This is a genomic window from Alteraurantiacibacter lauratis, from assembly GCF_037154155.1.
Taxonomy (GTDB): domain Bacteria; phylum Pseudomonadota; class Alphaproteobacteria; order Sphingomonadales; family Sphingomonadaceae; genus Alteraurantiacibacter; species Alteraurantiacibacter lauratis.
This window is the reverse complement of the sequence record NZ_JBANRN010000004.1, coordinates 109,973-167,339: the sequence shown is the minus strand read 5'-3', so window position 1 is coordinate 167,339 and position 57,367 is coordinate 109,973. Positions and strand designations below refer to the sequence as shown.

Genomic DNA, 57,367 nt, shown 5'->3' with positions numbered 1-57,367 from the left:
GCGCATGGTTTCAATGAGCACGCCCAGCTGCAATTCGCCGCGGCCGGCGACTTCGAAGCTGTCCTTGTCCTCGCTCTCGGTCACGCGGATGGCGACATTCGATTCCGCCTCGCGCTCCAGCCGGTCGCGGATCATGCGGCTGGTGACCTTGCTGCCTTCGCGCCCGGCCAGCGGGCTGTCGTTCACGGCAAAGCGCATGGACAGCGTGGGCGGATCGATCGGCTGCGCCTGAAGCGGTTCGGTCACCGACGGGTTGGCAATGGTGTTCGCCACGGTTGCCACGGCAAGGCCGGCAATCGACACAATATCGCCTGCCTTCGCTTCGTCGACCGGCACGCGTTCCAGCCCGCGAAAGGCGAGCAGCTTGGACGCGCGGCCCGTTTCCACCACCTTGCCCGACGAATCGAGCGCGTGGATCGGATCGTTTACCTTGATCGAACCGGAGGCGACCTTGCCAGTCAGGATGCGGCCCAGGAAATTGTCCCGATCCAGCAGCGTCACAAGGAACTTGAACGGTCCGTCCTCGTCCGCGCTGGGCGGGGGGACATGGTCGACGATTTTCTGGAATAGCGGGGTCAGCGTGCCTTCGCGCAGGGTCGGGTCTTCATTGGCATAGCCGTTGCGGCCAGAGGCATAGAGCACGGGGAAATCGAGCTGTTCGTCATTCGCCTCAAGGCTGACGAACAGGTCGAACACCTCGTCGAGCACTTCCTGAATCCGCTCATCCGGGCGGTCGATCTTGTTGACCACCACGATGGGGCGAAGGCCGAGGCTGAGCGCCTTGCCGGTGACGAACTTGGTCTGCGGCATCGCGCCTTCGGAGCTGTCCACCAGCAGGATAACCCCATCCACCATCGACAGGATACGCTCTACCTCGCCGCCGAAATCGGCGTGACCGGGCGTGTCGACGATGTTGATACGCGTGCCTTCCCATTCCACGCTGGTGCACTTGGCCAGGATGGTGATCCCGCGTTCCTTTTCGAGATCGTTCGAATCCATCGCCCGTTCCTCGACCCGCTGGTTGTCGCGGAAAGTGCCGGATTGGCGGAACAACTGGTCGACCAGAGTGGTCTTGCCATGGTCAACATGGGCGATGATCGCCACATTGCGAAGGGGCGCGGACATAGAATAGCCTTTGGATAGTTTGGCCGCGGGCGAACATGCGTGCTGCACCTGCGAAGTTTCCCGCGCGCCTTAGACGACACGGGCCGACAGGGCAAGGCACTGTGCCAATGTGCCCAACATGCGGCGCAAACCGTTGCTGCAACGCAATATTTCCCCGAAATGTGGCCCATTTGCTACAGGCGCGGTTTCAATCGCAACTGTTTTGAACAAGGTTGAGCGGTTAACGATTGCGTTAACGCGCAGGTGCGGCGTATCCAGAGCGGGAGCACAACCGGTGCACCAGAGCCCAGAGGGCCTGCCGGAGGTGTGAGGGAGATGGAGATACCCATGAATAACCGCCCTTCCGGCATGTCCGGACACGCGCGCTCGCTCCTTTGCGGGGTCGCCGCCATTGCCATTGCCCTGCCTGTTGTCTCCCACGCGCAAGAAGCGCCGCAGGAGCAGGCTGCCAGCGGCAATATGATTATCGTCACCGCTACCAAGCGTGAGACCACGCTGCAGGAAACGCCGGTCGCCGTCAGCGTTACCACCGCCGAAACGCTGGAACGCGAACAGATCCGCGATCTGCGTGATCTGCAGGCCGTTGTGCCATCGCTGCGGGTCAGCCAGCTGCAAAGCTCGGCCAATACCAATTTCATCATCCGCGGCTTTGGCAACGGCGCAAACAATGCCGGCATCGAACCATCGGTGGGCGTGTTCGTGGACGGCGTCTATCGCAGCCGCACGGCGGCGCAGATCAACGATCTGCCCAATGTCAGCCGGATCGAAGTGCTGCGCGGCCCGCAATCGACGCTGTTCGGCAAGAACGCGTCGGCCGGTGTCATTTCGCTTGTCACCTCGGCCCCGTCCTTCACGCCCGAAGGCTCGCTCGAAGTATCCTATGGCAATTTGGATGCGACCGTCGTGCGCGCCTATGCCAGCGGCCCGCTGAGCGACAGTTTCGCAGTCAGCCTGGCGGGCGGTATCAACCAGCGCGACGGCTACAATATCGACACGGCCAGCAACAGCCGCACGAACGAGCGTGACCGCTGGTTCGTACGCGGCCAGATGCTGTATGACAACGGCAACAACCTGCGCGCCCGCATCATTGCCGATTACGACAAGATGGACGAGAATTGCTGCGGCGTGGTCAACGTCCAGCGCTCGCCCGCCTCGGCCGCCATTCTGGCGCTGGGCGGCCAGTTGAACGACCCGAACGATCCCTTTGCCAACCTTGTCTACAACAACTTCCCCTCGACCAACGAGATCGAGAATTACGGCGTGTCAGCGCAGCTCGATTTTGAACTGGGCGGCAATTTCACGCTGACCTCGATCTCGGCCTACCGCGAGAATAACGGGCAATACGATCAGGACGTGGATTTCACCTCGCTCGACCTGCTCCAGCGTTTCCAGACGCAGAACCTGGAAACCTACACGCAGGAACTGCGCCTGGCGGGTGAAATCGGCCCGGCTTCGTTTCTGGGCGGCCTGTTCTACTTCCGCGAGAAGATCGAGGAAGACCAGACGGTGGCCAAGGGAACCCGTTTCCGCAATTTTGCCGACCTGTCGGCAGGCGGCAACGGCACGGGCAGCACGGTTACTTTCCTCGAACAGACGATTGGAGCGCTTTACGGGAATCCGACCCAGTTTCTGGGCACTTTCGGTTCCGCGGGCCTTGCCGAAACGGGCGAGTTCTTCCTGCGCAACAACGCGCTGTCGCTGTTCGGCCAGGTCGATTTCGAAATCGCCACCGGTCTGGTGCTGACGCTGGGCGCGAACTACACGATGGATCGCAAGCGGGCGGTGACCGATTACCAATCGACCGACGTGTTCTCGAACATCGATCTGGTGGATGCCGGCTTCCGGGCGATCCGTGCGCAGACCATTGCCACAGTTGTCGGCCAGCAGCTGGGCCTCGATCCGGGCGTGCTTGCCACGCAGGACCAGATCAATGCCTTTGCCGCCAGTATCGGGCTGGTGAACTTCAACAACCTGATCGTCGTTCCGGCAACGGCCTTTGCCACCACCAATTCGACCAATCCCGCCGTCAATCCCTTCCTGGTGGGGCGGCCGTTGCAACTGTTCCCCCGCTTCATCAACATCCCCAACGCGGTGGAAGACGGGCGCACGCGCGACAATGATCTGGCTTACACGATCCGGCTTGCCTATGATATCAGCCCTGACATCAACGTCTATGCCAGCTATGCGACGGGCTTCAAGGCAAGCTCGTTCAACCTTGGCCGTGACAGCCGCCCGCTGGCAAGTGATCTGGCGGCGGTGCAGGCGCTTAACCCCACCTTCAACAACCAGGTATCGGGCAGCCGCTTTGCCGGGCCGGAAGAATCCAAGGTCATCGAACTGGGCTTCAAGGGCAATTGGGACATTTTCTCGATGAATCTGACCGGTTTCCGGCAGGACATTGACGGTTTCCAGTCGAACATCTTCACCGGCACCGGCTTCCTTTTGTCCAATGCAGGCAAGCAGCGGACCTGGGGCGTGGAGCTGGAAAGCATGGTCAACCCGATCGAGCCGCTAACGCTGAACTTCGCCGCCACATGGCTCGACCCGACCTATGTCAGCTTCCCGCTCTCCTCGATCGGTGATCTGACCGGCACCAAGCCGGCCGGCATTCCCGAATGGACGATTGTGCTGGGCGCGCAGTGGGAACAGGATCTGGGCAATGGCGACGTGTTGATAGCCAACACCACCTTTTACCACGAAAGCAACACGCAGGTGATCGAAGGCCTGCCGGGCTTCCTCGCGGGCGGGCAGGCGGCGGCGATTGCCGCGGCGGCTCCGTTCCAGCGGCAGGTGGACGAATTGTCGGCATCGCTGACCTACCAGTTCACCGACCTGGGCCTCGACCTGACCGTGTGGGGCCGCAATCTGACGAACGACCGCTATTTGCTGTCCCTGTTCGATTCGCCCGGCCAGCCGCGCTCGATCTCCGGCTATCCCAACCAGCCGCGCACATATGGCGTGACGGCGCGCAAGAAGTTCTGATCCGCGCGCATCTGGATATTGACACGGGGAAGGGGGCCAGCGCGGCCCCCTTTTTCGTTTGCCATGTTTATGCCGTTATGATCCCTTTTAATCCCAAGGGTTAAGCAAGAGGGGGATTGTCATGGAATGGATGTTGATGCCGCTGCGGCGCTATGCCGATTTTTCGGGGCGTTCGCGGCGCAAGGAATATTGGATGTTCGTGCTGGGCGCGATCATCGTGGCGCTGGTGATTGGTGCAATCGAAGGGCTGCTGGGCATCAACCAGATGATCGGCGGCACATACGGCCCGCTCAGCCTGCTGTTCGTGCTGGCAATCATCATCCCCGGAATTGCCGTGCAGGTTCGTCGCTTTCACGATCAGGACCGTTCGGGCTGGTTCGTGCTGCTGGGCTTGATCCCGTTCGTGGGTTCCATCGCCGTGCTGGTGTTCATGTGCCTGGAGGGCACGCGGGGGGACAACCGTTATGGTCCCGATCCCAAAGGGCAGGCGCCGGTCGATACCTTCTCCTGATCGCGGATCGGCGCGGGCGCTCAGGAGCACTCAGAGGGTTCGGAGCGTTTGCGCCGGTTTGGCCCGCAACACGGGCAGGCTGGCAGCAAAGGCAAAGCCCAGCACCAGCGCCAGCCCCGCGCCGAGCACGGCCAGAATACGCGGCCAGTCGGGCAGCCAGTCGAATTCGAACAATTGGGTGATGACCGCCCAGGCAAGACCCGTGCCCAGGGCGAGCGAAACGCCGGCAAGGATAACGGCAAGCAGGCCGAACTCCGCCAGTTGCAGGCCCAATAACTGGTTCCGGCTGGCGCCCAGCACGCGCAGGATGACGGTATCGTAAATCCGCGCCGCGCGAGCGGCGGCAATCGCGCCCAGCAGCACCGCGATGCCCGCCAGCACCGCCACCGATGCGGCGGCGAGGATGGCAAGCGATACCTGATCGAGAATGCGGCGCGCTTCCTCCAGGATCGGCCCCACCTCCACCACCGAGCTCGACGGGAAGGCGCGCGCCAGATCGCGCAGCAGCGTGGGCACCTCGGTCCCTTCGGGCAACGATATGGTGGCTGCGACATTATGCGGCGCATCGGCCAGCGCGTTGGGCGAGAAGACGAAGACGTAGTTGAAGCCCATGCTCTCCCAATCCAGCCGCCGGAAGCTGGCAATCCTTGCGGTCTTCTGCACGCCGAGCACGCTGACGGTGATAATGTCGCCCAGTTTCAGATCGGCAGCACGCGCCAGTTCCTCGTCTACAGAGACAAGCGGTTCGCCATTGTAAATCGCTGGCCACCATTCGCCGCGCGTCAGCACATTGCCTTGCGGAAGCGCCACGGAATAGGTCAGCCCCCGCTCGCCGCGGAGCGCCCACGCGCCATCAGGCAACTCGTCCAACTCGCTGACCACGGTGGGGCTTTTGGGGTCGCCATAGGCGATGACCTGCCCCCGCAGGGTCGGGGTGACGCTGATTTCCGCACCCGGCGCATCCGCCTCGACCAGCGCGGTGAACTCGCCCACGCGCGCCACCGGCAGGTCGAGCACGAAATAGTCCGGCGCAATGGCCGGCACGGATCGGCGGATATTGCCATCAAGGCTGGTTTGCACGGCAGCCAGCAGGACAAAGGCAGCGAGGCCAAAGCCGAGCGCGGTGACCAATGCGCCGGTGGCCGCTCCGGGCCGGTAGATGTTCGACAGTGCTGCGCGCAGGATCGGGTTGGCGGGGCGCGGTGCGCGCTTTGCCGCGCGGGCGATGGCAACGCCCAGCACTCCCAGCAGCAGCAGCATCCCCAGTGCTCCCGCCAGAAACCCGGCGGACAACAGCGGCGTGGGCGATCCGACCAGCGCCAGCAGGGCAATCCCTGCCATTCCCAGCCCCACGGGCACTGCGGCGCTGCGCCAGCCTTGCGAAATCGGCGCCACACGGCTGCGCATCAGCGCCATTGCGGGAAAATCGCGCGCGCGCAGGATCGGCGGCGCGGCAAAGACCAGCGCCACCAGCAAGCCGAAAGCCAGCGCGCGCAGCAGTGCCAGCGGGTCGATCACAAAGTCCGTGCTGACCGGCAACAGCGATCCGAGCGCATTTGCCAGCAGCGGGGTGACCAGCACCCCTGCCGCCAGCCCTGCCAGCGATCCTGCCACCGCCGCCGCGCCCACTTGCAGGGCATAGATGCGCGCAATGTCTCCGCTCGTTGCGCCCAATATCTTGAGCGTTGCGATCCCGGCGCGCTTGCCCTCCAGATAGGAAGACACGCCGCCGCCAATGCCGATGCCGGCAATCACCAGCGCGGCAAGGCCCACCAGCGTGAGGAATTCGCCCATGCGGCTGACGAACCGTTCCGCGCCGGGCGATGCACGGTCGCGCGTGCGGATATCCAGCCCGTTTTCGGGAAAGGCTTCGAGGATCGCCTCCTCCACCGCCGAAGGATCGTCATTGCCTGAAAAGCGCAGCCGCGTCTTGGTTTCGTACATCGCGCCGGGCAGGGTGAGGCCAGCGGCCTCTGGCACGTCCAGCCCCACGATCACGCTTTGGCCCAGCGAAAACCCTTCGGACAGGCGATCAGGCTCCTCCCCGATAATCCCCGCCACGGTCAGCGGCAGGGTGCCGAGCAGGATAGTGTCGCCCACGCCGACTTCCAGCCGATCAGCCACACCCTGCGCAATCCACGCGCCATTGGCAGGCAGGTCGCCCGCCACGCTGCCATCGGCCAGCGTCAGCGCACCATAAAGCGGCCAGTTGGCTTCCACTGCCTTGAGTTCCACCGGCGCGGCCGCATCGCCGTGGGTGACCATGGCCTGCATACGAAGGCCGTTGGAAAGCTCGCCATATTCCGAAAGGAAAGCGACTTCCTCCGCGCTCAAGGGGCGCTGATAGACCTCGACCTCCAGATCGCCGCCCAGCAACACCTGCCCCTGTCCGTTGAGTTCGCTCCGAATGGCGGAGGTGAGCGAGCCGATCGCGGCCAGCGCGCCTACACCGAGGAACAGGCAGACAAGCAGCAGGCGCAGGCCGCGAAACTGGCGGTGCAGATCGCGCCGCGCAATGCGCCATGCCGCGGCCCAGCCAAGCGATGTCATGAAGCGGCCATGTCCGCTTTGACCGTGTCCGATACGATGCGGCCATCGCCCAGCGTGACCACGCGGTCGCACAGGGCGGCCAGATCCTTGTCATGCGTGATGATAACCAGCGTTGCGCCGGTCTGCGTGCGCCGCGAAAACAGCACATCGACAATCGAGCTGCCGGTCGAACCGTCGAGATTGCCCGTCGGCTCGTCCGCGAAAATCAGCGGCGGGCGCGCGGCAATGGCGCGGGCAATCGCCACGCGTTGCTGCTCACCGCCCGAAAGCTGTGCGGGATAGTGGGTGAGGCGATGGCCCAAACCCACCGCCTCCAGCTCGGCCGCGGCGCGCTCCCACGCGTCCTTTTCTCCGGCAAGTTCGAGCGGGGTGGCGACATTTTCCTGCGCCGTCATGGTGGGCAACAAATGAAAGGCCTGCAGCACGATGCCGATACGCCCGCGCCGGGCCAGCGCCAGCTCGTCCTCGCTCATGCTGGAAAAGGCCGCCCCTGCGACAATCAGTTCACCGCTGGTCGCGCGCTCCAGCCCGGTCAGCACGCTCATCAGCGAGCTTTTGCCCGAACCCGACGGGCCGAGCAGCGCCAGCGTCTGGCCGGTCGGCACGATCAGATCGATGCCGCGCAGGATTTCAACGGCTGCCGCGCCGTCGCCCAATGTCAGGCGCAGGTCACGGGCAAGGATGGCGGGATTGTTGGGCGGGGGGCTTGTCACGGCGCAGCGATGGCATAGCTATGACAGCGAGGCAATAGAGGCATAAGGGCGGTAATCGATGCGGATTGGCGGTTGGGCGATAACGATCATGGCGTTGGCGCTGGCCGCTTGCGGCAATCAAGCTGCGCCGCCAGCACCGGCTGAGGCAGCCAGCACTCAGTCCGCGGCAGGACAGGCCGCGCCGGTAACCGGGCCGGAACGCGTGATCCTGGCCTTTGGCGACAGCCTGTTTGCCGGATACAATCTGGCCGAGCAGGAAGGATATCCTGAGCAATTGCAAGTGGCCTTGCGGGCGGAAGGCATCAATGCCCGCGTGATTGACGCCGCCGTTTCGGGCGATACCACGGCGGCCGGGCGTCAACGCATTGCCTTCGTCCTCGACAATGCCGAAACGACGCCGCACCTCGCCATCGTGGAACTGGGCGGCAACGATATGCTGCGCGGCCTGCCGCCATCGGCCACGCGCGAAAATCTGGCCGCCATTCTCGATGAACTGAAGGCCCGCAATATTCCCGTACTGCTGATGGGGATGCGCGCGCCGCCCAATATGGGCGCGCAATACCAGGCGGAGTTTGACGCAATTTATCCCGACCTTGCCCGGCAATATGGCGCGGCGCTGGTGCCGTTCTTCCTTGAAGCGGTGTATGACAAGCCCGAACTGAACCTGCCCGATCGCATCCATCCCACGGCTGAAGGCGTGCAGGCGCTGGTCGCCTCCACCAAGGGCGCGGTGGTCGCAGCGATCCCGCCCGCCGAGTGAAGCGATCAACGCACGCTGCGGATCAGCATTACGCCGGCCCCTGCCAGCATCGCCAGCGCCGCGCAGCCGAGGAACAGCACGCCCAGCACTTCTGCCAAGGCGCTGGTCTGAAACGCGATCAGTGTCAGCACCGGGGCAATGATCGCCGGGACAGTGTTGGTCAGGTTCATCAGCCCCAGCAGCGCGCCGCGCCGCGGATGTCCGGCCACCAATTGCGCCACCATGGCCGTGTCGATCGACAGGAAGGCGGCAAGGCCGCAGTAGAACACGGTGTAGCCCACGATAAAGGGCACGAGTGCTCCCGCCTGCGACAGGATCGCCATGCCAAAGCCCACCAGCAAGGCCGAGGCGGCCAAGGGGCGACGGCGCTGGCCCAGCCTGTCTGAAAGGTAACCTGCGATCTGGGTGGCGAGAATGGCCAGCAGGGCAGCCGGCGCGGCAAGGCTTGCCAGCATTTGCGAGGCCCGCGCCGCCGGATCAGCAGCGGGTGCGGCCAGCGTCTCGATCAGATAAAGGTAGATGTAGCCCTGCACGAAGGCCGCGCCCAATTGCACGGCGAGCCGCGCGCACCATGCGATACGGAAATCACGCAGCCGGTTGGCCTTGACTTCCTGCGGCGCGGTCACGCGAGTCTCGACCGATTGCGCGGGAAGATGCAGCGCGCCCAGCGGCCATAGGACCAGGAGCGGCAGGATGCAGGCCACTGCCACCGCTCCCGTTACCAGAAATGCCGCCGCGCCGTCCTGCGCAAAGGCGATGCCCACCGCCACCACCGCCAGATTGGAGGCGGGAAGGGCCGCGTTCAGCAGCCCGCTCATCCGGCCCTTCTGCCGGTCGGGGAAATGGTCCGCCAGCAGCGCGCCGAGCGGGGCGAAGGCAAAATTGAGCGCCAGTTGAAACGCCAGAATTGCGATAAGCATCGCCCCAAAGCTGTGGGCAAAGGCCAGCAGCAGATAGGATGCGGCCAGCATCGCTGCGCCGATCAAGGCCAGTCCGCGACGGTTGCCATGGCGCGCCAGCCAGCGGTCGCTCAGATGACCGGCAAGGATATGCGCGGCGGCTGCCATCGCCGCACCCGCCAGCAAGACCCAACTGAGCAGGACCGCGGCATTTCCGGGTGCAAAACTTTCGATCCGGCGCGGGATCAGCAGCACGAGCACGGGCATGAAGGCCAGATAAACGCCCAGAAAGGCCAAGGCATACAGCGCGAGCGCCGCGCGCGACTGGCCGGGCCGGGGCGGAAGCCCTGCGATCATCGTCAACCGGTCTTGCGGTTGGCTGGCGCGGGGGCAGGGGCGGTGGTGGCGCGCTCGACCAGGCGGTAGGGCAACTTGATGCTGCCGTGCGCCGGGCCGCCCGCGCTGGCGGCGATCAGCTGCGAACAGGCCGCCGCGATCATTTCCGCCGTAGGCTGGCGAATGGCGGTAAGCGGCGGCACGCTGAAGCGCACGCCCGGCGTATCTTCGAAACTGGCAATGGAAAGCTGCTGCGGCACGGCAAGGCCCAGCCTGTCGGCCACATGCATGGCAGCAAAGGCCATCTCGTCATTTTCCGCGATCAGCGCGGTGGGCGGATCGGCGCTGGTCAGCAGGCGTTCGATTTCGCGCGCGGCATCGTCAAAGCGGAAATTGCCCTTGGCCACGCTGCCCGCCGCTTCGCCCAGGCCGCTGGCCGCCAGCGCGCGGGAAAATCCGGCGAGGCGCTTGGTCGAATTGCCGTATTCGGGCGATCCGGCGATGAAGGCGAGGCGCATATGCCCAAGGGCAATCAGGCGCGTGGTGATCTCGGCAGCGGCTTCTTCCTCGTCCATGAACACGTCGATGAACTGCGTGCCGGGGCGGCGGCCGATGCGCGCGCAGGGGATGCCGCGATCGGCCAGCAGCGCGGGCAATTCCTCGTTATCGCTGTGCGGCGGGGTCAGGATAACGCCATCGGGGCGCAAGGCGGCGATAGCATTGGAGAGCTGGCGCGAGGCGGCGGCGGGATCGGTGTCGATCAGCTCGAAGATCAGGTGATAGCCATGCTTTTCGCATTCGGTAATGCCGCCGTGCAGCATCTGGTCGACCCAGTCATTGCCACGCCCTGCTCGCCAATTCTCGATCGTGCGCTGCCGGTCGTTCACCGCCAGGATCAGGAAGGATTTGCCCCCGCCCATGCGCCGGGCGGACAGATTGGGGACATAGCCCAGCGCGGCGATGGCGGCCTCGACTCGCTCGCGCACATCAGGTTTGACGTTCGGGCCCTTGTTGATGACGCGTGAAACGGTCTGCCGCGAGACGCCGGCGGCCTTCGCCACATGCTCGATCGTAACGCTGGCCCGCGATGCCATGTGTGCCTCTCAAAAAGAAAAACCCATTCCCGTCGCGGGCTTATGACCTAGCCTTTGGTCCGTGTCCAAGCAAAAGCGCCGCAAAACCGTGAACGTTCACATTTCAGGTTGTGAACGTTCACGTCAAGATGTATGTGAACGTTCACACGGTTCTCTAGAGACCGATTCCTGGGAGGGTATCATGTGCAAGTTTTCCGCAATTCTGGCCGGCGGCGTGTCCGCTTTGGCGCTTTCTGTCCCCGCTGTGGCGCAGCAGGCCGATGCTTCGGTCGAGGCGCAGGAGGCACCTGCCGCCGCCGATTCGATCATCGTTACGGCAGACCGGCGCGAGCAGGCGATCCAGGATTACGCGGGCACCGCCGCCACCTTCAGCGGCGAGGAACTGCGCGCACGCGGTATTCAGGACATCACCGATTTCAACAACGTCCTGCCCGGCATGACGGTGGCGAACAATGGCGGCAATGTCGAAATCTGGATCCGCGGTGTCGGCTCGTCCAACAATACCGAATTGGGCGATCCGGCCGCTGCCTTCCACTATGACGGCGTTTATGTGCCGCGCCCGTCGGGCATCGGCTCGGCCTTTTTCGATATTGAGCGGGTGGAAGTGAATATCGGCCCGCAGGGCACGCTGCGCGGCCGCAACGCCACCGCCGGTTCGGTCAACGCGATTGCGTGGAAGCCGGGCATCGGGATCTGGGATGCAGAGGCCGAGATTGCCTATGGCAATTACGACCATGCCGAATTCCGCGGGATGCTCAATGTGCCGCTGGGCGAAAATGCGGCCTTCCGCGTGGCAGGCATGTATCTGAAGCACGACAGCTATTACAACAATGTCGGCCCGATCCAGAATGTCGACGTGGCCGAGGCAGAGGACAACAAGGCCGTCCGCGCGCAATTGCTGTGGGAGCCGACCGACCGACTGACGATCCTGCTGGCAGGCGACTATATTCACGAGGAAGGCACTGGCTATACCGGCACCAATTACGCCAACCCGCTGGGCAACGGTATCGATCCACGCGACATCCGCAACCCGCGCGACGTGATTGCCAAGGCCTTCACGCCCGATCTCGACACCAAGCATTGGGGCCTGCGCGGCACCATTACCTATGATGCCGGGCCGTTCAGCGTGGAATATACCGGCAGTTACCGGGACATGGTCTACAATTACAACGCGACCACCCCGCTGACCCCGTATTACGATGGCGTCTATGACAACCTTTCGCGGCGCGAGGATGTGCTGGCGGGCGGCTTCGTCAATCCGGGCGTCGTGCTGGAGGAGGTGTATGACAACTGGTCGCGCTTCCAGTCGATCACCGACAGCCGATCCCATTATCACGAACTGCGCCTGTTCGGTGAAGATGACCGCCTGACATGGAGCCTGGGTGGCCTGTATTTCCGCGAAGACCAGTATGCCTTCCTCGGCTCCACCGGCGACCGCGGCCTGTTCTTTCAGGGCGTGGAATTCAACATGCCCGATGTCGATGCCGAAAGCTGGGCGCTGTATGGCGATGCCACTTTCAGCGTGACCGACCGTTTCCGCGTGACCGGCGGCCTGCGCTACACCGACGACAGCAAGAGCCGCGAAGGCGTGGCCTCGCGCTATGGCCTGGCGTTGGGCGATGGCAATTTCAGCTGCTGCGGCGGCGTGCGTTACGGCACCGAAGGCTTCGCCTTTGCCGCGCGCGACCGCACCATCTTCAACCCCGATACCGATGGCAACGGCGCAATCAGCGATGCCGAAGTGTTTGCCTTCTGGCAGAACGGGGTCGCCAGTTTCGGCGCGCGCGACAATCTCGACGAGATCCTCGCTTTCGGCCCCAAGGGCGGCGATCCCTTCCCCGTCGCGGGCGCGCCGCAATGCCTCGATACGGTGACGGGCGATTTCTGGACTTGCAACGGCTTCACCAATGGCGATCCGTTCTTCAACAACCAGTTCACCTATGCCGTGCCGTTCCAGGGGCAGATCTTCCGCCAGACGGGGCAGATGCAGGACAAGTTCGTCGATTGGCGCGTGCGGGCCGAGTATGATGTGACGCCCGACAACCTGCTTTATGCGCTGGTCGCCACGGGCCACAAATCAGGCGGCTTCAACGACAATCTGGGCGATGCGGGCGTCGCGCCCACTTACGACACCGAAAAGGTGCGGCTCTACGAACTGGGCAGCAAGAACGAGTTCTGGCTGGGCGATGTGCGCGGCCGGCTGAACCTGTCCGCCTTCTACAACGACTATTCGGACCAGGTGTTCACCTCGCTGCTGTCGGTGGCGCAGGTGGTCGATTTCCTCGACGGACTGGGCGAGACCGTGCCGCTGCCGGAAAACACCAGCCTCGCGCTGGTCGTGTCCTACAGCTACAACGCCGCGGATTCCGAGATTTACGGCCTCAACCTGGAAGGCGGCTTGCAATTGCCGCACAACATCAACTGGAACTTCAACGCCCTGTGGCTCGAAGCCCAGATCCAGAATGCGGAGCCGATTCAGGATTTCCGGTTCCAGGCCGATGTTGCGCCCGATGAAGCGGTATTCCAGTCGATCAACGGCAAGCGCCTGCCGCGCACCCCGCGCTGGCAACTCAACACCTCGATCAGCCAATCGATCGATGTGCCCAGCGGATCGATCGACTGGATTGTCTCGGCGGGCTACCGTTCGTCCACCTTCCAGACGATCTTCAATTCGCAGGATTTCCAGAACCCGAACAATCCGCGCCTGCGGCTGAACGACGTGGTGCGCGGCTATGCGACCTTCGATCTGGGGGCGGGTTACACCCACGGCGAAGGTGATCTGCGGTTCGAAGTCTATGTGAACAACATCACCAATGAACAGCGCGAATCCGCGATCATCATCACGCAGTTCGACAACACCCGCTTCTTCACCCGCCCGCGCACCTTTGGCGCACGCGTCCGGGTTGGTTTCTGATAGCAGGGGGTAGGCGGGTGCAGGGCTGAAACGGCGCTGCCCCCGCTGCTCTGGCAAACAGGAGAACAGGCGTGATCAATCCCCTTCTGGCGATTCTTGCGGCTGCCATGCAGGCAGGCTCCTCCGCAGGAGGCGATGCGGCTCATATCTCCCCGATCGAGCCGCATCGCGCTCCTGCCGGATACGAACTGGTCTTTGCTGACGAGTTTTCCGAAGGTGATCTGCCCGATGCGCAGAAGTGGACATACGACACCTACCGCAATGCCGAAGGCTGGTATAACAACGAGTTGCAGTATTATTCCGCCAATCGGCGCGAGAATGCGCGGATCGAAAACGGCGCGCTGGTGATAGAGGCGCGGGCGGAAAACCTGGCCTCCCTGGCGCTTCCGGATTTTGGCGGGCAGAACTATTCCTCCGCCCGCCTCATCACCAACGGGCCGGGCTGGACTTACGGCTTTTACGAAATCCGCGCCAAGCTGCCCTGCGGCCGCGGCACCTGGCCCGCAATCTGGATGCTGCCCGCCGACACATCGATCACCTGGCCCAATGGCGGCGAGATCGATATCATGGAGCATGTCGGATACGATCCCGGCGTGATCCATACATCGGTGCATACGCGCGCGTTCAATTTCCGGCGCGGCACGCACCGCACCAATTCCTATACCCTGCCCACGGCCTGCGACCGGTTTCACCGCTACCAATTGCTGTGGACGCCGCAGCGGCTGGTGTTCGCGGTGGATGATGCGCCCAACTTCCTGTTCGAAAAGGTGCGATCCGACCGCAGCCGCTGGCCGTTCGACGCGCCGATGAATCTTATTCTCAACATTGCGGTGGGCGGCGATTGGGGCGGGCAGCGCGGCATCGATGCCGCCGCTTTCCCTGCGCGCATGGAGATTGACCATGTGCGCGTCTACCAGCTTGCAGGGGGAAGCCAGTGAAGCGCGGATGGATGATGGCCGCGGCGCTGGGGCTGTCGGTTATCGCGGGTGGGTGCGCTGCCGATGCCGGTGATGCGCCTGCCTATGACTGGGCCGACAGCCGCCACGATGCGCGGATTGCCGAATTGCTCAGCCAGATGAGCGTGGAGGCCAAGGTCGGCCAGCTCATCATGCCCGATATTTCCACCATCACGCCAGAGGATGTGACCCGCTACCGCTTCGGTTCGATCCTCAATGGCGGGAATAGCGGCGCCGGCGGCAATGACGAGGCACCCGCGCCCGAATGGCTGGCGCTGGCCGATGCCATGTGGGATGCCGCGATGCAGCCTATGCCCGATGGGCCGCCGGTGATCCCGATGCTGTGGGCGACCGATGCGGTGCACGGCCATTCCAACATTCCGGGCGCGACGATCTTCCCACACAATATCGGCCTCGGTGCCACCCGCAACGCCGATCTGATGCGCCGCATTGGCGAGGCGACCGCGGTGGAAATCGCGGTGACCGGGATCGACTGGACCTTTGCCCCCACGCTGGCGGTGGCGACCGATGACCGCTGGGGCCGCACCTACGAAAGCTTCTCCGAAGACACCGATCTGGTGAGCGAACTGGGGGAGGCGATGATCGTTGGCCTGCAAGGCGCACCGGGCAGTGCCGATTTTCTGGGGCAGCGGCGGGTGATTGCCACGGCCAAGCATTTCTTCGGCGATGGCGGAACGGGCGGCCTCGACCGGGGCGATACGCGTGGGCGTCTGGAAGACCTGAAGGCGGTGCACGGCGCGCCCTATATCCCCGCGATCAACCAGGGCGTGCAGTCGGTGATGGCCAGCTTCTCCTCGATCAACGGGGCCAAGATGCACGGTGATGCGCCGCTGCTCACCGGTTACCTGCGCGGCGAGATGGGCTTTGGCGGGCTGGTCGTGGGTGACTGGAACGGCCATGGCGAACTGGCCGGGTGCACCAATGACAATTGCCCGCAATCACTGCTGGCGGGCCTCGATATCTACATGGTGCCCGAAGACTGGCGCAGGCTTTATGCTAATCTGCTGGCGCAGGTGAACGACGGCACGATCCCGATGGAGCGGCTGGATGAGGCTGTGGGCCGCATCCTTCGGGTAAAGCTGGAATACGGCCTGTTCGACAAGCCGCGGCCTTCCGAGCGTGAACTGGCCGGGCAATGGGCGCTGCTCGGCTCTCCCGAACACCGCGAGATCGCGCGGCAGGCGGTGCGCCAGTCGCTGGTGCTTCTGAAGAATGAAGGCGGCGTCCTGCCAATCGCAGGCAGTGCCAATGTGCTCGTCACCGGGCCGGGGGCGGACAGCATCGCGATGCAGGCGGGCGGCTGGTCGATCACGTGGCAGGGCGGCGGCGAATTGACCAATGCCGACTTTACCGGCGCGACCAGCATTTATGCCGGGCTTGCCGAAGCCATTGCGGCAGGTGGCGGCACGGCCACGCTTTCTGCCGACGGCAGCTACACCGCGCGGCCCGATGTGGCGGTGGTGGTGTTTGGCGAGGAACCCTATGCCGAATTCGTGGGCGACCGCGAGGATCTGGCGTTCCGCGACGAGGCGGGGCTGGAACTGCTGCGCCGGTATGATGCGGCAGGCATTCCAACGGTCGCCGTATTCCTGTCGGGCCGCCCGCTGTGGGTCAATCGCGAACTGGCGCTGGCCGATGCGTTTGTGGCTGCGTGGCTTCCGGGCAGCGAGGGGCAGGGCGTGGCCGATGTGCTGGTGGGCGATGCCAGCGGTGCGGCGCGGCACGATTTCACGGGCAAGCTGTCCTTCACCTGGCCTGCCGCTTGCGCGCCGGGCGGGGGTGAGGCGCTGTTCCCCTTTGGCGCGGGCTGGTCTTACGCCGATGCACCCCCGGCGCGCGATTTCAACGCCGAATGCACTCTGCTCAGCACCGATCGTGCGGGCCAGCTCCGCCTGTTCCAGCGCGGCCTCAACGCGCAGGTCAGCGCCGCGGCGCAGGATGCATCCGGCAACGCGACGCTTGCCAATCTGGTGGGAGCCAGCCCGGCGCGCAGCTTGATCGTCACCGCCTTCGATTACCGCGCGCAGGAAGATGCGCGGCGGCTGGTCTGGACTGCGCCGGCCTCGCTGATCCTGAACATGCCGCAGGGGTATCGCGTGGCGGAAGGTTCGTCGCTGGTGCTGACCTATTCGCTCGACGCGGTGCCCAATGGGCGCGTGCAATTGCAGGCGAGCGGCCGCAGCCTTGATCTGACCTCCACCTTCACGCTGGGGGCGGGCAAGGGCTGGCGCACATCGCGCGTGCCGCTGGCCTGCGTGTGGGCTGATGGGGCAAGCGCGCTGCAATTGCGCGGGCCGGCGGGCCTGACCCTGTCGCTGGCCGAAATTGTGATCTCGCCCGAAAGCTTCGGCACGGATTGCGGCGGGCCTTTTTAGGCTGGCGCATTCCGCCTTGCCCGGCTGCGCCACTGCGCGGGCGACGTCCCGCATTGGCGCGTAAAGAAGCGCGAAAAATAGGCCGGGTCGGCAAAGCCCACGCTTTCGCCCACTTGCGCCACGCTGAGCGCGGAAAAGGCGAGCAGGCGCTGCGCCTCCAGAACGGCGCGGCGGTCGCGAATGCTGCTGGGCGTATGACCGGCGGCGGCGCAGGCTTCGCGCAAGCTTGTCTCGCTCACGCCCAGTGCGCGCGCATAGGTGCTGACCGGTTCGCGCAGCCGGTAGCGGCTTTCGACAAGCTGCCGAAACCGCGCGACCAGTTCGCGGTGCCGCGGATCGCCTTCGGGCGGGGTAACGGCCTGTTGCAGCCGCCGTGCCGCCCGCACCAGCACGCCCAGCAATCCGGCATGGATCGCAGCACTTTGTCCAAGGCCAACCCACGACAATTCCTGCGCAATTCCGGCAATCGCCTCGTCTATTGCCGCAGCATCTGCCCCGTCCAGCGCAATGCAGCGCGGCCGGGCAAACAGGTCTGCCAGCTCGCCATAGGCGGCGAGCACCTGCCGCAACTGGACATCGGCAAGCGTCAAAACATGGCCACGCGATTCCCGGTGCCACGAAAAGCCGTGCACGCAATGCGCCGGAACGGCGAGCAGCACGGGTGCCTCGAACGGGATCACCTCGCCATCAAAACGGATCGTGCCGCCGCCTTCGGCAATCAGCAGCAAATGGTTGAGATCGCTGTGCTTGTGCGGGGCGATCTGCCAGTTTCCGGGGCGCGACCTTGTGGCAAGGTCCTCGACATGGATGAATTGCGGGTCGGCCTCGCGCGCGGGTTCCCCATACAGGAAGAAATGCGGCAGGGACGTGGCGTTCATGGCGCGCCTTGTTTCACATCGGCGTTGAATTGTCCAAGTATTGTGGCGAGTTTGGCATGGGCATTGGCCGACGCGCGCCGTATCTCTCCGGGCGGCACAAGCGGGAGAGACGCGAGACATGAAAACCCAAGTCTGCATCATTGGCGGCGGCCCGGCGGGCCTTTTGCTGGGCCATCTGCTCCATGCCGAGGGCGTCGAATGCGTGGTGCTGGAACAGCGCACCCCGGAATACGTGCTCAGCCGAATCCGCGCGGGCGTGCTGGAGAATATCACCGTCAGCCTGATGGAACGGCTGGGGCTGGATTCCCGTCTGAAAGCCGAGGGCCTGCCGCATGACGGTTTCAACCTGGCCGATGGCGAACGCCTGATCCGCATCGACATGGCCGATCTGGTGGGGGACCATGTCTGGGTTTACGGCCAGACCGAAATCACCAAGGACCTGATGGATGCCGCGCCGCAGCGCGGGCTGCAGGTGATTTACGAAGCCGAGGGCGTGGCGCTGCACGATGTGGCGGGCGATGCGCCCTATGTCACCTATCGCCTGCCGGGTGACGAGGATGATCGCCGCGTCGATTGCCGCTTCATCGCCGGGTGCGACGGGTTCCACGGCCCCAGCCGCAAGGCGATTCCCGCCAATGCCGGCACGGCTTACGAACTGGTCTATCCCTTTGGCTGGCTGGGCATTCTGGCCGATGTGCCGCCGTGCAATCACGAGTTGATCTATGCCAATCACGAGCGCGGATTTGCACTGGCGTCAATGCGCAGCCCCACGCGCAGCCGCTATTATGTCGATGTGCCGCTGACCGACCGGGTGGAGGAATGGAGCGACGACCGCCTGTGGGACGAGCTGGCCATCCGCCTTGGCCCGGAAGCTGCCGCCAACATCACGCGCGGCCCGGCGATCGAGAAGTCGATCGCACCGCTTCGTTCCTTCGTATTTGCGCCGATGCGCTATGGCAGCCTGATCCTGTGCGGCGATGCCGCGCATATCGTGCCGCCCACCGGGGCCAAGGGGCTGAACCTGGCCGCATCCGATGTGCATTACGCTTCCGAAGCGCTCACCCGTTTCTTCAAGGCGGGCGATAACGATGCGGTCGCCGGATATTCGGACAAGGCGCTGGCCCGCGTGTGGAAATCCGAACGCTTCAGCTGGTCGCTGACCAAGCTTATGCACCGCTTCCCCGAAGGCGGCGCGTTCGAACGTGCGATGCAGGTGGCGGAGCTCGATTACATCGCCAACAGCCGCGCCGCGCAGACGACGATTGCCGAAAACTATGTGGGGCTGCCGGTCTGACCGGCACCCCTAACGCGGCCGCATCCCATAGGGCAGTTCGCTGGTGAAAGCTTCCAGCCGGGTGATGCGGCCGTTTTCGATGCGGCTAACCTCGACCACTTGATAGGTGAGCGGGTAGCCGGTGCCATCGGTTGTCGGAATGTCCTCGAAGAAGCGCAAGGCGACAAGGCCGCGCGCTTCGTCCACGGCCAGCACTTCGCGGTCGCGCACCGCCTCGATGCGCTGCAGTGGGGGGGAGCCGAAGGCGGCGGCGCATCCGCTCACGCCTTGGCCGTTGACCAGCCACTGGCAATCATTGGCGAAAATATCGGGCGCGGCGGTGGCGCGTGATCCCAGCGCCTCCATGAACCGTTCGGCCACCGCCACCATTGCGGCGCGAGGGGTGCGGGCGCTTTCGGGCAACACGGCGAATTGCGGCGCAGCGGTCGGCTCGGCAAAGGGCGGGCCGTAATTGCTGCGCCGGATCAGCGCATCCACGCTGCCCACCGCCTGACCATCGGCGGCCACCGTGAAGGCGGCCCAGGCGGGCTGGCCGTGCTCCTCGATCCGGCCGATCCACACGGCCTTGCCGGTGTTCGCGTCAGCAATAACCAGCGGGCTTGCGTCCACCGCGGTAATCCCGCGCCAGATGCTTTCGCCCACGCGGATGCCGACCGAGTTTTCGGAATAGCCGACGCGGGGTGCCCAATAGACATCCTCCCATCGGTTGCCGGGCATGGCGCTGGCGACCGAACGGGCGAGATTGTCGAGGCAGGCCGTGGTGCAATCGAGCGGATCGACGAAGAAGCGCGGCATCGGCTCCGCCTCGCTCCAGAACGGGTTGTGCATGAAATAGGGCACATAGGTGAACACCGCTTCCACCCGCTGAATGGCGGCATTGCGGATGCGGAACGCCTCGATCAACGTGATGGAATTGGGCCATTTCAGCGCGGTCATCATCTCGCGCCCATTGGTGAGCAGATAGCGATCCCATTCATTCGCATGGTCGAAAAAGCCGCTGGCCACCACCACGCCGCGCTGTTCGTCCACCAGCGGCAGAGTGCGGCGCACGCGCTTGTTGATCCTGTAGAGGCCCAGTTCAAACTGCTCGCGGCACCCGCTGGCGATATTGGCCGCGCTCTGCTGCTGGCCGGGGACGGGGGCGGTGGTGGTGATGCCGTTTTCGAGGCGCGAACAATCCTCGGTGAAGGGGGCAAAAACCTGCCCGTCATTCAGCTCCACCGTGTCGAAATAGGCGTCCGCAATCGCCAGCATCCTCTCGCGCGGTCGGCGTTCCTCTTCGGGGAGCACTTCATAGAACTCCGCGAAGTGCTCCATGTTCTGCCAATCGCCAAAGGGCGCGGGCAGGGAAGTGCGGCGGTGGACGACGCTTTCGATCTCGTCGATCCGCCCGCCCTCGACATGGATGCGCACCGCGTAAAAGGCGGCGTGATCGTTCTCGCGCACCGATCCGAACCAGGCGGCGTGCCCGGTCGTCTCGTCCGCCACGGCAAGGCCGTTATCGTCGACATCGACCACGGTGCGCCACAGGCCGGCGCCGACGGGCAAGACGACATTGTTCTCGGTGAACATCACGCCGGGCGCAAGCGGCAGGGCGGCCGGATCGCGCGCCTCCAGCGCAGCCATATGCGCGCGGACATGGCCGATCAGGCATTCATACAGGCACGACCGATCGGGCACTGCGCTTGCCTCGCCCGGAGCCTGCGCCAGCGTGGGCGATGCGGTGCTGAGCAACAGGGCAGCGGCGGCAATCTTTGTCCGATTCATGTCTCTCTCCTTCACCGATGCGCCCCGGCGCTGGCATCGGCATAATCCTCGTTCGCCCGCGCAATCAGGAAGGCGTGGATGGCGTTCGCATCCGCCTCGCTCAACTGCCCGCCAAAGCCGATCATCCCGCGCTCGGCCAAGGTGCCGCGCAGCACGATATCGGCAAACTGGCTACGCGTTTCTGCCGTCATCCAGCGCAGGTCCTTCATCCCGCCCACCGCATTGGGGCCGTGACAGCGCGCGCAATTTTCGCCGTAAAGCTCGCGCCCGCGCGCCACCATATCCTCACCCGCAGTCAGGAAAGGCGGGCGCGGCAGGGTGCTGGGAGGTGGAGGCGGCGGAAGCGTCACCCCGCTGGCACCCAGCCGGAACACCAGCAGCTTGGCGGTGGATGTCTGGAACGACCCCAGATTATACACCGGCGATCCGCCCCAGCCGGCATTGATCGCGATATATTGCACGCCGCCCACCATATAGGTGATCGCGCCCGCCACAGGGGCCTGATCAATGTCCATTTCCCACAATTTGCGGCCCGTATCGGCGGCATAGATTGCCAGCGTCTTGTCGATCGTGCCCTGAATCACGAGGTTGCCCGCCGTGGCCAGCACGCCGCCGCTGCCCGGCACGCGGTAATTCACCCGCCACGCCTCGCTCTGCGTGACCGGGTTCCAGGCGAGGAGGTAGCCTTTTTCCTCGGCCCGCGCCTGTTCCATCAGCCGGGCGCGCAATTCGGGCTGGTTGCGGCGCTGCTGGCCCGAATTGCTGCGGTGGTGGACGTAAGCGAATTCGCCATCCTCTGCCCGCGCATAGACATCGCCCTGTTCCTGCGCGCTGAAATAGACAAGGCCCGTCAGCGGGCTGAAGGCCATCGGATGCCATGTGTGCGCGGCAAGCCAGCTGGGGCTCATCAGATGCGGCGTTGTGGTGTTGTGCGCGCCGGCTTGCAGGACGGGGCGGCCGGTCGCCATGTCGATATGGCTGGCCCAGGTGTTGACCGAGACATAGCTTTGCGCGCTCAGCAATTCTCCGCTCGCGCGGTCGATCACATAGAAAAAGCCGTTCTTGGGCGCCTGCATGATGACCTGCCGGGTGCGCCCGCCGATTTGCAGGTCGGCCAGGATCATCGGCTGGGTACAGGTGTAATCCCAGTCCTCTTCGGGCACCATCTGGTAGTGCCAGACATATTCGCCGCTGTCGGCATCAACCGCGACGATGGAGCAGAGGAACAGATTGTCGCCTTGGCCCTGGCTGCGGAAATGCCACATATGCGGGGTGCCGTTGCCGGTGCCGATATAGACGAGGTTCAATTCGGGATCATAGGCAAAGGCATCCCATGCGGTGCCGCCCCCGCCATAGCGCCACCATTCGCCATGCCATGTGGGCAAGGCGATCTGCATCGCGCTGTCGCTTGCCTCGCCATCGGGGCCATCCGCCGGATTGCCGGGGACGGTGTAGAACTTCCACAATCGTTCGCCCGTTTGCGCATCGTAGGCGGCGACAAAGCCGCGCACGCCGTAATCCGCGCCGCCATTGCCGATCACCACCTTGCCATCATAAACGCGCGGGGCGCCGGTGATCGAATAGGCCTCTGCCCGGTCGAAGGTCTGGACGCTCCAGACCTCCAGCCCCGTCGCGGCATCGACCGCGATCAACCGCCCGTCGAGCGCGCCGATGTAGATCTTGCCGTCCCATGCGGCGATGCCCCGGCTGGAGGGGCCGCAGCAGGCCAGCCGCGCCCATTCGGCGCCAACCTGCGGATCGTATGTCCACAGCTTCTCGCCCGTGGCCGCGTTATAGGCGGTGACGATGTTGTAGATGCTTTCGTTATACAGCACGCCATCGACCACCAGCGGCGTTGCCTGCACGCCGCGCATCGTGCCCAGATCATCGAACCAGGCAAGCCCCAGCTCCCCCACATTGCCATCGTTGATCTGGGTGAGCGGGCTGAAGCGATCCTCGCCCCAATTGCGCCCGTGGCTCATCCAGTTGGCGATGTTGGCGGGGGCATCGGGCGCAATCATCCGTGCGGTGGAGACGGCGGCGGGGCCGGATGCTGCGATGGGCGTGATCGGCAGCGCGGTATCAGGGCCGGGCGCGGTGCAGGACGCCAGCAGCAGAGCTGCCAATCCACTTGGCCAAACACCCTTTGCCTGCACCGTCCCCTCCATCACATCCCCGAAGCTATCGCTAGCGTGAAAGCGGGGCGCATCACAAGGCGCAGTTTGTCGCAAGGTTTGCCGCTATTCGCCCGCATCCTCCTGCGGCGCATCCACCCGCGCGATAATCCGGCCCAGCATGTCGTGCAGCATGGCGCGTTCGGCGGGATCAAGGTCGGCCAGCACATGGTCGCGCAGGCTGTCATAGACCGCGAAGATATCCCGCAAGGCCGCTTCGCCCGCCGGGGTGATCGAAAGCAGGTTCACGCGCCGGTCGGCCGGATCGGGCGCGCGTTCGACCAGCCCCTCGCGGCTGAGCACGTCGATCATCCGCGTGACGGTGGCCCCTTCCAGCCGCAGCCGCCGCGCCACATCGCTTTGCGATTTGGGATCGGGCATGTTCATGATCGCGGCCAGCGTCTCCATGCGCGAGGCGCTTTGCCCGATGCGCCGCAGCCGTTCATCCAACTGCCCGCGAACGGCGCGGACGGTCAGGATCAGCCGCACCATCAGCGCGATGTCGGGCGTGGTGCCACCGGCGCGGTAGGTTTCAAAGCCGCTCGTCGCCTGTTCCTCGCCGCTCATTCGCATCCGCCTTCATTGCGTGCCGCATTCAGCGCCAGAATTGCCGTGTCGAGCAGGGCCGTGAGCTGCGCCATGCCGTCCGGTCCCAGCGCTTCGCGCAAGGGCGCTTCAATCCCGGTCACCGTGGCGAACATGGTTTTCACCTGCGCGTGTCCTGCGGGGGTGAGTTCCAGCAGGTTGCGCCGCCGGTCGGCCGTATCACGAACGCGTCTGATGAAGCCGCGCGTTTCCAGCTCGTCAATCAGCCCGACCAGACCGGGCCGGGTGATCCCGGCCAATGCAGCCAGATCGGCCTGCGATCCGCGCGGGTTGGCCTCCACCAGCGCCATCACGGTCAGCGACCCTGTTGGCAGGCCAAAGGGTTCCGACACGTTGAGCGAAGCGGCGTTGAGCGCGTTGCGAAGCAGGCGCACGCGCGGGCCGACCGATCCGTCCAATATGCCCCAATCCAAAATCCGTACTCCCGGCGCGCAGGCCCAGCAGGGTTGCTGCGAGGCTCCGCTATGGCGCGGCGGGCAATGCCCTGCAAGGGGCGGTGAGCACCTGCGATCCGCGCAGTTCGTCCGCCTGTGTCAGCCGGCCCTGTCACCCGGCCCTGTCACCCGGCCCTGTCACCCGACCATGTCACCCGGTGATGTCACCGGCCCATGTTCAGCGCCAGCACCCCCACGGCACCTGCCAGCCCGATCAGTGCCAGCATGATGCGCACCGGATCAGCCTGCCGGTGCTGTCCCCGCCCGTGCAGCGTCCGGCTGGCCCGTGCCGGTATGGCCGGATCATCATGTGCGGCGTTTCTCTCGCCCATCGTCTGACCCTCGTCCCCTTTTTGACAGACTGCCACACGGTCTCCCGGTGTCAAGCTGAGGACATATCGGGCGGGGGATTGCCGCTGGCATACCGGCCAAGGGCGGGTCTTTTGCAAACGATTTGCAATACCCATCTTGGGCGGGAAGCCGATCAGGCAAGCAAGAAAGGATCACCCCCATGATCGATATTCGCCGCTTTGACACACTGGGCAAGGCCGATCACGGCTGGCTCAAGGCCAATTTCCATTTCTCCTTCGCGGACTATTTCGACCAGCGCCGCATGCACTGGGGCGCCTTGCGCGTCTGGAACGATGACATCATCGCGCCCAGGACCGGCTTCCCTCCGCATCCGCACGCGGACATGGAAATCATCACCTATGTCCGCAAGGGCGCGATCAGCCACCGCGACAGCCTCGGCAATCAGGGCCGCACCGTGGCGGGCGATGTGCAGGTCATGAGCGCGGGCACTGGTATCACCCATGCCGAATACAATCTGGAGGAGGAGGAACTCCATTCCTTCCAGCTGTGGATCCTGGCCGATCGCAAGGGCATCCCGCCGCGCTGGGGCGAAAAGCAATTCCCGCGCGAAGCACGCGACGGCCGCTTTGCCGTGCTCGCCAGCGGGCGTGACGAGGTGGAGGACGAAGGCGCACTGCGCATCAACGCCGATGCCCGCGTGCTGGGCGCAACGGTCAAGGCGGGCGAGCAGGTCACATACGATCTGGGCGGGCGCAAGGGCTATCTCGTCCCCGCCACCGGCAAGGTCGAAATCGAAGGCGAGATCGTGAATGCCCGTGATGGCGCGGCGCTGGCCGATATCGCCACGCTGACAGTGAAGGCGCTGGAAGACGCCGAGCTGGTGCTGGTGGATACGAAATAAGGCGGCGGCCCCTTCTTGCGCGAAGGGGCCGCACCCCTATTCGTGGCGCAGCGCCTCTATCGGGTCGAGCTGGCTGGCGCGGCGGGCGGGGAAATACCCGAAGACGATGCCGATCAGCGCCGAAATGACAAAGCTGATGATGTTGATCGCCGGGTCGAACACGAAGGTAAAGCCGAATACGCTCGACAGGCTGTAGGACAGCACAAATCCCAGCGCGATCCCCACCAGGCCGCCAAAGCAGCACAGCACCACCGCCTCGGTCAGGAATTGCAGACGCACCTCACGCGCCAGCGCGCCGATGGCAAGGCGGATGCCGATTTCGCGCGTCCGCTCGGTCACGCTGACCAGCATGATGTTCATGATGCCGACCCCGCCCACCACCAGGCTGATCGCGGCAATGGCGGCGACCATGATCGTCAGCGTACCGACCGTGCTCGATACGGTTTCGTTGATCTGCGCGGTATCAACGATGTCGAAATCGTTCGCCTGCCCCTCCAGCAGCACGCGCCGCTCGCGCATCAGGTCAACCAACGCGCGCGTCATCGTCCCGCTGTCGTAAACGCTGTCGTAACTGACCGCCATATAGCCGATATTGTCATTGCCGGTGAACCGGCGCTGCACATTGGTGAGCGGCATGAAGATCGAATTGTCATCGTTGCCATTGCCGCCTACCGATCCGCGGCTGGCGAACAGGCCGATCACCTGACAGCTGACATTGTTCAGCCGCATCCGTTCGCCCAGCGGGCTTTCGCCGGGCAGGAACAGCTCCTTGTAAACTGTCGGGCCGATAATGCAGACATTGGAACCGGCGGCCATTTCCGCGTCGGTAAAGCGGCGGCCTTCCTCCAAATCGATGCCGCGCGCGTCGAAGAAGTCGTTGTTCACGCCTTCGACCTTGCTTTCCCAATCTTGCCCGTTGTAGATCGCGACAACATTGGTTTCCACCTGTCCGGCGACGGATCGCACCCCGGCAATCTGTTCGCGCACAGCCTCCACATCGCGTTCGTCAAACGGACGGAACTGGCCGCGTTCGCCCTGAATGGGAAAAACGAAGAACACGTTGGAGCCGAGCGAGCTGATCTGTTCCTCGATATCGGCGGTCACCCCGCGGCCCAGTGTCACCATGGTGATCACCGCCGCCACGCCGATGATAATGCCCAGCGTCGTCAGGAAGCTGCGCATGATGTGGCGGCGAATTTCGCGAAAAGCGAGCAAGAGCGTGGTGCCAAACATCAGTGCTGCACCCCCGCCGCATGTTCGTGGGAGAGCGAACCGCGCTCGATCCGTTCGACCAGCCCGTCCTTGAAATGGACGATCGTCTTGGCGAAAGCGGCCATTTCCGGCTCGTGCGTGACCATCAGGATGGTGATCCCTTGCGCGTTGAGTTCAGCCAGAAACTTCATGATTTCCACCGACCGTTCGGAATCGAGATTGCCCGTCGGCTCATCGGCCAGAAGCACTTCGGGATCGGTGACAAGCGCGCGGGCAATCGCCACGCGTTGCTGCTGCCCGCCCGACAATTCCGCCGGAGTGTGATCCGCCCAGGGGCCAAGCCCCACCCGGTCAAGCGCGCGCATGGCGGCCGCGCGCCGTTCCGCCTTGCCCATGCCGCGATAGAGCAGCGGCAGTTCCACATTCTCCACCGCCGTGGTGCGCGCCAGCAGGTTGAAGCCCTGAAACACAAAGCCGAGATAGCGGCGGCGCAGCAGGCTGCGCTGGTCGCGGTTGAGTGTTTGCACTTCGGTGCCGAGGAAGCGGAACACGCCCGATGTCGGCACGTCGAGACAGCCCAGAATGTTCATCGTGGTCGATTTGCCCGAACCCGATGGCCCCATCACCGCGACGAAATCACCGCGAAGGATGGCGAGGTCCACGCCCTTCAGCGCCTGAAACGCCGCCTCGCCCGTGCCGAACGTCTTGGTGATACCCTTCAGTTCGATGATAGGTTGTTCGCTCACCGCGCCATGCCTCAATTCTTGGCGGAACGGATGGCAGTGACAACCTTCATGCCAGGCCGCAGTTCATCCGATGTGACCGCGGTATATCGGCCATCCGAAAGCCCGGTGGTGACGGTTATGGCGCGCAAGGTGCCGTCCGCTTCGAGAACGTGCACGAGGCGGCGGCTGCCCGCATTGATATTGGCGCGTGCTTCCTCGCGCTCCAGCCCGAACTGTTCGCCACCGGGGCCGATCTGCACGCCGCCTTCCTCGTCCTCTTCTGGCGGCTGGAACCGCAGCGCGCCATTGGGGACGACAAGTTGCGGCGCGGTGCTTTCGGTGGCGATGGTGGCGGTGGCGGTCATGCCGGGGCGCAGCAGGCCGTCGGCATTGGCAACTGTCAGCCGCGCCTCATATTCGACCACGGCGTTGGTCTGCTGGCCCTGCGTAGCGGTGGTGGCGATATTGCCGGATGCCAGATCGATGCGTTCCACTTGTGCGGGGAACTGGCGGCCGGGATAGGCATCGACTGTAAAGGTGGCGGCTTGACCGGCCGAGACCTGGCCCACATCGGCCTCGTCCACCTTCACACGCAATTGCATCACCGAAAGATCCTCGGCCAGCACGAACAGGGTGGGGGTGTTGAAGCTGGCGGCCACGGTCTGCCCCGGTTCAACCTGCCGGGCGAGCACCACGCCCGAAACGGGACTGCGGATCACGGCACGGTCCCGGTTGGTGAGCGCAGTGGAAAGCGAGGCCTGTGCGGCCGCCACATTGGCCTGCGCCGCCGCAACATTGGCGCGGCCGCGCAGCACCGCGCCTTCGGCGGCTTCCAGTTCCTGCAAGGATGGCACGCGCCCGCCCGACAAGCGGTAGACTTCGCGCAGGCGATCAAGCTGCGCCTGATCGACATTCAGCGTGGCGCGGGCCTGTTCGACCTGCGCGCGCGCGGCGTTCACATTGGCGCGGCCCTGCATGATCTGGTCATTGATCACATCGGTGTTGATCCGCGCCAGCACTTGTCCGCGCACCACCACGTCGTTCACATCGACCAGCACTTCGTCAATCCGGCCCGACACTTCGGAACCGACCTCCACCTGATTGGTGGGGCGCAGATTGCCCGTGGCGGTGACGACCAGATCAAGGCTGCGCGTGGCGACCTCCTCGGTGATGTAATCCGGGCCTTTCTCCTCCTGCCCGAAGATCGCCCAGCCGATCGCCGCCAACACAAGCACCAGCGCGGGAATCCACACAATACGACGCTTCCAGAACGGCTGCTTGCCCGTGCCGAGGAAATCCTCGATATTCTGCCCGGAAGTCGGGCCGGAGGGTGTAACGGTCTGGCTCATCACGGCGTCCTGTCATTCTGCGCGGGCAGAGAGGTGAATGTCGAACTGCGCGGGTCCCATCCGCCGCCCAGCGCCTGGGTCAGACGGACAAAGGCCGATGCCCGGTCGGCCTGTGCAGCGATTTGCTGGTTGCGGGCGGACAGCAATTGGTTTTCTGCGGTCAGCAGATTGCGAAAATCGGTCAGTCCCGCTTCGTACTGGCTGCGGGCCAGCAGGGCGGAATTATTGGCGGCCTCCACCGCTTCGGCGTTGATCGCCACGCGCTCACTCGCGCTGCGCTGATCGACGGCGGCACTTTCCACCTCCTCCAAAGCTTGCAGCATCGCCTGTTCCCACGCGGCGAGCGATCCGCGCGCGGCGGCCCGCGCACTGTCGACCTGCGCGGCGGTGCGCCCGCCATCAAAGATCAGCTGGCTGACGCTGGCGACCACTCCGGATGTGATGACATCGAACAGATTGCCGATACCCAGCGCATTGGTGCCGATATTGCCGGACAAGCGCAGCAGCGGAAACAGTTGGGCGCGCGCCACGCCAATTCGGGCGGTGGCGGCGGCAAGGCGGGCCTCGGCCCCGCGCACATCGGGACGGCGGCGCAGCACCTCTGCCGGTGCTTCGAACCCGGCCAGTGCAGCCGGTTGCGGCACCGGGGCCGGGTTGGCGGTATCGAGCTGCACCAGCACGCGGCCCGGAGCCTCCCCCACTAAAGTGGAGAGCGCATTGGCCGTGGCGGCAAGGCTGCTTTCCAGCGCGGGGATGGTCGCGGCGGTGGTGGCGCGCTGGGCGCGGGCCTGTTCGACATCAAGGCTGGAGACAAGCCCCGCCTGGTTGCGCCAGCGGGCGATCTGGAGATTGTCCTCCTGAAAGGCGAGGGTCGAGCGGGCAATCGCCAATTGCTGCGCCAAGGCACGCGCATTGATGGCGGTCAGCGCCACCTGCCCCGCGATCACCCGTTGCAGATCGGCCAGCGAATAGCCCGCGGCCAGCAATTCCGCCTCAGCCGCCCCGATATTGCCGCTGATCTGGCCGAACAGATCGGCTTCCCAACTGGCATCGAGGCCAAGGCCGAAGGCGAACTGATCGGGCGCGTTGTCGCCCAGATCACGGCTGGTGCGCCCGCTGGCGGACAGCACGGGCAAAAGTGCCGAGCGCGCTTGCACCAGAGAGGCGCGCGATTGGTCAAGCCGTGCGGCGGCCTGCGCCAGATCGCGGTTGTTGGCAATGGCCTGTTCCACCAGATCCGTGATCAGCGGGTCGTTGAGCAGCACCCAATAGGCCGTTAGGTCAGTTGTGGCAGCGCCCGCTTGAGCCTGCGACCATTCATCCGGAACGGCGAGCGAGGATTGCGGCGGCGTAGCCTGCGGAGTGGCGCATCCGGCCAGCAGCAGCGCCAGCGCGCCCAGCGGCACGATACCCCGCCGGGCGCAATCGCCTGCCCTGTTTCTGAATTCCCCAATCACCCGCAATGACCCCCCGATGTCTTGCGCCCAGCTCTTGCCCTGCAACTTGGCTTGCCGCAAACGCTCTTTTCCCGGCCCGATGCCCCCATCATTCAACACTGAACTGTATGAACCTGCGCTTTCAATCCATGTCCGGCCTGCAAAGAGCACAGGCTGTGCTTGCCGCGCGCCTTGCCCTTTTTTGGGCGCTTCTGTTCCTTTCTGTTCCCGTGCAGGCCCATCCCGCGCCGTTCAGCTATCTCGACCTCGATATCCATCAGGACCGGATCGAAGGCACATTGACCGTGCACACGATTGATCTGGCGCATGAATTGCAAACCGACGAACCGTCCCTATTGCTCGACGAAACTGTGTTGTCGAGGCAATACAGCCAAATTGGATCAATTCTTGGCCCCCGCCTGTCTATCGGTGGAGGCGATCTGCCGCCGCTTGAGTGGACGGGCATTGCCAGCGCCGCCAGCGATGATGCGGTGCGGTTACGCTTCGTGATCCCTGCCGCAGCCCCGCCCGCGCTGGACGTGGCGGCGAACCTGTTTCCCTATGATCCGCAGCACCAGACCTTCGTGAATGTGCGTGAATACGGGCAATTGGTGCAGCAGTGGATTCTCGCGCCGGGCGATGGGCCGCGCACGCATTTTGCGGGCACGGCGGCGGGCGTGCTGGCGGTGCTGGGCACATTCATCCCGGCGGGTGTGCACCATATCCTGATCGGGCCCGACCATATCCTGTTCGTGATCGGCCTGATCCTCTTGGGCGGAAGCTGGCGGAGGCTGGCGCTGATCGTCACCGCCTTTACTCTCGGCCATTCGGTCACGCTGTCGCTGGCGGCATTGGGCCATGTGGTGGTGCCCGCCAGCATTGTGGAGCCGCTGATTGCGTTGTCGATTGTGGTGGTGGGCGCGGACAATCTGCTGCGCGCGGGCGAAGTGGAAAAAACGCGCGATCTGCGCCCGCTGTTTGCGGTGATGTTCGGCCTGATTCACGGCTTTGGCTTTGCCTATGTCCTTGCCGATTTTGGCCTTCCGCAGGCGCAACTGGCCTGGTCGCTTTTCGGCTTCAACCTGGGGGTGGAGATCGGGCAGCTTGCCATCGTGCTGGTCGCGGTGCTGATCCTTGGCGCGATCCGCCGCCGCAACGAAGCGGCCGCGCGACGGGTTGCGACAATTGGCTCGCTTGCGGTGGTGGCGGCGGGTGCCTATTGGTTCATCGAGAGAGTCTTTTTGTCGGGAGGGGCATAATGAAACGTATCGCGGTGCTTGGCGCCATTGTGGTGAGCGGCCTTGCCGCAGTGGGCGTGACCGCGCAGGGCCTACCCGGCATTACCGAGATCGAGCACGTCAACGGACAGGTCTACAAGATCTTCGGCGCGGGCGGGAACACGGTGGTGTTCGTGCGCGAAAACGATGTGGTGCTGATCGATACCAAGCTGCCCAACAGCGGGGAGGCGATCCTGGCCGAAGTGCGCCGGGTGACCGACAAGCCCATCGGCATGATCATCAACACACACTCGCACCCCGACCATATCGGCTCGAACAACCAGATGAAGGAAATGGCGGGCGGCAATGTCACCGTGGTGGCGCAGGCCAATACCGCGCGCCGCATGATGGCAGGCGGCGGCCCCTTTGGCCCTTCCCATGTCGATACCGAATTCACCAATTCGCTCACCTTGGGCGAAGGCGCCGACCAGATCGTGCTGCATTATTTCGGCGCAGGCCACACCGATGGCGATGCCTTTGTGGTGTTCCCGGCGGCGCGCACGATGATGGCGGGCGATATCTATGCCTGGCACATGAGCCCGCTGATCGATCCGGGTTCGGGCGGATCGATGCTGGCATTGCCCACCACGCTCACCCGCGCGCTCTATTCGGTGAAGGGCGTGGACCACGTGATCCAGGGCCATGGCGGGGTGTCAACCTGGGCCGAATTCCGCAGCTTCGTGCAGTTCAACCGCGCGCTGGTGGCGCAGGCCGAGGCGACCGCACAGGCGGGCGGCACGCCAGAGGATGCGCTGGCCGCGCTGCAACGCGCACCCAGCTTTGCCATCTTCCTCGATCATCAGCTGAAGCCGGGTCTCGAATATGGCGGCACGCCGTGGAGCCGCGCGCTGATCAACCTGCGCGTCGCCTTCCAGGAACTGCGCGGCGAGGAGCCGCAGCTGATCATGGGTATTCAGGACCCCAACCAGCACCAGCACTGATTGACATGCGGCGCGCGTTTTCATGATTCACGATGACCGCGCCGCCCTTCGTGCCGCCTGCCGCCCCGGCGTGGGCCTGTGCACAATCGTCGGGATTGAAGGCAGCTTCTCACGCCGCCTAGGGGCGCAACTGGCCGTGGCCCCGGATGGCACAATAACCGGCAGTCTGGCCGATGGATGCCTTGAACGCCAGCTTGCCGCCGAGGTGCTGGCGGGCGGGGAACGGCGGGTCATGCGCTTTGGCGCGGGGTCGCCGCTCATCGATTTTCGTCTGCCGTGCGGCGGCGGGCTGGACATCCTGATCGACCCCGCCCCTGATCATGTGGCCTGCGCCAAAGTTGCTGATGCGCTCGACCGGCGGGAAGCGGCGAGTCTCAGCCTGCGGCTCGGCCCCCTGGAACAGCGGCAATTCGTTCCCGCGCTTCGGCTGTTGCTGTTTGGTGAGGGGCCGGAACTGGATGCGCTGGCCTTGCTGGCGCGCACGGCGGGGCTGGCGGTCGAGACCTTCAGCAAGGACAGCGGAGCGGACGGCCTTTCATTGGGCCACGCGCCGGTTGGTGTTTCGGTGGACACATGGTGTGCGGTGATCCTGCTGTTTCACGATCACGAATGGGAACAGGCGATCCTCGAATGGGCGCTGGCAACACCGGCCTTTTTCATTGGGGCGCAGGGCGGCGGCCCGGCGCGGGCGCAGCGGCGCACCCGGTTGGTGGCTGCCGGGGTGGAGGAAACGCAACTCGCCCGGATCGCCAGCCCGATCGGCATTGTGCAGCACAGCCGCGAGCCGGTGGCGCTGGCGCTGTCCATCCTTGCCAGTGTCGTGGGCGAATATGAAGCGCTGCATCCCCATGCGTGAAGCCGATGCCCTGTTGCCCGCCCACTGACACCGCGCCGCTGGTCGCGGTGCTCGCGGCGGGGGCTGGGACGCGCTTCGGTGCCGAAGGCTATGGCGCGAAGCTCGACGCGCGCTTGGCGGGAAAGCCGGTGGGGCAATGGGTGCTGGATGCCGTGGCGGCGGCGGGCCTTCCCGCAGGTATCATCGTGGTGGGGCAGGAAGCTCCCGCTTTTGCCAGCGCGAGCGGATGGCCGCTGCTGGTCAATTCGCGCGCTGCCGAAGGGCTGGGCACTTCGCTGGCGCTGGCGGCGGGGCGCGCGCTGGCGCAGGGGCGGGCGCTGCTTGTGCTGCTGGCGGATATGCCGCTGGTGGAGGCGGAGTATATTGCCCGGCTCGCCTCGGCAAAACCCGGCGCGGCAACGCTGTATCCATTGGGCAAGCGCGGCGTTCCCGCCTGCCTTCCGCTGGCTCTGCTGCCGCAGGTGGCGGCACTAACCGGAGATCAAGGGGCGGGCGCGCTGCTGGCGGAGGAAAGAGGCCTTGCCCTGCTGGAACCGCCCGCTGCCATGCTGCTGGATATAGACCGGCCGGACGATCTGCCCCGCGCCGCTGCAACCCTTACAAATCGCGGCTGAACACCGGCTCGCCCGCGCGCTCCACGCCAATATGGCGGATCAGGCCGTCCCGCAGCGTGTAGGTGACGTGTACCCGGACATCGATCCATTCGCCTTGGCTTAGGGCACCGACCACGAAATCGGGCGCATCGGTGATGGCGGTGAAACGGCTCGTGCAATCGACCACCAGCCTTTCGTCGCTGGCGTCGAGGGCATGGATCGTCAGTGTCTCGCGCACCGAGCGGAACATGGTCGAGTAGAAATCCACGATCCCTTGTGCGCCTTCGATCCGGCCGACCGAAGAAAGTTCGAGCACCACATCATCGGTGTAGAAGCGGCGGAAACGCTCCGCATCGCCATTGGAAAAGGCGGCGGCATAGGCATGGTAGGCCGCGATCTGCCCAGGGTGGCCGCCCAGGCGCGGTGCCTTGGTAACGCCCTGTTCGGGAGGCCAGGCCATCGTGGTGAGCCTTGTCACCTTTCCTTCACCGTTCAGGTCATAACGGGCAAGAAACTTAACCGTTATAGTGTCTCCCGGCATCAGGGGGCCGAACGGAAAGTCCGGGCGCGGCGCGTGGCAGTGAAAATCCATGTCGATATCGGCAAAGACTACGTCGGCTTCGCGCACATAGCGCTGCAGGCGCGGACATTCGCGCACGCCATCATGCGCCCAGGCGAGGAAATCCTTCATCCCCTGCTTGCCGTGCCGCACGCCCGATGCGGAATGCATGGCGCAATCCTCGGCAAAGAAGCGCTCCACCAGCGCGTCGTCATCGCCGGTCAGGAAGCAATCGAGGTAGGCAAGGTAATCGAAGGTCATGCGCGGCAGACTATTCGAGCCCGCAGGCCGCCGCCAGTTCGCCGATATTGCCGATCACCAGATGCGGTTCGCGCGCCGGGGGCTGCGCGGCCCATTCCTCGGCGCTGGTGCTGCCGCTTGTCACGGCGATGCCAATCGCCCCGGTGGCGCGCGCCATCTGCATTTCGGCCACCGCATCATCGCCCACCACGCCGACATCCTGCATCGCCACGCCCAGCGTTTCGGCAATCACTTCCATCGCGTGCCGGCTGGGCTTGCCGCAAGGTTCCGGTTCCACCCCGGTCACGCGGGCAATCGCGCCGTTGATCGCGCAGGAATAGCCGAAGCTGCGCCCTTCCTTGGTGGCAAAGAAAGGCACATCGGAGGCAGAAAGCAGCGCCGCCCCGTCCAGCACCCGTTCGCAGGCAAGGTGGATGTGATCCATGACGCAATCGGGATGCCATGCGACATAGACGGCATCGGCGCTCTTCGCGGCCTCATCCCCCAGCATCGAGCAGGTGACGCCCAGTTCGGTGAGCGCCTCGGCCACGCTGGCCAGCCCCAGCACGAGCACATTGGAATAGCGGCGCGCCAGCATGACCTTGGCCGCAACCGAATTGGGGGTGAAAAGCTGCGCATCGGGAATGGGCAGGCCCACATCGCGCAGTTTCGGCCCCTGCACGCGCGACGGATAGGCGCTGCCATTGGTCAGCGCGATCCACGGAATGCCGCGCCGGTTGAGATCCTCCAACGCCTCTGCCGCGCCGGGAATGGCGGTGTAGCCGCCCAGCTTGCGGTTCGACAGGATCAGCGTGCCGTCGAGGTCGAACATGAAGCCCTTCGGCTGGCGGGGCAGGGTCATGCCGAAACCTCCAGCTTGAAATCGCCCTTGGCAATTTCAAAGCCGGTGACATCGCGCCGCTTCAGGACTTCGCGCACGAGGTTCATCACGGCGACGGTATCGGGATCGTATTCGCGCGGTGCCGGGCCGGCTTCCATCATGGCGTTGACCTGTTCGGCGGGCATGGTGGCGCGCAGCAGGAATTCCTCGTCCGACAGGTTCTCGCCAATGCGGCTGCGCAGTGTTTTCAGATCGGCCATGCCGGTTTCGGCCTGCAATTCCTTCGTGCGCGGATTGGCCATGATCCGGTCCATCACCTCCGGGTCAACCGGCGCGTTGGGCCGCCCGAACTTGCCCAGCGCAAAGCGGATGATCTCGTCCGGGATTACCGCCCAGCGTTCCTTGCCCGTCACGTTCATCACCGCCTGCGTTTGCAGCATCTGGGCAAAGGGCGTCATCACGATGGGCCAGCCCAGTTCCTGCCGCACGCGGCCAATCTCCTCGATCACCGCACCTTCCAGATGCGGCACGCGCTGGTCGGCCAGATGGCGGCGCATGGTGCCGACCATGCCGCCGGGCAAATTGTGGTGGAAATAGGCCGCGTCAAACGCCATCGGGCGGCCGGTGGGAAGCCCTTCGGCCTCTGCCACCGCGGTCCAGAAATCGGCCACTTCCTGCGCTGCCTCGTCATCGATGGGCACATCGTGTCCCTGAGCGCGCAAATTGGCGATCATGCGCGTGATCGGGGGATTGCTGGTGCCATCCGCCGCGCCGCCACTGGCACATTGCACCGCCGACACGCCCAGATCCGCCGCTTCCAGACAGGCAGGCTCGGCAAGGCCGATGGTGCAGTGGTTGTGCAGTTCCAGCTCCTTGTCGCCAATCTCGGCCAGGATAGCCGGGATCAGCGTCTGCGCCCGCTTGGGCGTGAGCAGGCCGCCGGGATCCTTGATGTAAAGCGCGTCAATATCGGGGCTGGCCGCCATCAGTTTGGCTGCGGCCGCGTAATGCGCATCGTCGTGAATCGGGCTGATCGAGAACACCAATGCGCCCACCACCTGTTCGCCGCCCGCGCGCTTGACCAGTCTCGCGACTTCGACATTGCTGGCGGCATCGTTCATCGGATCGGCCAGCGCAAAGCGGCGAATGCCGTTGGTGGCCAGCGTGCGGAATGCCAGCTCCATGAATTCCGGCGTCGCGGTTTCCCAAGCGATGAAGCGGAAGCCCGTGGACAGGAATTGCAGCGGCGTGGTCTTGCAGATGTCCGCCATGGCGCGGATGCGTTCCCACGGGTTTTCCTGCTTGTAGCGCACCGCCACGCCCATATGGGTGGAGGTGGTGAAGTCGATCGCCTTGTAACCGGCGCGTTCCATCGCGGGCGCAATGGTCAGCGTCTTGGCGGTGTTGACCCCCAGCGCGCCCCACAGGCACTGGTTGCCATCACGCAAGCTGGTTTCGACAATGCGGATCGTTGCCATGTCAGCCCACCTTCACGCGGATGAGCGCCTGGCCTTTTTCCACCGCCTTGCCATTCTCGGCCAATAGGGCGGTGACAGTGCCGGCAACACCGGCGCGGATCGGGTTCATCAGCTTCATTACCTCGATAATCCCGATGGTGGTATCAGGGCCAACGGTGTCGCCAACCTGCACAAAGGGCGGTTCGCCGGGGCGCGGCGCGGCATAAAAATTGCCGAGCAGCGGCGCGGGCACATCGACTTCGCCTGCCGCAGGGCCATCTGCCGGGGCGGCAGGGGCCGGCGCGGCCGGGGCAGGGTTTGGCGCAGCACGCGGGGCAGGGCGGGGTGCGGGTGCCGTGGGCTCGTCATCGGCACTGTCCCATCCCGCGCCCCCGCCGTCGCGGCGGATGCGCAGGCGAAATTCGCCCATTGTCAGGTCGAGCGCGGAAAACTGGCTTTCGTCCAGCAGCTTGGCGATTTCGGCAATGTCCTTGCCGGTCAGTCGGGTCACTTCTTGCCCCCAAAAATGTTCATGACATGCGCCATCGGATTGGCGACCGGTGCGGCCACGGGCTTGGCCTCGGCATCTTTGACCGCCCAGACGGTTTCGGGGCGCGATTGCAGCAGCAGGATGTTGCCCGCCTTGTCGAGCGCCCATTCGATGTCCTGCGGCTTGCCGTAATGGCGCTCCACCCGGCGGCCCACTTCGCGCAGAGCCTGTAATTGGTCATCGGTCAGGCAGGGCGATGTGCGCTCTTCGCCGTGCAATTCCACCTCGATTATGCCGCCGCCGGGGGCGGGCACCTGCTTGGCGTGCTTGTCGGAGATGTTGCGCACCGAAATGTCGCCGGTGATCTTGCCGATCACCCAGCGATCCGGCGTCACTTCGCCCGAAACAACCGCGCTGCCAAGGCCCCAAGCGCCTTCGATCGTGATGACAGACTTGTCGCCCGTGGTCGGGCTGCGCGTGAACATCACGCCCGCGCAGGCGGCATCGACCATGCGCTGCACCACCACGGCCATCGCCACGCCGCTTTCGGGGAAGTTCTGCTTGCGGCGATAGGTCATGCTTTCGACCGAATAGAGGCTGCCCCAGCATTCGCGCACTTTCTGCGCCATGTCCTCTGGCGTCAGCACCCAGAGGAAGGTGTCCTGCAGGCCGGCAAAGCTGGCATCCTCGGCATCTTCGGTGGTGGCACTCGATCGCACCGCCACCGGTTGCCCGTCGGCACACAATTCGCGCATCGCCGCCATGATTGCGCTTTCGACCTGTGACGGCATTGGCTCGCCCATGACGCGGGCGCGCAATTGTTCCGACAGGCGCGTGGCCGCGCCCAGATCCTGGGGATCGAGCGCCTCCACCTTGTCGCGCACGCTCTCGCGCGCTTCCAGGGCGTTCAGGAACTCCTCAAAGGCGTGGGTGGTGACGACAAAGCCGGGCGGAACGGCGATGCCGGCCTGTGTCAACTCACCCAGCGAACCGCCTTTGCCGCCCACGGTGGGACGGTCGGCAATGCCGACATCGGCAAACCACGAAACCGCGTTGGACATGGGGCTTACGCGTCCTCCAGCGCCGGTTCTGTTGCCGGGGTCACATCGTCGAGGATGGTCACGATGCCGCGCCCGCCATCGACGCGGATGCGCTGCCCATCCTTGATGCGCAGCGTTGCCGTTCCTGTGCCGACCACCGCGGGCAGACCGTATTCGCGCGCCACGATGGCCATGTGGCTCATCGACCCGCCAATGTCGGATACCGCCGCGCTGATCTTCTGGAAGATGGGCGACCAGGTAGGGTTGGTCACCTGGCACACCAGAATATCGCCCTGCTCAAGCCGGCCGATTTCGCTGACCGACTTGACCACGCGCGCCGTGCCTTCGACCACGCCCGAACAGGCGGCAAAGCCTTTCAGTTCGTTGGAGTTTTCCGATCCGTCATCCAGCCAGCTGTCGAGGTTTTCGCGGGTGATGCCCCACAGCATGTTGATCGCCGGATCATCGATCGCATCGGGCACATTGCCCAGAGCGGGCGGGGTGGGGTGCTTGGTCCATTCGGCAATTGCGGCCTTGCGCGTCGCAATGATCGGCGGCCAGTGTTGCGGCCCGCGCGGCTCCGCCCCCACGCCCCAGGCCAGCATCAGGTCCTGAATTGCGGCCTCCAGTTCATAACGCGTGAGGTGGAACACATCCTCCTCCACGCCGTCCGGCCCGAAGAACCCGTGCGCCAGCAGCAGGCGGCCAAATTCCCGGATCTTGTTGAAGAACAGGTTGGTATACCAATGTTCGCAATAGAACTTGTGCCCTTCGACATAGGGGAACACGCGGTGCGCCAGGCCGATCAGCTGGTCGTAGGTGGCCTTGTCCTCGTCAGTGTCGAGCAGCTCGCGGTAATCGCGCACCAGCGCCTCGCGCTCCTCGATCAACTGGTCGGTCGGGCGCTCGATATTCTGGCCCGCCTTGATCTTCTCGATATAGCCGGGCAGGGCGGCAAAGGGCATCGACAGGTCGTCGTTCCAGCTGCGGTGATAGTGGTAAAAGCCATCGCCGCTCGACACGTTGAACCACGGGTTGCGGCTCACCTCCAGTTCGGACAGCCACTCCTTGCCGCCGCTCACCTTGTCGAGATCGGCCAGGACCTGATCGATGTTCACGCTGTCGGTGAAATGGTGATCGACGCCCAGTTCCACAGCCTTGCGGGCGAGGCGCTTCACTTCCTCGTCCGGACGGAAGATCTCGGCTTCCATCCCCGCCACCATGCGGCTGATCGCCTGGTCGGAGATCTCCGGGAAGGCCTTCTTGCAGAAATCGAAGAAGGTCATGTAGGCGCCGTAACCCAGCAGCAGGAATTCGAAATGGTGGTGCCACATCCGGTGGTAGCCTTCGATCTGCTTCTGATAGATGTCGAGCAGGCTGTGGCTGGCGGCCACGGCATTGCCTTCCTTGAAGGTCGCCATCGGCTCGTAATCGGGCAGCGAGGGCGTGGGCAGCGCCTGCGCTTCCGCAATCAGCGCCTTCATCTTGTCCTTCCACTGGTCGTAGAGCGTTTCCCAGTTTTCGTAATACCAGAAGGCGCGCTGTTGGAACTCCGCCACACGCTCGGCAATCTCGTCGGGATCGGTCACCACCACGCCGCCAATATAGACGCGGCCGTTGATGATGCGGTGATCGACGCCCTTGGCCGTGGGCAGCACATGCACGCGGGTGTTGAACGCGCCCATGGCGACATAGGCCGCCTCTGCCGTGATCATGTCGAAATGATGCATCGGTTCGGGGAAGTGCATGGAGTTGTAGAACCAGAACTTGCCGTCATCTTCGGGCACAAACTGGGTGTAATAGGGATAGGCGGCCTGAGCCGCCTCGGTGCCGGGCACCACGGTCAACGAACTGGGGAGGGGGAACCCCTTTTGCGTTTTCGTCACATTATCACCTTTCAGCGTCGTGCCGATCGGTGAAAGTGCCAACCGGCCTGATATTCGGAGCGCCGCCCCGCCTCTTTCGGGCGGTGGCGGCGCACCCAGGTCTCCTCTCCGAGCCTGAACTTGTGGACACTTCATTTCGACCCGAAGCGCCGCAGACAATTGTCTTGGTCGGGAGACTACTGCAACAAGCGTCCTCGCGTAAGGATTCGCGCGCAGATCAAACAGGACAAAAGCGCAGGGCATTTTGTCTAACTTCTGGATCGGGATTGCGGTAAATGACTGTTACAACAACAGAAATTTTCCTGATAGCGCTAACAATCATCCTTGGTCTTCCCTATCTGGTATGGCGTGTCCTGCGTACCGATTACTACGCGCCGCTGGTGGTGGTGCAGATCGTGGCGGGCATTATCCTCGGCCCTGGCGTGATGGGCGCGGCGTTCCCGGCCTATTACCAGACCATCTTCACGCCCGAAGTTATCGGCGCCCTGAGCGGCATTGCGTGGTGGGCGGTGATGATGTTCGTCTTTGTCGCCGGGGTGGAGCTGGATCTTGCTGCCGCGTGGAAGGATCGCCGCGAAACCGCGATCACCGCGAGCCTTGCGTTGTTCGTGCCGCTTCTGGCGGGCGCGGCGGCGGCGGTGGTGATCCTGTCCTGGCCGGGCTGGCTGGGGCCGGAGGGGTTCTATTATCAAGGCGTGTTGGGCATCGGCATGGCCTGCGCGGTAACGGCGTTGCCCATTCTGGTGCTGCTGATGGAAAAGCTGGAAATATTCCGCAAGGAATTGGGCCAGCGCTTGCTGCGCTATGCCAGCCTCGATGATCTGGCGATCTGGGCGGTTCTCGCGCTGATCCTGCTCGATGTGGAGCGGATTGCGCGGCAGGCGGCGTTCCTTGTCTTCTTCTTCGCCGCTGCGTGGGGAATGCGCAAACTGATGCGCCGGCTTTCGCAGAACGACCGCTGGTTCGTGGCGCTGGTGTGGCTGGCAGTTTGCGGGCTGGTGGCGGATTGGGCGGGGCTGCATTACATGGTCGGTGCGTTCCTGGCGGGTTGTGTGCTCGATCGTGATTGGTTCGGCGAGGAACGGCTGGACAATTTCCGCGGCGTGATCCTTCTTACCGTCATGCCGGTATTCTTCCTGTCCACGGGCCTGCGCACCAGTTGGGAAGGCGGCGGGCTGGCGGTGTTCGCGGTGGCCGCGCTGCTGCTGGCAGCGTCGGTGGGCGGCAAGCACTTGGGCGTGCAGATCGCCGGGCGCATCCTCGGCTGGAGAAAGGGCGAGGCGAGCGTGATCGGCTGGCTGCTTCAGACCAAGGCGCTGATCATGATCATCTTTGCCAATGTGCTGCTGGACAAGGGTATCATCACCAGCCAGACCTTCACCGCGCTGCTGCTGATGGCGGTGGCCAGCACCATGCTGACGGTGCCGATAGTGACGCCGAAATTGCGGAAACTGGCGGGGGGCTAGGGCCGCTCAACTCAGCGGCGCATTACCTGCGCGCCATTGCCGCGGGGTGATGCCAAACCGCTTGCGGAACAGCCGGGCGAAATAGGCGGGGTCGAGAAAGCCGGTGCGATAGGCGACATCGGCAATCGCCAGCCCCGCCGCGCGCGGATCGGTCAGAAGATCGCTCGCACGGTCTAAGCGCGTTGCGTTCAGTTCCGCCACGAAGCTGGTGCCGCTGGCGGCCAGCAGCGTTTGCAGATAGCGCTTGGATATCCCCACCTCGCCCGCCACGGTTTCGGGCGAGAGTTCGGGATCGGCGTAATCGCGCTCGATCTGGCGGAGGATGCGCGCGGCCAGCTGATTCTTGTGCCGGCCAATGCTGCGCACCGTTTCGGCCGCATTGGGCGTGCCCGTTGCCAGTGCCAGCAGGCTGCCGAACTGTTCGGCAATCAGCGGGCGGGGCAAGGGCGCTGCTTCCAGCCCGCCATCCATGATCGTTTCGATGAACGCACCCAGCGGCGCCCCCCAGCCGGCATTGGCGGCGATAGCCCGGCCAAGCAGGGCCGCAGGATCAGGCAGATAGCGTTCCAGCCACCCCTGCGGCATCATCAGGTCGATGGCTTCGTGCGGGGTCGCCATTTCCATCTGATAGAAACGGGTATTGTCGAGCAGCACGAACTGGCCCGGCGCGACATCGAATGTGCGCCCGCCCATCGTGGTCTTGAGAACGCCGCTGCGGGCATAGACGAGCTGGATTGACGGGGTGGCACGCATCGCCATGCCATCCGCCCCCACATGGGTGACCCGCTGTGCCGGGGCATGAATATGCAACAGCCGCAACTGGCCGATGCCGTGGCTGGTCCAGCGGGCGGCAAAGGCGTTGGGATCGAACACCTCGACCTCGATCGGTGCGATCGTGCTGGCCGCCCATTCGCGCCAGGCGTCGATGGCGTCCGGCCGGTTGAGGCCGGTGCTGGACCAGCTGGCGTCCTGCCTGGCGTCCTGGGCGGGGGCGTTTCGGGCCATGCCGTGCAGGCTAGTAAAGCCGTGGTGGCACGGCAAGGTGCCATTGCGCCCTTGCCGATGATGCCGTGCGCGCTACTCTGCCAAGTACAACAATTGTGTGGTGGGAGAGAACGCACATGGGAAACAAATGCCGCCTGATCGCCTGCGAGGAAGCCTGGACGATCCCCGAAGTTGCCGCGGAATTGCAGAAGGTCGCGCGCAGCCCGACGCAAAGCCTCGACAAGCTGCTGGTGAAGGGCATTTACGATGCCGACCACGATACCAGCGGCTATGGCAAGATGAACTTCCTGCACGGCCTGCTCGATGTGGAGGAGCAGCGCCTGCCGCAGATGGACGAATACGGTGTCGATATGCACCTGCTCACGCTCACCGCGCCGGGCGTGCAGATGTTCGATGCCGATACCGCAACCGAGCTGGCGGCATTGGCGAATGATCGGCTGGCCGAAATCTGCGCCAAGCGTCCCACGCGCTTTGCCGGGCTGGGCAGCTTTGCCCCGCACAGCCCCAAGCGCGCCGCCAAGGAAGTGGAGCGCGTGATGGGCGAGCTGGGGCTGAACGGCCTCATCGTCAACGGGCACACCAATGGCGACTATTTCGACGATTACCGCTTCTGGCCCATTTTTGAGGCGGCAGAGGCGCTCGATGCGACGATCTACATCCACCCGCGCGGGCCGTCGGACACGCTTAAGGGGCCGTTGCAGGATTACGCGATGGACAGCGCCATGTGGGGTTACGGCGTGGAAGTGGGCACCAATATGCTGCGCATGATGGCGAGCGGCGTGTTCGACCGCTTTCCCAAATTGCGCATTTGCGTTGGCCATATGGGCGAAATGGTGCCCTTCTTCATCTGGCGCATCAATTTCATGAATTCGCGTGCGCAGAAGGTGGGCCGCGCACCCAAGACCCAGCGCAGCATGGAGGAGTATTTCAAGGACAACTTCGTCTTCACCACCAGCGGCGTGGAAGACCCGCTGGCGCTGCGATACGCGATCGACCGGATGGGGATCGACAATGTCATCTGGGCGATCGACTATCCCTATCAGCCGATGAAGCCGGCGGTGGATTTCATCGAAAACTTCGTCTGCACCGATGCCGAACGCCATGCGTTATGCCACGGCAATGCGGAACGGGTGTTCCACATCGCGCCCTTGTGAGATCAAGACGCGTGAGTAGAACCGGCTCATGAGCAATTCCCCCCTTTGCGGCATCAAGGTCGTTGAACTTGCCCGCATCCTGGCCGGCCCCTGGGCGGGGCAGGTGCTGGCCGATCTGGGCGCGGATGTGGTGAAGGTGGAAAGCCCCGGGGGCGATGACACGCGCGGCTGGGGGCCACCCTTTATCGAGCGGGCCGATGGCAGCCGCGACGCCGCCTATTTCCATGCCGCCAACCGCGGCAAGGCCAGCGTAGTGGCCGATTTCCGCGATCCGCACGATCTGGCCCATGTCCTTGACCTGATCCGCGAGGCTGACGTGGTGATCGAGAATTTCAAGCTGGGCGGGCTTGTCCAGTTCGGCCTCGATTACGAGAGCGTAAGGGCGATCAACCCGGCGATCGTCTATTGCTCGATCACCGGCTTCGGGCAGGATGGCCCCTATGCCGCGCGGCCCGGTTACGATTTTATCGTGCAGGGGATGAGCGGGATCATGGACCTGACCGGCGCGCCCGACGGCCCGCCCATGAAAATCGGCGTGGCCTATGCCGATATCCTGACCGGGCTATATGCCGTGATCGGCATTCAGGCGGCGCTGCATATGCGGCAGCGGACAGGGCAGGGGCAGTTGGTCGACATGGCGCTGCTCGATGTCATGGTGGGCACGCTGGCCAATCAGGCGATGAATTACCTTGCCAGCGGGCAATGTCCCACGCGGCTGGGCAATGCGCATCCCAACATCGTACCTTACGAGGCCTTCCCTTGCGCCGATGGCTGGGCGATCATCGCGGTGGGCAATGACAGCCAGTTTGCCCGGCTGGCCGACCTGCTCGACCTCAACCCGCCGGCGAATTGGACCACCAATGCGGGGCGTGTGGCGGATCGGGCGGCGGTGTCGGCAGCGGTATCGTCGCGCACCGGGGATTGGGAACGTGACGCGCTGCTCTCCGCATTGGAGGGGGAGGGCATACCCGCCGGGCCGATCAATACCGTGGAGCAGGCGCTGGCCGATCCGCAGGTGAAGGCACGCGGCATGGTGCTGGACATGGGCCAGGGCATCAAGGGCATCAGGACACCGATCCGCTTTTCCGAAGCCGATCTGGCACCAGCAAGGCCTTCACCCATGCTGGGCGAAGAATAAAGGCTAGCTTCGCGCCTCATACACCACGTGTCCAACTGCCGTGTTGCTGGCGGGCACGCGATAGAAGCGGTGCTTTTCCTCCACGCCGTAACCCAGCGCGGCGCGCATGATCAGCCACATGATCAGCTCGATCCCCTCGGTTCCGGCCTCGCGCAGATATTCAAGCCGCGTCATGGGGACCAATTCTTCGGGCTCATGCGCCAGAAGGTCGATGAAGCGCTGGTCGAACTCGGCATTGATCAGGCCCGCGCGCGTGCCCTGCAACTGGTGGCTCATGCCGCCAGTGCCCCAGACCTGCACTTTCAGGTCTTCGGGGAAGGTCTTTACCGCGTTGCGGATCGCCTCGCCCAGCTTCCAGCAGCGTTCGCCGCTGGGGGTGGGGAACTGGGTGACATTGACCGCCAGCGGGATGACCTTGCACGGCCATTCTTCGGGCTGGCCGAAAACGAGGCTGAGCGGCACGGTGAGGCCGTGATCGACATCCATCTCGTTGATCAGGGTGATGTCGAATTCGTCGATCACCAATTGTTCGGCAATATGCGCGGCCAGATCGAGGTGGTTGTAGACGGTCGGCACCGGGCGTCGGCCCCAGCCTTCGTCGGCGGGCAGGAACTCCTCGGCAAAGCCGATCGCAAAGGTGGGCACGATGTCGAGCATCAGCGCGGATGCGTGGTCGTTGTAGCACAGGATCACGACATCGGGCGTGTTGTCCTTGATCCATTCCTTGACGAATTCGTAGCCTTCGAAAACGGGCTTCCAGTAATCGTCGCCCGTGCGGCCATTGTCGATCGCCGCGCCGATGGCGGGCACGTGGCTGGTGGCAATGCCGGCGGTGATGCGGGCCATGGTGTCAGTTTCTTTCGCGCTTGGAACGCAGGCCTTCGGGCGAGCGGCCGCCTTCCAGCATCATCTTGGCGTAATCCTCGGCGCTCATCCCGCTCATCGACGAGACCGCCTTCTGCGCGCTCCATCCGTCGGTGCTGGCGATCTTGACGAGGAAATACATGTTGCCGCCCAGCTCGATCAGCCGGGTAAGGTCGCGCGCCAGCACGGCCTGCTTCTGTTCCTCGGTCATCCGGAACCGGTCGAGATAAGCGCGTTCATCGCTGCGGAAGGCGGCGCGGTTGTCCTCCTGCATCAGGCTCATGCAGAACTTGTGCAGGTGATAGGCCTGGCGGCTGCGGCGGGCGTTGAACACCAGCGTGCCGGGAATGTCGTCCAGCTCGTCCAGCGAATACAGGCGGGTGCGCGGCATGGTGTGGCCCTTTCGGTTGGCCAAGCTGGGTTGACCGGGTTCGGTTTGCTGGCCGCGCGCCGTATCAGCGCGAGGCCGTCGCAACCATACACCAACGGTTGCGAATATTGCACCACCTCTTGCGCCAAACGCGAGCGGCTTCGGAGTCAGGCGTTGCGATAATTCAGATACCAGCTGCGCGCGTCTTCGTACACTTCCTGCTCGAAACTGCGCACCTTGCCACTGTCCACCTGCTGGCGCGTCTGGAGCAATACGGCTTCGGGCAGAAGGTCGTCGAACTCGATCCCCGCCTCGCAGCCGCGGTGCCAGACGATGCGGCCGAACGCTTCGAATCCCATCCAGCTTAGCACGGCATCGCGGCTGACTTCGAATGGCAGGCGCGCCGCGACATGCGCGCCCGATTGCGACAGATCCGCAAGGCTTACCGTGTATTGCCCCGCCAGCGTGATCAGCTGCGCGGGCACGCCAAGGCGCAGCCGCGCATCGCGCCGGCGGCCGATCGGGACAGTGGGTTTGCGGGCCATTTCCATGGCGCAAACCATGCCTGCCAAGATGCTGAAAGCATCCCATCGCGCACCTAGGGATGGTTACCTAAGCATCAGCGCACATCCTGCACTTCTTCGCTGCGGCATTGTTCATAGGTGCTCCAGCCCGAACAGATGCCATAGGGGCCGCGGATGAAGATCGCCTCGATCCGGGTGATGAGGCCACCTTCAACTTTAAACAATTCGCCCAATTGCCATGTCCAGTTGATCGGCCGGTGATCGAAGAAGGCGAAGGCGAACACTATGCCGCGCTCCTGGTCCACCGCAACCACGCGCCGATCCCGCACGCTGGTGACGGTGCCGACAAGGCTGGTTTCGAACTGGCCCCGGCAGGTCTGCACGCTGCCAAAGGCGGGCCGGTCGGGAAGCGCGGCGCGCTCGGCATCAGAGGCCGCGGCGATCATGCCGTTTTCCAGCCGCAGGCAATCGTCGCTGAAGGGGTAGAAATCGCGCGTGGTATTGCGTTCGACCGCTTCGAAATAGGCATTGGCGTATTCCACCAGCTCGGCGCGCGAATGGCGCTCGGCTTCCGGCACGGCTCGCAAATATCCGGGCCACGGCGATCCGATGGCCTCCACTGCGGCGCCGGTGGCGGGGAAGGGGTCGCTCGACGGGCCGCTTGCCGCGCCCAGCGGCCGGTCGGGGCGGGCGACGATCTGCTCGGCTTCGGATATCCGCCCCTCGCGGTCGATCCGCAGGCGCAGCGAAATCCCGACCGGTTCGGGATCGCGCATGGCGCCGGTGGCCGATGTGCCCGCCTGCTCCTTCACGGTGACAAGCGCAGCGACTTGCCCTGTCACCACATCGGGCACGATCAGGCGATAGCCCTCCGGGGAAACCGTGGTGGCCCACAAGCCTTCCTTGCCCAGCGGTAATTGCACGCCATTTTCGGTGAAGCGGACATTGCGGGCGAACAGATCGTCCGAAACCACCCCGTCGCTCATCGCCTGGAGGTAGCGTTCGACATAGCCTTCGAGGCAAGCCCGGTCGCAGGTGCGCGGCTCCATTTCCAGTGGAACCCCGGCGACTGCGTGCACCGATTGCGCCGCCGATTGGGCGGCGGCCGGTGCAGCCAGACCATTCATCGACAGAGCGGTGGCCGCCGCAAGCACTGCACCAATTGCCAGCTTCATAACTCTCTCCCCCGTTATGGTGTGGGAGAGAGTGTATCGGCAATGCGCGCGCAGGAAAGCGGCAAATTGTAACAGCTCGGCCCAGCTATTCCGCGACCGACCGTTTGTAGCCGGGCCGCGCCTGCAACCGCGCCCAATAGGCGGCGACATGCTGCGGCAGGGTGATCTCGCACCGGGTAAATTCGGCCAGCAGGAAGGCGTAACCGATCGAGATATCGGCGATGGTGAAGCGCTCGCCGGTCACGAAGCTGCGCCCGTCGGCCAGCCGGCTGTCGAGAAAGGCGAGCCGTTTTCCAAGCTGCGCAAGCTGGTCGGCGATCGTCGCGTTCGTCTGCTCGCCGGTGAACACGCGGGTGCGGAAAATCGTGCCGATGGGCGTTGCCAGATCCGCCTCGCCAAAATGCAGGAATTGCAGGTGCTCGGCATAATGCGCGGGATCGGGCCGGGGCCCCACGGCCAGCGCGGCGGCCGCTTCATTGCCCGCCACCAGCCTCCGGCCGGTGATGTAGAGCAGGATGGCGATGCTTTCGAACATGGTGATGGGCGTGTCCGCATCGTCATCGGTGATGGTCGGCACCGCGCCCAGCGGGTTCACCGCCAGGAAGCTTTCCGGCACAGGGATGCCGAAGGTTTCGAGGCGATACGGCTCCTGCATCTCCTCCATCAGCCAGACGATGCGCTGGCTGCGCGAATTGGGCACGTGGTAGATTGTAATCATGGCGCTGGCTCTCCCTCCTTTGCCGAGACGGCGCTGTCAGACCTTTGCGTGCGGGCTGTTCTTCAAGAGGTCATCCACCACCGATGGATCGGCCAGCGTGGAGATGTCGCCCAGATTGCCGACATCGTTCTCCGCAATCTTGCGCAGGATGCGGCGCATGATCTTGCCCGACCGCGTCTTGGGCAGGCTGGGGGCAAATTGCAGCACATCGGGCGTGGCGATGGGGCCGATTTCCTTGCGCACCCAGGCGATCAGTTCGCGGCGCAGATCGTCGGTATCCTCCACCCCGTCCATCGTGGTGACATAGGCGTAGATGCCCTGTCCCTTGATGTCGTGCGGCATTCCGACCACCGCAGCTTCGGCCACCTTGTCATGCTCCACCAGCGCGCTTTCGATTTCGGCGGTGCCCATGCGGTGGCCGGAGACATTGATCACATCATCGATGCGCCCGGTGATCCAGTAATAGCCGTCCTCGTCCCGGCGGCACCCGTCGCCGGTAAAATACTTGCCGGGATACTGCGTGAAATAGGTCTGGATGAAACGCGCGTGATCGCCATAGACGGTGCGCATCTGCCCCGGCCAGCTGTCGGTGATGACCAGTGCGCCCTCGGTCGCGCCTTCGAGCACATGGCCGTTGGCCGGATCCACCAGTTGCGGCTGCACCCCGAACAGCGGAAAGCTGGCACTGCCCGGCTTCAGCGCGTGCGCGCCCGCCAGCGGGGTGATCATGTGGCCGCCGGTCTCGGTCTGCCACCAAGTATCGGCGATCGGACAGCGCCCGCCGCCCACCACGTTGTAATACCATTCCCACGCTTCGGGATTGATCGGCTCGCCCACCGATCCCAGCAGGCGCAGGCTCTTGCGGCTGGTGCGGGTGACCCATTCGTCCCCTTCGCGCATCAGCGCGCGCAGGGCGGTGGGGGCGGCGTAGAAGATTTCGACCTGATACTTGTCCACCACCTGCCAGAAACGGCTGAAATCGGGGTAATTTGGCACGCCTTCAAACATCAGCGTGATCCCGCCATTCATCAGCGGGCCGTAAACAACATAGGAATGGCCGGTGACCCAGCCGATATCGGCCGCGCACCAGTAGACCGGGCGCGATCCGTCCGGGTTCGGCTGGTAATCGAAGGTGTATTGGTGCGTCATGCTGGCCCAGACGCCATATCCGCCGGTGGTGTGCAGCACGCCCTTGGGCTTGCCGGTCGAGCCGGAGGTGTAGAGGATGAACAGCGGGTCTTCCGCGCCCATTTCCTCCGCCGCGCAATCCGCGCTTTGTGCCGCAATTGCCGTGGCCCAATCGACATCGCGCCCTTCGACAAATGGCACATCCGCGCCCGTGTGGCGCAGCATGATCACGGTATCGACGCGCACTTTCGCGCAAGCCGCATCGACATTGGCCTTCAGCGGCACCTTTTTGCCGCCGCGCAGGCCTTCGTCGGCGGTGATGACGACGGTGCTGGCGCAATCCGCAATGCGCCCCGCCAAGGCATCGGGCGAGAACCCCGCAAAGACGATTGAATGCACCGCGCCGATCCGCGCGCAGGCCAGCATCGCCACGGCGGCTTCGGGCACCATCGGCAGATAGATCGTCACCCGGTCGCCGCGCTTCACGCCCTTGGCTTTCAGCAGATTGGTAAAGCGGCAGGTCGCCTCGTGCAGTTCGCGATAGGTGACCGTGCGGGAGGGGGTGTCGGGATGATCCGGCTCCCACAGGATCGCGACCTCGTCGCCCAGCGTGTCCAGATGCCGGTCAAGGCAATTGGCGGCAAGGTTCAGCGTGCCATCGGCAAACCATTTGATGCGGAAATCGTCGGCCGCAAAGCTGGTGTCCTTGATCTGGGTGGGCACGCGCATCCAGTCGAGCCGGTGCATCTCCTTTGCCCAGAAGCTATCGGGATCGGCCACCGATTGCGCATACATCTGCGCATAGCGTTCGGCATTGATCAGCGCGCGGGCCGCCCATTCGGCCGGCACCGGATGGCTCCTGTGTTCGTGCATTACCTGGCTCCGGTTGGAATTGCGGCAGACTGGTAGGAAATTGTGCGGCCTAGCGCCAGAGGGCATCCAGCGCGGGCAGCAGGTGTTCGCGATGTTCGCGCGGAATCCGGGCGAGCAATTCGGCCTCGAAGTCCTCGATCACACCGCGCGCCTGTTCCATCACGGTACGGCCTGTTTCGGTAAGCATCAGCCCCTGCGATTTGCCGTCGAGCGGATTGCGCGCGATCAGACCTGCATCCTCCAGCCTTTTCAGCAGCGGCACCATATTGGCGCGCTGGATATCCAGCTGGCGGCCAATCGCGCTGGCGGTGACATCGGGATTGGCATCTAGCAGCAAAAGGATGGTCGCATCGACCTGCTTCAGCCCCAGCACAGCCAGCCGCGCGGCAAGGTCTGCCGCCGTGGCATTGGCCGCGCGGCGCAGAGCATAGCCGGGATATCGGGTGAGAGGATCGCGCATGCGCGATGCATAGCGATTGTTGTTGATCATAACAATCCCCGCCGCTAAACGCGCGGGCAGTCCCATGCGAAGCGGCGCCTGAGTCGAAAATCCGGGTGAAGCTTCGCGGTAAAGGAGAGAACCGACCATGGCCCAGCCTTCACAACCCGATCCCCGTCCGCAGGAAGAAACCGTCCGCTACGAAATTATCGATGGCGTGGCGTGGGTCTATTTCAACCGCCCGGACAAGAAGAACTGCCAAAGCCCCAAGCTCAACCGCCAGATGAAGATCGTGCTGGAGGAGCTGGAATTCCGCGACGATGTGCAGGTGCTCGTGCTTTCGGGCGAGGGTGACAGCTGGTCGGCGGGCATGGACCTGCTCGAATATTTCCGCCACGCCGAACTGGAAGGGCTGCACAAGGTGCGCCAGCACCAGCGCGAAGCCTATGCCTGGTGGGAGCGTCTGCGCTGGTACGAAAAGGCCACGATCGGCATGATCAACGGCTGGTGCTTTGGCGGCGCTTACGGCCCGCTGTTCGCCTGCGACATCGCGGTGGCATCGGACAAGGCGCAGTTCGGCCTGTCCGAAATCAACTGGGCAATCCTGCCCGGCGGCGGCGCGTCCAAGGTGGCTGCCGAGCTCATGCCCTACCGCAAGGCGATGTATCACGCCATGATGGGCGAAAACCTGACCGGACAGCAGGCCGCCGAACAGGGCCTTGTCACCGAATGCGTGCCGCACGACCAGCTGAAGGCGCGCGTGCAGGAAATCGCCGATGTGCTTAAGAAGAAGGACAGCCAGGCCCTGCGCGCCACCAAGTGGGCGATGCGCCGGGTGATGGAAATGACCTATGACAACGCCGAGGATTACCTGATCCGCGCGCAGGAAGCGCTGAACGATTTTGGCGGCTGGGAAACCCGCAAGGAAGCCACCAAGCAGTTCCTCGACGAAAAGACCTTCAAGCCCGGCCTTGGCGCGTTCGACAAGACCAAGGTCCAGAAGGACTGATCGGCATGACGCAAAGGGCGCGTTGCCCCGCCTTCATGGCGGTGGTGACGCGCCCTTTGCCGCGCGTTAAAGCCACACGAGGACATTGGCGCCCCCGCTGACGGCGTGGCGCGTTTCTGGGAGAGAGTTTCGATGACCACCCGCCGCTTTACCAATGAACAGATCGACCGCCTGCTGCGCCCCAAATCGGTGGCGGTGATCGGTGCATCGGATCGGCACGGCGCGCTGGGGGCAACGCTGCTCAACAACCTCGTGCAGTATGAATTTGCGGGCGACATCTACCCGGTCAATCCCAAGCGCGACGAGCTGCTGGGCCTGAAAGTCTATCATACCGTGGCCGACCTGCCGCACGGTGTGGACTGCGCCGTTCTGGCGATCCCGCGTCCCTTCGTGGTCGACACGGTGCGTGCATTGGCCGAGCGTGGCTGCGGCGCGGCGGTGATCTATTCCGCCGGTTTCTCCGAAGCGGGCGAGGAAGGCATGCGCGACCAGCTCGAACTGGGCCGCATCGCCGCTGAATACGGCATGGTGATCGAAGGGCCAAACTGCCTTGGCTGCACCAATTATGTCGCGCGCGTGCCGTTGACCTTCGTCGAAACCAACATGAAGTCGCCGCCCAAGGGCACCCGCGCAGTGGGGATTGCCAGTCAGTCGGGCGCACTCGCCGCCGTGCTCGCCACCGCGCTGCATCCGCGCGGCCTGTATGTCTCGACCTCCGTCTCCACCGGCAACGAAGCGGCCGCCGGGGTGGAGGATTTCGTCGAATGGTTGGTGGATGACGAAGACACCCATGTCATCGCCATGTATGTGGAAAGCCTGCGCCGCCCGCGCGCTTTCATCGCCGCGGCCCGCCGTGCGCGTGCGGCGGGCAAGCCCATCGTGATGCTGCATCCGGGCAAAAGCTCCAAAGCGCAGGAAAGCGCCGCCACGCATACCGGGGCGATGGCGGGCGATTACGCGCTGATGAAAACCAAGCTGGCGCGCGAAGGCGTGATCTTTGCGGACACGCTGGAAGAGCTGGGCGACATCACCGAGATTGCGCTGCGCTGCAAAAGCCTGCCGGGCGCGGCGATGGCGGTGCTGGGCGAAAGCGGCGCGCTGCGCGGACTGGCCTTTGACATTGCCGAGGACATTGGGCTCGATCTCGTCCATCTGGACGATGAAAATTCGCCCGCACTGCGCGCGATCCTGCCCGACTTCGTGCCGGTGTCGAACCCCACTGACATCACTGCCGTGGGCCTGTCTGAACCCGAAATCTACACCAAGGTGCTGACCGCGCTGCTGGAGGATGACCGCATTGGTTCGGTGGTGGCCAGCATCATCCAGTCCGACCCGATCACCTCCAAGATCAAGTTTCCGGCCATTATCAAGGTGCTGCAGGACGGCACCTTTGCCAAGCCACTGGTCTTTGCCGGGGTGGATGAAGGCGCGAATGTGCCGGAAGAATATATCGAAGGCCTGCGCAAGGTGGGCATCCCCTGGTTCCCCAGCACCGAACGCGCCTATCGCGCGATTGCGCGGCTGGCTGACCTTTCGAAGCGCGACCTGTCCGACCAGTCGCTGCCGCCGCTTGCCGTGGATGGCATCGATGCTGTCAGCGGCGTGGTGCCCGAATACAAGGCGAAGGAACTGCTGCGCCCGCTGGGCATCAGCTTCCCCGAAAGCCGCTTTGCCGCCAGTGCCGATGATGCGGTCGCCGCGGCCGAAGCCATCGGCTATCCGGTGGTGATGAAGGGGCAGGCGGCCGCCCTCGGCCACAAGAGCGACGCGGGCGCGGTGCTGCTGAACCTCAAGACCGCCGACGATGTGCGCGCTGCCTTCGACCGCATGTTCACCAATGTCGCCGCCTATGACGCCTCTATCGCGCTGGACGGTGTGCTGGTGGAAAAAATGGGCCGCATGGGCACCGAAATGATCGTGGGCGCCAAATCCGATCCCGAATGGGGGCCGGTGGTGCTGGCGGGCTTTGGCGGCGTGACTGCCGAGATCCTGAAGGATGTGAAGCTGTTCACCCCCGACATGGGCAAGGATCAGGTGGTTGCCGGTCTGATGAGTCTGAAGCAGGCGCCGATCCTGAAAGGCTGGCGCGGCGCGCCCCCGCTGGATGTCGATGCGCTGGCTGATCTCATCGTGCAGATGGGCCGCGTGATGGCTGGCAATCCGCGTATCCGCGAAATCGACCTCAACCCCGTCATCATCCATCCGGCGGGCGAGGGCGTGGTCGCGCTCGACGCGCTGATGCTGGTTGAGTGATTGGCCGGGCTTGACCTGTGCGGATGTGTCCGCTCTCCTCAGGCAGAGGAGGGCAGATCATGCGGATGCAGTTATTACTGGTAGCGCTGGCGGCTTGTCCGTTGGCGGCGTGCACCAGTGGGGAGGCGGCTGAGGCGCAGCAGCAGCAGGATGCGGCTGTGGTAGAAGCACTGCCTCTGCCACCGGGTTTTTATATCAGCGATGGGGAAAGCTGCGGTTCGGCATCCAACGCCACGCTGATCCTCCTGCACAAATCCGGTATCAATTCCTCGCGCGAGCCGTGCGAATTCAGCCGGATAGAGCAGGTTGCGCCCAGCGCGTTTCAAGTCACGCAAAGCTGTTCGGACAATGGCGAGGCATGGGGGCGCGAGACGACGATTTACGAAGTCGTCAGTCAGGTCAAAGTGACCGGCGAGCAATCGTTCCGCCTCACCTATGATTCAGACAGTGAACCGGTTGACTGGCAATATTGCCCGCAATCCAGCCTGCCCGATCCGTGGCGCGACACCGATATCAGCGATCTGATCGGCGGCTGATCCTAGCCCCGGCGGCGCGTTGAATAATCAATGCGGATGCGCACCCAGCTGCCCACCAGCACATCGTCGCCGCGGCGGGGCGGGCGCACCTGGAACTGCCACGCCATCGCCAGAACGGCGCGCAGCATGTTCGAACCGGCGGGATATTCCTCCAGCCCGACGCAATCCTCCACCCGCCATCCGGGCGCGGTGCGGCACGCGATCAGCGCCATTCCTGGCGTGGCGGTCTGGAGGTATCCGGCCATTTCCTGATCGGTCGGCTCCTTGTACCAGCGCGCGGCGTAAAGCGGCGAACCGTCGGGCGCCGTGCCTACCACCGCGCTGTCATTCGCGGATGACCGCGCGGGCGCGGCGGGGCCGGATGCCTCTTCGCGCAGGCGCACGCCGATGGTGGAACCGCTTGGCGTATCGGGCCGTCGGCGTTCCTCCTGCGGCGTGGGCGCCGGTTGAGGACGCGGGGCGGGTGTGGTTTCTGCAGGCGGGATGGGCAGGGCGGTTGGCAAGGGCGGGGCGGCCTGTTCCGCCGGAATTGCCGGAAGCGGCACAGGCGCGGGTGTATCCTGCTCTGCTTCCGACTCCGGTTCCTCAACAGCGGCGTCGGCTTGTTCGGCGCGCTCGAAGCTGACGCTGACCATTGCCTCGTCCGCCGATCCCGGCCCGATTATGCCCGTGCCCAGCGACAGCAGCATCAGCAGCAGCACGGCTTCGAGCAGCAGCGCAAGGGCGAGGCCCATGCCCTTGGCACCAAGCCGCTGGCGCAGGTCGTGGAAGCGGGCAGGAAGGTGGAGGGGACGGGGGAAGATGGCGATCAACCTTTGCGCATATGCTGCCCGCATCTCATCGCCTTGCCGGGCCCGCGATGCAAGGGGTGCCATTCTTGACTCGTCGCAAAGACATGTTGGTCACGCGCTGTCACATCTTCCCCCTGTCACGAAACTGTAATGCATCCTGCCCAAGACCCTTAGGCGCAGAGGCAAGCGTTAGAGGGGGCGATACGGCACATCATGGCGCATGCGGCGAACGGCGAACCGGATTGGGTCAGGTTTGCGCACGGCCTTGGCGACGATGTCTCGACCGAGGAATGGGCGCTGCTTGCCGAATTGTCTGGCGTGCTGGGCGCATGGCCCGCGCGCAGCGCCGTCGCGCGGCGGGCGCTGGATGAAGCGGCGCGGCAATTGCAGCAAATGGCGGTGGAACAAGCGAACTGATCCGCCTGTTCAGAACGCCGAAATTCCAGTGATTGCGCGCCCCAGGATCAGCGCATGGACATCGTGCGTGCCTTCATAGGTGTTGACCGTTTCGAGGTTCAGCATGTGCCGCATCACCTGGTATTCCTCGGAAATGCCGTTGCCGCCATGCATGTCGCGCGCCATCCGCGCGACATCCAGCGCCTTGCCGACATTGTTGCGCTTGACGATGGAAATCATGTCGGGCGCAAAGCGGCCCTCGTCCATCAGCCGTCCGACCCGCAGGGACGCCTGAAGCCCCAGCGCAATTTCGGTGAGCATATCGGCCAGCTTTTTCTGGAACAGTTGGTTGGCGGCGAGCGGGCGGCCGAACTGCTTGCGATCGAGGCCGTATTGCCGTGCGGCGGCGAGGCAGAACTCGGCCGCGCCCATCGCGCCCCACGAAATGCCATAGCGCGCACGGTTAAGGCAGCCGAACGGCCCCTTCATGCCCTCCACATTCGGCAGCAGCGCGTCGGCGGGCAGGCGCACATCATCCATCATGATCATGCCGGTGGTGCTGGCGCGCAGAGACAGTTTGCCCGCGATCTTGGGGGCGTCCAGCCCGGCCATGCCCTTTTCCAGCACAAAGCCGCGCACGCGTCCGCCATGCGCCTCGCTTTTCGCCCAGACGACGAAGACATCGGCAAAGGGCGAGTTGGAAATCCAGGTTTTCGCGCCGGAAATGCGGTAGCCGGCGCCATCGGCGCGGGCCACGGTGCGCATGCCGGCGGGGTCCGATCCGGCATCGGGTTCGGTCAGGCCAAAGCAACCGATAAGCTGGCCGCTCGCCAGACCGGGCAGGTATTTTTGCCGCTGCTCTTCCGAGCCATAGGCGTGGATCGGATGCATCACGAGGCTGGATTGCACGCTTGCCATGCTGCGATAGCCCGAATCCACCCGCTCGATCTCGCGCGCGATAAGGCCATAGGCGACATAGGACGCGCCCGCGCCGCCATATTCGGGCGGGATCGTCACGCCCAAA

50 protein-coding genes (2 of these 50 cut by a window edge) are annotated in these 57,367 nt (G+C 64.3%); 19 read left to right on the top strand and 31 right to left on the bottom strand.

Translation table 11 applies throughout. The features are described 5' to 3' along the window. Positions 1–1,125, bottom strand: the 5' portion of a protein-coding gene (gene typA, locus WFP39_RS05905) for a translational GTPase TypA (RefSeq protein WP_336918286.1). It extends 702 nt beyond the left edge of the window; the window shows 1,125 of its 1,827 coding nt (coding positions 1–1,125); its start codon is at positions 1,123–1,125; its stop codon lies beyond the left edge, outside the window. A gap of 327 nt (positions 1,126–1,452) precedes the next feature. Between typA and WFP39_RS05900 the strand changes: the two genes are divergently transcribed. Together WFP39_RS05900 and WFP39_RS05895 are read left to right on the top strand one after the other, a co-directional pair. Next, positions 1,453–4,107, top strand: coding sequence for a TonB-dependent receptor (locus WFP39_RS05900; protein ID WP_336918285.1), 2,655 nt, complete (start codon positions 1,453–1,455; stop codon positions 4,105–4,107). Positions 4,108–4,228: 121 nt separating this feature from the next. Next, positions 4,229–4,618, top strand: a complete 390-nt coding sequence (locus tag WFP39_RS05895) for a DUF805 domain-containing protein (RefSeq protein ID WP_336918284.1) — start codon at positions 4,229–4,231, stop codon at positions 4,616–4,618. A gap of 30 nt (positions 4,619–4,648) precedes the next feature. On the opposite strand, the gene WFP39_RS05890 is transcribed toward WFP39_RS05895, so the two are convergent. Together WFP39_RS05890 and WFP39_RS05885 are read right to left on the bottom strand one after the other, a co-directional pair. Next, positions 4,649–7,168 (bottom strand): ABC transporter permease, encoded by a 2,520-nt coding sequence (locus tag WFP39_RS05890; RefSeq protein WP_336918283.1) that lies wholly within the window; start codon positions 7,166–7,168, stop codon positions 4,649–4,651. Beyond that, positions 7,165–7,881, bottom strand: coding sequence for an ABC transporter ATP-binding protein (locus WFP39_RS05885; RefSeq protein WP_336918282.1), 717 nt, complete (start codon positions 7,879–7,881; stop codon positions 7,165–7,167). Before WFP39_RS05885 ends, WFP39_RS05890 begins: the two co-directional genes overlap by 4 nt. 58 nt (positions 7,882–7,939) lie before the next feature. Here WFP39_RS05885 and WFP39_RS05880 point away from each other — a divergent pair, with 58 nt between their 5' ends. Then, positions 7,940–8,641 (top strand): arylesterase, encoded by a 702-nt coding sequence (locus tag WFP39_RS05880; RefSeq protein WP_336918281.1) that lies wholly within the window; start codon positions 7,940–7,942, stop codon positions 8,639–8,641. A gap of 5 nt (positions 8,642–8,646) precedes the next feature. Here the strand turns inward: WFP39_RS05880 and WFP39_RS05875 are convergent, their stop codons facing one another. Together WFP39_RS05875 and WFP39_RS05870 are read right to left on the bottom strand one after the other, a co-directional pair. Next, on the bottom strand, positions 8,647–9,897 hold the full coding sequence (locus WFP39_RS05875) for an MFS transporter (protein WP_336918280.1): 1,251 nt from the start codon (positions 9,895–9,897) through the stop codon (positions 8,647–8,649). Positions 9,898–9,899: 2 nt separating this feature from the next. Next, positions 9,900–10,970: a LacI family DNA-binding transcriptional regulator gene (locus tag WFP39_RS05870; protein ID WP_336918278.1), complete on the bottom strand. Its 1,071-nt coding sequence runs from the start codon at positions 10,968–10,970 to the stop codon at positions 9,900–9,902. A gap of 181 nt (positions 10,971–11,151) precedes the next feature. On the opposite strand from WFP39_RS05870, the gene WFP39_RS05865 reads away from it, so the two are divergent. The 3 genes from WFP39_RS05865 to WFP39_RS05855 all read left to right on the top strand — a co-directional run bounded on the left by WFP39_RS05865 (position 11,152) and on the right by WFP39_RS05855 (position 17,236). After that, entirely contained in the window at positions 11,152–13,884 is a 2,733-nt protein-coding gene (locus WFP39_RS05865; protein ID WP_336918276.1) for a TonB-dependent receptor, read from the top strand. Between the two features lie 71 nt (positions 13,885–13,955). Continuing rightward, positions 13,956–14,822 carry a glycoside hydrolase family 16 protein gene (locus WFP39_RS05860; protein ID WP_336918275.1) on the top strand — a complete coding sequence of 289 codons (867 nt, stop codon included), beginning with the start codon at positions 13,956–13,958 and terminating at the stop codon, positions 14,820–14,822. Then, positions 14,819–17,236 carry a glycoside hydrolase family 3 protein gene (locus WFP39_RS05855; protein WP_336918273.1) on the top strand — a complete coding sequence of 806 codons (2,418 nt, stop codon included), beginning with the start codon at positions 14,819–14,821 and terminating at the stop codon, positions 17,234–17,236. Before WFP39_RS05860 ends, WFP39_RS05855 begins: the two co-directional genes overlap by 4 nt. On the opposite strand, the gene WFP39_RS05850 is transcribed toward WFP39_RS05855, so the two are convergent. Beyond that, positions 17,233–18,114: a helix-turn-helix domain-containing protein gene (locus WFP39_RS05850; protein WP_336918272.1), complete on the bottom strand. Its 882-nt coding sequence runs from the start codon at positions 18,112–18,114 to the stop codon at positions 17,233–17,235. The two genes, WFP39_RS05855 and WFP39_RS05850, sit on opposite strands and share 4 nt — an antisense overlap. Before the next feature lie 118 nt (positions 18,115–18,232). On the opposite strand from WFP39_RS05850, the gene pobA reads away from it, so the two are divergent. After that, a complete protein-coding gene (pobA, locus tag WFP39_RS05845; protein WP_336918270.1) occupies positions 18,233–19,408 on the top strand; it encodes a 4-hydroxybenzoate 3-monooxygenase in 1,176 nt (391 codons plus the stop codon). Between the two features lie 9 nt (positions 19,409–19,417). Here pobA and WFP39_RS05840 read toward each other — a convergent pair whose 3' ends face one another. The 5 genes from WFP39_RS05840 to WFP39_RS05820 all read right to left on the bottom strand — a co-directional run bounded on the left by WFP39_RS05840 (position 19,418) and on the right by WFP39_RS05820 (position 24,721). Next, entirely contained in the window at positions 19,418–21,175 is a 1,758-nt protein-coding gene (locus WFP39_RS05840; RefSeq protein ID WP_336918269.1) for a DUF8021 domain-containing protein, read from the bottom strand. 11 nt (positions 21,176–21,186) lie between these two features. After that, entirely contained in the window at positions 21,187–23,301 is a 2,115-nt protein-coding gene (locus WFP39_RS05835; protein WP_336918268.1) for a PQQ-dependent dehydrogenase, methanol/ethanol family, read from the bottom strand. Positions 23,302–23,415: 114 nt separating this feature from the next. Beyond that, positions 23,416–23,916, bottom strand: a complete 501-nt coding sequence (locus WFP39_RS05830) for a MarR family winged helix-turn-helix transcriptional regulator (protein ID WP_336918266.1) — start codon at positions 23,914–23,916, stop codon at positions 23,416–23,418. Then, complete coding sequence (locus tag WFP39_RS05825; RefSeq protein WP_336918265.1) at positions 23,913–24,353, bottom strand: MarR family winged helix-turn-helix transcriptional regulator; 441 nt, start codon at positions 24,351–24,353, stop codon at positions 23,913–23,915. The genes WFP39_RS05830 and WFP39_RS05825 overlap by 4 nt, the downstream gene beginning before the upstream one ends. Before the next feature lie 200 nt (positions 24,354–24,553). Next, positions 24,554–24,721, bottom strand: a complete 168-nt coding sequence (locus WFP39_RS05820; protein WP_336918264.1) for a hypothetical protein — start codon at positions 24,719–24,721, stop codon at positions 24,554–24,556. Positions 24,722–24,900: 179 nt separating this feature from the next. Between WFP39_RS05820 and WFP39_RS05815 the strand changes: the two genes are divergently transcribed. Beyond that, the gene (locus WFP39_RS05815) at positions 24,901–25,602 is read left to right on the top strand and encodes a pirin family protein (RefSeq protein ID WP_336918263.1); all 702 of its coding nucleotides are present in this window, start codon (positions 24,901–24,903) and stop codon (positions 25,600–25,602) included. 36 nt (positions 25,603–25,638) lie between these two features. Here the strand turns inward: WFP39_RS05815 and WFP39_RS05810 are convergent, their stop codons facing one another. The 4 genes from WFP39_RS05810 to WFP39_RS05795 are packed head-to-tail and all read right to left on the bottom strand — an operon-like array spanning position 25,639 to position 30,294. Continuing rightward, positions 25,639–26,835: an ABC transporter permease gene (locus WFP39_RS05810; RefSeq protein ID WP_336918262.1), complete on the bottom strand. Its 1,197-nt coding sequence runs from the start codon at positions 26,833–26,835 to the stop codon at positions 25,639–25,641. Beyond that, positions 26,835–27,560 (bottom strand): ABC transporter ATP-binding protein, encoded by a 726-nt coding sequence (locus tag WFP39_RS05805; RefSeq protein ID WP_336918261.1) that lies wholly within the window; start codon positions 27,558–27,560, stop codon positions 26,835–26,837. Before WFP39_RS05805 ends, WFP39_RS05810 begins: the two co-directional genes overlap by 1 nt. Before the next feature lie 11 nt (positions 27,561–27,571). Next, positions 27,572–28,888, bottom strand: a complete 1,317-nt coding sequence (locus tag WFP39_RS05800; RefSeq protein ID WP_336918260.1) for an efflux RND transporter periplasmic adaptor subunit — start codon at positions 28,886–28,888, stop codon at positions 27,572–27,574. Beyond that, the gene (locus WFP39_RS05795) at positions 28,888–30,294 is read right to left on the bottom strand and encodes an efflux transporter outer membrane subunit (protein WP_336918259.1); all 1,407 of its coding nucleotides are present in this window, start codon (positions 30,292–30,294) and stop codon (positions 28,888–28,890) included. The genes WFP39_RS05800 and WFP39_RS05795 overlap by 1 nt, the downstream gene beginning before the upstream one ends. Before the next feature lie 260 nt (positions 30,295–30,554). Between WFP39_RS05795 and WFP39_RS05790 the strand changes: the two genes are divergently transcribed. The 4 genes from WFP39_RS05790 to WFP39_RS05775 are packed head-to-tail and all read left to right on the top strand — an operon-like array spanning position 30,555 to position 34,012. After that, positions 30,555–31,583 (top strand): HupE/UreJ family protein, encoded by a 1,029-nt coding sequence (locus WFP39_RS05790; protein WP_336918258.1) that lies wholly within the window; start codon positions 30,555–30,557, stop codon positions 31,581–31,583. Continuing rightward, positions 31,583–32,542: an MBL fold metallo-hydrolase gene (locus WFP39_RS05785; RefSeq protein ID WP_336918256.1), complete on the top strand. Its 960-nt coding sequence runs from the start codon at positions 31,583–31,585 to the stop codon at positions 32,540–32,542. The genes WFP39_RS05790 and WFP39_RS05785 overlap by 1 nt, the downstream gene beginning before the upstream one ends. A gap of 22 nt (positions 32,543–32,564) precedes the next feature. Beyond that, a complete protein-coding gene (locus WFP39_RS05780) occupies positions 32,565–33,398 on the top strand; it encodes an XdhC family protein (protein WP_336918255.1) in 834 nt (277 codons plus the stop codon). Positions 33,399–33,403: 5 nt separating this feature from the next. Then, positions 33,404–34,012 carry a nucleotidyltransferase family protein gene (locus WFP39_RS05775; RefSeq protein WP_336918254.1) on the top strand — a complete coding sequence of 203 codons (609 nt, stop codon included), beginning with the start codon at positions 33,404–33,406 and terminating at the stop codon, positions 34,010–34,012. On the opposite strand, the gene WFP39_RS05770 is transcribed toward WFP39_RS05775, so the two are convergent. From WFP39_RS05770 to WFP39_RS05745, 6 genes are read right to left on the bottom strand one after another with little or no spacing between them, the layout of a single operon-like run. After that, complete coding sequence (locus tag WFP39_RS05770) at positions 33,996–34,811, bottom strand: nuclear transport factor 2 family protein (protein WP_336918253.1); 816 nt, start codon at positions 34,809–34,811, stop codon at positions 33,996–33,998. The genes WFP39_RS05775 and WFP39_RS05770 overlap by 17 nt on opposite strands. Positions 34,812–34,821: 10 nt before the next feature. Beyond that, on the bottom strand, positions 34,822–35,652 hold the full coding sequence (locus WFP39_RS05765; RefSeq protein WP_336918251.1) for an HAD-IIA family hydrolase: 831 nt from the start codon (positions 35,650–35,652) through the stop codon (positions 34,822–34,824). Then, entirely contained in the window at positions 35,649–37,109 is a 1,461-nt protein-coding gene (locus WFP39_RS05760) for a biotin carboxyl carrier protein (protein ID WP_336918250.1), read from the bottom strand. Before WFP39_RS05760 ends, WFP39_RS05765 begins: the two co-directional genes overlap by 4 nt. Before the next feature lies 1 nt (position 37,110). Then, positions 37,111–37,599 carry an acetyl-CoA carboxylase biotin carboxyl carrier protein gene (gene accB, locus WFP39_RS05755; protein WP_336918248.1) on the bottom strand — a complete coding sequence of 163 codons (489 nt, stop codon included), beginning with the start codon at positions 37,597–37,599 and terminating at the stop codon, positions 37,111–37,113. Beyond that, positions 37,596–38,639, bottom strand: coding sequence for a PEP/pyruvate-binding domain-containing protein (locus WFP39_RS05750; protein WP_336918247.1), 1,044 nt, complete (start codon positions 38,637–38,639; stop codon positions 37,596–37,598). Before WFP39_RS05750 ends, accB begins: the two co-directional genes overlap by 4 nt. 5 nt (positions 38,640–38,644) lie before the next feature. Beyond that, positions 38,645–40,504, bottom strand: coding sequence for a PEP-utilizing enzyme (locus tag WFP39_RS05745; RefSeq protein WP_336918246.1), 1,860 nt, complete (start codon positions 40,502–40,504; stop codon positions 38,645–38,647). 275 nt (positions 40,505–40,779) lie between these two features. Between WFP39_RS05745 and WFP39_RS05740 the strand changes: the two genes are divergently transcribed. Beyond that, positions 40,780–41,970, top strand: a complete 1,191-nt coding sequence (locus tag WFP39_RS05740; protein WP_336918244.1) for a cation:proton antiporter — start codon at positions 40,780–40,782, stop codon at positions 41,968–41,970. A 6-nt stretch (positions 41,971–41,976) separates the two neighbouring features. On the opposite strand, the gene WFP39_RS05735 is transcribed toward WFP39_RS05740, so the two are convergent. Next, complete coding sequence (locus tag WFP39_RS05735) at positions 41,977–42,975, bottom strand: AraC-like ligand-binding domain-containing protein (protein ID WP_336918243.1); 999 nt, start codon at positions 42,973–42,975, stop codon at positions 41,977–41,979. Between the two features lie 116 nt (positions 42,976–43,091). Between WFP39_RS05735 and WFP39_RS05730 the strand changes: the two genes are divergently transcribed. Next, entirely contained in the window at positions 43,092–44,129 is a 1,038-nt protein-coding gene (locus WFP39_RS05730) for an amidohydrolase family protein (protein ID WP_336918242.1), read from the top strand. 28 nt (positions 44,130–44,157) lie between these two features. Next, entirely contained in the window at positions 44,158–45,267 is a 1,110-nt protein-coding gene (locus WFP39_RS05725) for a CaiB/BaiF CoA transferase family protein (protein WP_336918241.1), read from the top strand. 3 nt (positions 45,268–45,270) lie between these two features. Here the strand turns inward: WFP39_RS05725 and WFP39_RS05720 are convergent, their stop codons facing one another. The 7 genes from WFP39_RS05720 to WFP39_RS05690 form a co-directional block, all read right to left on the bottom strand. Continuing rightward, positions 45,271–46,113, bottom strand: coding sequence for a class III extradiol dioxygenase subunit beta (locus tag WFP39_RS05720; protein WP_336918240.1), 843 nt, complete (start codon positions 46,111–46,113; stop codon positions 45,271–45,273). A gap of 4 nt (positions 46,114–46,117) precedes the next feature. Next, positions 46,118–46,522: a protocatechuate 4,5-dioxygenase subunit alpha gene (gene ligA / locus WFP39_RS05715; protein ID WP_336918239.1), complete on the bottom strand. Its 405-nt coding sequence runs from the start codon at positions 46,520–46,522 to the stop codon at positions 46,118–46,120. Between the two features lie 146 nt (positions 46,523–46,668). Next, the gene (locus WFP39_RS05710; RefSeq protein WP_336918238.1) at positions 46,669–47,046 is read right to left on the bottom strand and encodes a PilZ domain-containing protein; all 378 of its coding nucleotides are present in this window, start codon (positions 47,044–47,046) and stop codon (positions 46,669–46,671) included. Positions 47,047–47,120: 74 nt separating this feature from the next. Then, on the bottom strand, positions 47,121–48,200 hold the full coding sequence (locus tag WFP39_RS05705; protein WP_336918237.1) for a DUF8021 domain-containing protein: 1,080 nt from the start codon (positions 48,198–48,200) through the stop codon (positions 47,121–47,123). 85 nt (positions 48,201–48,285) lie between these two features. Further along, positions 48,286–48,918, bottom strand: a complete 633-nt coding sequence (locus WFP39_RS05700) for a glutathione S-transferase family protein (RefSeq protein WP_336918236.1) — start codon at positions 48,916–48,918, stop codon at positions 48,286–48,288. Between the two features lie 36 nt (positions 48,919–48,954). Further along, entirely contained in the window at positions 48,955–50,919 is a 1,965-nt protein-coding gene (gene acs / locus WFP39_RS05695; RefSeq protein ID WP_336918235.1) for an acetate--CoA ligase, read from the bottom strand. 49 nt (positions 50,920–50,968) lie between these two features. Continuing rightward, the gene (locus tag WFP39_RS05690; RefSeq protein WP_336918234.1) at positions 50,969–51,379 is read right to left on the bottom strand and encodes a MarR family winged helix-turn-helix transcriptional regulator; all 411 of its coding nucleotides are present in this window, start codon (positions 51,377–51,379) and stop codon (positions 50,969–50,971) included. 127 nt (positions 51,380–51,506) lie between these two features. On the opposite strand from WFP39_RS05690, the gene WFP39_RS05685 reads away from it, so the two are divergent. The 3 genes from WFP39_RS05685 to WFP39_RS05675 all read left to right on the top strand — a co-directional run bounded on the left by WFP39_RS05685 (position 51,507) and on the right by WFP39_RS05675 (position 55,156). Next, positions 51,507–52,367, top strand: coding sequence for a p-hydroxycinnamoyl CoA hydratase/lyase (locus WFP39_RS05685; protein ID WP_336918233.1), 861 nt, complete (start codon positions 51,507–51,509; stop codon positions 52,365–52,367). Positions 52,368–52,499: 132 nt separating this feature from the next. Continuing rightward, on the top strand, positions 52,500–54,620 hold the full coding sequence (locus WFP39_RS05680) for an acetate--CoA ligase family protein (RefSeq protein ID WP_336918231.1): 2,121 nt from the start codon (positions 52,500–52,502) through the stop codon (positions 54,618–54,620). A gap of 59 nt (positions 54,621–54,679) precedes the next feature. Further along, complete coding sequence (locus WFP39_RS05675; protein WP_336918229.1) at positions 54,680–55,156, top strand: hypothetical protein; 477 nt, start codon at positions 54,680–54,682, stop codon at positions 55,154–55,156. Positions 55,157–55,158: 2 nt separating this feature from the next. Here WFP39_RS05675 and WFP39_RS05670 read toward each other — a convergent pair whose 3' ends face one another. Further along, entirely contained in the window at positions 55,159–55,992 is an 834-nt protein-coding gene (locus WFP39_RS05670) for a hypothetical protein (protein ID WP_336918228.1), read from the bottom strand. A 168-nt stretch (positions 55,993–56,160) separates the two neighbouring features. Here WFP39_RS05670 and WFP39_RS05665 point away from each other — a divergent pair, with 168 nt between their 5' ends. Further along, the gene (locus tag WFP39_RS05665) at positions 56,161–56,364 is read left to right on the top strand and encodes a hypothetical protein (protein WP_336918227.1); all 204 of its coding nucleotides are present in this window, start codon (positions 56,161–56,163) and stop codon (positions 56,362–56,364) included. Between the two features lie 9 nt (positions 56,365–56,373). On the opposite strand, the gene WFP39_RS05660 is transcribed toward WFP39_RS05665, so the two are convergent. Next, positions 56,374–57,367, bottom strand: partial view of an acyl-CoA dehydrogenase gene (locus WFP39_RS05660; protein WP_336918371.1) — the 3' portion only. It continues 182 nt past the right edge of the window; only the last 994 of its 1,176 coding nucleotides appear in the window; its start codon lies off the right edge, out of view; the stop codon is at positions 56,374–56,376.

Coding starts and splice junctions, on each gene's coding strand:
- WFP39_RS05685 (WP_336918233.1), top strand. CDS start 51,507: ATGGCCCAGCCTTCACAACCCGATCCCCGTCCGCAGGAAGAAACCGTC.
- WFP39_RS05900 (WP_336918285.1), top strand. CDS start 1,453: ATGAATAACCGCCCTTCCGGCATGTCCGGACACGCGCGCTCGCTCCTT.
- WFP39_RS05785 (WP_336918256.1), top strand. CDS start 31,583: ATGAAACGTATCGCGGTGCTTGGCGCCATTGTGGTGAGCGGCCTTGCC.
- WFP39_RS05780 (WP_336918255.1), top strand. CDS start 32,565: ATGATTCACGATGACCGCGCCGCCCTTCGTGCCGCCTGCCGCCCCGGC.
- WFP39_RS05675 (WP_336918229.1), top strand. CDS start 54,680: ATGCGGATGCAGTTATTACTGGTAGCGCTGGCGGCTTGTCCGTTGGCG.
- WFP39_RS05725 (WP_336918241.1), top strand. CDS start 44,158: ATGAGCAATTCCCCCCTTTGCGGCATCAAGGTCGTTGAACTTGCCCGC.
- WFP39_RS05680 (WP_336918231.1), top strand. CDS start 52,500: ATGACCACCCGCCGCTTTACCAATGAACAGATCGACCGCCTGCTGCGC.
- WFP39_RS05895 (WP_336918284.1), top strand. CDS start 4,229: ATGGAATGGATGTTGATGCCGCTGCGGCGCTATGCCGATTTTTCGGGG.
- WFP39_RS05760 (WP_336918250.1), bottom strand. CDS start 37,109: ATGGCAACGATCCGCATTGTCGAAACCAGCTTGCGTGATGGCAACCAG.
- WFP39_RS05670 (WP_336918228.1), bottom strand. CDS start 55,992: ATGCGGGCAGCATATGCGCAAAGGTTGATCGCCATCTTCCCCCGTCCC.
- WFP39_RS05880 (WP_336918281.1), top strand. CDS start 7,940: ATGCGGATTGGCGGTTGGGCGATAACGATCATGGCGTTGGCGCTGGCC.
- WFP39_RS05710 (WP_336918238.1), bottom strand. CDS start 47,046: ATGGCCCGCAAACCCACTGTCCCGATCGGCCGCCGGCGCGATGCGCGG.
- WFP39_RS05720 (WP_336918240.1), bottom strand. CDS start 46,113: ATGGCCCGCATCACCGCCGGCATTGCCACCAGCCACGTGCCCGCCATC.
- WFP39_RS05705 (WP_336918237.1), bottom strand. CDS start 48,200: ATGAAGCTGGCAATTGGTGCAGTGCTTGCGGCGGCCACCGCTCTGTCG.
- WFP39_RS05750 (WP_336918247.1), bottom strand. CDS start 38,639: ATGTCCAACGCGGTTTCGTGGTTTGCCGATGTCGGCATTGCCGACCGT.
- WFP39_RS05775 (WP_336918254.1), top strand. CDS start 33,404: ATGCCCTGTTGCCCGCCCACTGACACCGCGCCGCTGGTCGCGGTGCTC.
- WFP39_RS05820 (WP_336918264.1), bottom strand. CDS start 24,721: ATGGGCGAGAGAAACGCCGCACATGATGATCCGGCCATACCGGCACGG.
- WFP39_RS05800 (WP_336918260.1), bottom strand. CDS start 28,888: ATGAGCCAGACCGTTACACCCTCCGGCCCGACTTCCGGGCAGAATATC.
- ligA (WP_336918239.1), bottom strand. CDS start 46,522: ATGCCGCGCACCCGCCTGTATTCGCTGGACGAGCTGGACGACATTCCC.
- WFP39_RS05865 (WP_336918276.1), top strand. CDS start 11,152: ATGTGCAAGTTTTCCGCAATTCTGGCCGGCGGCGTGTCCGCTTTGGCG.
- WFP39_RS05840 (WP_336918269.1), bottom strand. CDS start 21,175: ATGAATCGGACAAAGATTGCCGCCGCTGCCCTGTTGCTCAGCACCGCA.
- WFP39_RS05830 (WP_336918266.1), bottom strand. CDS start 23,916: ATGAGCGGCGAGGAACAGGCGACGAGCGGCTTTGAAACCTACCGCGCC.
- WFP39_RS05890 (WP_336918283.1), bottom strand. CDS start 7,168: ATGACATCGCTTGGCTGGGCCGCGGCATGGCGCATTGCGCGGCGCGAT.
- WFP39_RS05810 (WP_336918262.1), bottom strand. CDS start 26,835: ATGTTTGGCACCACGCTCTTGCTCGCTTTTCGCGAAATTCGCCGCCAC.
- WFP39_RS05730 (WP_336918242.1), top strand. CDS start 43,092: ATGGGAAACAAATGCCGCCTGATCGCCTGCGAGGAAGCCTGGACGATC.
- WFP39_RS05770 (WP_336918253.1), bottom strand. CDS start 34,811: ATGACCTTCGATTACCTTGCCTACCTCGATTGCTTCCTGACCGGCGAT.
- WFP39_RS05690 (WP_336918234.1), bottom strand. CDS start 51,379: ATGCGCGATCCTCTCACCCGATATCCCGGCTATGCTCTGCGCCGCGCG.
- WFP39_RS05850 (WP_336918272.1), bottom strand. CDS start 18,114: ATGAACGCCACGTCCCTGCCGCATTTCTTCCTGTATGGGGAACCCGCG.
- WFP39_RS05765 (WP_336918251.1), bottom strand. CDS start 35,652: ATGACCCTGCCCCGCCAGCCGAAGGGCTTCATGTTCGACCTCGACGGC.
- acs (WP_336918235.1), bottom strand. CDS start 50,919: ATGCACGAACACAGGAGCCATCCGGTGCCGGCCGAATGGGCGGCCCGC.
- WFP39_RS05665 (WP_336918227.1), top strand. CDS start 56,161: ATGGCGCATGCGGCGAACGGCGAACCGGATTGGGTCAGGTTTGCGCAC.
- pobA (WP_336918270.1), top strand. CDS start 18,233: ATGAAAACCCAAGTCTGCATCATTGGCGGCGGCCCGGCGGGCCTTTTG.
- WFP39_RS05815 (WP_336918263.1), top strand. CDS start 24,901: ATGATCGATATTCGCCGCTTTGACACACTGGGCAAGGCCGATCACGGC.
- WFP39_RS05735 (WP_336918243.1), bottom strand. CDS start 42,975: ATGGCCCGAAACGCCCCCGCCCAGGACGCCAGGCAGGACGCCAGCTGG.
- WFP39_RS05875 (WP_336918280.1), bottom strand. CDS start 9,897: ATGATCGCAGGGCTTCCGCCCCGGCCCGGCCAGTCGCGCGCGGCGCTC.
- WFP39_RS05870 (WP_336918278.1), bottom strand. CDS start 10,970: ATGGCATCGCGGGCCAGCGTTACGATCGAGCATGTGGCGAAGGCCGCC.
- WFP39_RS05740 (WP_336918244.1), top strand. CDS start 40,780: ATGACTGTTACAACAACAGAAATTTTCCTGATAGCGCTAACAATCATC.
- WFP39_RS05700 (WP_336918236.1), bottom strand. CDS start 48,918: ATGATTACAATCTACCACGTGCCCAATTCGCGCAGCCAGCGCATCGTC.